The sequence below is a fragment of the Streptomyces celluloflavus genome (assembly GCA_000720995.1).
Classification (GTDB): domain Bacteria; phylum Actinomycetota; class Actinomycetes; order Streptomycetales; family Streptomycetaceae; genus Streptomyces; species Streptomyces celluloflavus.
This window is the reverse complement of record JOEL01000072.1, coordinates 1-50,341: the sequence shown is the minus strand read 5'-3', so window position 1 is coordinate 50,341 and position 50,341 is coordinate 1. Positions and strand designations below refer to the sequence as shown.

Genomic DNA, 50,341 nt, shown 5'->3' with positions numbered 1-50,341 from the left:
ACACCACCCCCCAGGTCATCCGTTCGACAGGGGGCAAAAGTCATGCCAGGCCCGGAGGCCAGCGGCCCTCTTGCAGGACCGCGAAAAACATAACGGGGCTCCGGGGGCATCCAGGGGGCGCCGCCCGGCGAAGGCTCCGCCCGGCGAAGGCCCCGCCCGCGCGAAGGTCCCGCCCGGACGAGCTCGTCCGCACCCGTGCGGCACCGTTCCGCCAACAGGAGGCGTGGGGGCAGCGCTCCCCCGCCGTCACTTCTCGGGTTGCTCAGGTTGCTCGGGCTGCCGGGACTGCCAAGACCGCTGGGATTGCCAAGACTTCTGGGATCGCAAGGACTACGGGGGCTGCAAGGACTACGGAGGCTACGGGGACCGCGGGGTCCTCCAGAACGGCTGGGACCGATAGGGCCACTCGGGCTTCCTGGGGGCTGCCCGGACTACCGGGGCTGCTCGGTACGGGGCGACTTCTGGACGACGTCGTGGTCCTGCCACGCGTAGAAGGTGCCGTCGACCGTGGCGCCCGACCAGGTGCCGCACTGCGTATCAACCTTCGCCGCGAGGTCCTTGGGGAACCAGTCGGCCTCCAGCTTCGGATTGCCCTGCGCCTTCGCCGCCCCCTTGCCGGTGACGCATTCGGCGGGCGGCTCGGCGTCCTTGAACTTGGCCGCGATCAGCCGGTCGTCACCGGTCGTCGAGAGGACGTACTTGATGTCCGTGGCGTCGTCCGGCAGCCAGCGCGGCATGGAGGTGCGGGCCTTCTTCGCCTCGGCACCGGTGGCGTACTCCGACCGCTGCTCGTGATGGTCGAAGGGGTTCCACGAATCGGAACCGGAGCAGCCGGTCAGGATGGCACCGGCGGCCAGCGTCACGGCGGCCACGGCCAGCGGACGGGCGACGGGGCGGACGAATACGCGGGCGCGGGCGCGGGAGACAGTGCGCGGGGATTTCGGCACGGGGGTTCCTTCCGGAAGTGGCGGCGTGTGCCTCAATCCTTGCGGCGGATCGGCGACCGACCGTGCTAACGGGGGAGGTTCTTGCCCGTATGCCTTTGGTCCCACCGCCCCGGCCCCCACCCTCCACAGGAGTACCCGGCGGGGGCCGGAAGGCAGACCCGGAGACCTGAAGACCTGAAGAGAGAACCGACGGACGGAGGTGACCGGCGGACGGAAGTGACCGGCGGACGGAAGTGGTGGAGAGCTGGGGTGGTGGAGAGCGGATGTGGTGCAGAGCCGAGGGCTCAGGAGATGGCGCTACGCAGTACGGCGACGTCGAACTGTTCGGTCTCGTCATGCGCGGTCAGGTCGATGACCTCACCGACACCATCGGCCGCCTTGTTGCCGGAAGCCTTACCGCCGGACGCCTTACCGTCGGATGCCGCGGCTGCCGTCTCCTCGTCGCCGGCGGCCACGTCCTCGTCCGCCACGGCGGCGTCCGGCTCACGCCCGTCCCCCCGGGCGTCCACACTCGCCTGCGCACTCACCGCGTCCGCACGGGCCTCTGTGCGGGCCTCTGTACGAGCCTCGGTAAGGGCGGCCGGCGTACGAGCCTGCGCGCGGGCCGACTGCTCGGCGAGTGCTTCGTCGCCGACGACATCGGCCAGATCGTCCTCCAGCGGCGCGGTCAGCTGACGCCGTTCGGCGGCCGCGTTGCCGAAGAAGTCGAAGCCGCCGAGCGCACGGGAAGTGGCGGGGCGGGGCACGGCGGGCGCCGGGATGACGGCGGCTGCGGCCGGAATCCGGCGAAGCGCGGGCACGGCGGACGTGTTCGTACGGGCGTGCCGCGCACCGCTCGCCAGCCGTGCGGCGACCGCCCCGGACTTCTCCTGGCCGCCCGCACCCTCCGCAGCGCCCGTACCCTCCGCAACGTCCGAGCTGCCCCGACCGCTCCGGCCTTCTTGCTCACGCCGGTCTTCGTGTTCGGTACGGCCGCCCGGCTCGGTGCGGCCGCCCAACTCGCTACGGCTACCGCGACCGCTCCGGCCGCCAGATACGTCCTGACGGGCCCCGCCCTCGGCACCCGCCGCACCACCGGAACCGGCCGCGCCGTCAGACCGGCCTGCGCCGTCTGTCTGGCCCGCGCCGTCGTTCTGGCTCGTGCTGTCGAACCGACCCGCGTCATCGGACCGGCCCGCACCGTCGAACCGGGCTCCACCCGCACGAGGGGCCGCGCCATCGGGCCGGGCTCCACGCTCACGACTGGCCGCGCCATCGGCACGATGCGTCGGACCATCGGGACGAACCAGGTCGGCGGCCCGACCGGCCGCACCGTCCAGGTGGGCCGCACTGTCGCGGGAGGCCATGTCATCAGGGGAGGTCATGTCATCACGGGAGGCCGTGTCATCGCGAGAGGCCGTGTCATCGCGAGGGACCCCACCGCCCGGACCGGCCGCGCCGCCCCGGGCCTCCGCACCGTCCGGCGTCCGCAGGGCCTCCTGGGCCCGATCGCGCTGGCGGGCGGCGCTGCCGACCAGCCGCCGCAGCGCCTGGTCCGCCTGCGCGAACGCGGCGGTGCCGAGCCGGCCGTCCGACGCCAGACTCCCCGAGCTATCCCGGTTGCCCTGCGCCGGACCGCCCTGCGCCGCGCCGTCCAGCGCCGGACCGTCGGCTTTGGCGGACGGCAACGCCGGGACCGAGGAGGAACCCGAGGCCGGGGCCGGGGCCGCCGCCTCGATCTCCAGGAGACGACGGCCTTCCAGCGCGCTGGCCCGCTCGGTCTCCGCGGTGGCGTAGCGGCGCAGCAGTTCGGCGTGCTCGCTGCGCAGCCGGGCCAACTCGGCACGCTTGGCCCGGAGTTTGGTATCCAGCGCGGTGCGGATCTCGCGGGCCTCCTCGACATTCGATTCGAGCTCGGCCACCCGCTCCTCGGTCCGCCACTCGTCGCGCGTCCGGGCGCGGCTGAGCTCGGCGACCTGCTTGCCGGCCCTGCGGTCCCAGGTCCGCAGCAGGACCGCGCCGCCGACCGCGGCGGCCGCCGCGCCCGCGGCGAGCACACGCTGTGTGAGGTCGTCGCCGGCGAACCACGTTCCCGTGGCGCACGCGATCGACGCACCGGCGACCGTCGAGGGAGGAAGCAGCCGGTGGAGGGTTGGTGAATGGCGGTGGCGTCCTCGTGGCATGGCCAGAAACTTACCGTGCGTGCGGGGCCGATGGGGCCCCGCACACCGATCCGTTTCCCTGTGGTTACTTCTTGATCAGATCTTTGGACTTCAGATATGCCTGTGCGACATCTGCCGGCTTGAGTCGCTCGGCATCGACCTTGCGGTTCAAGTCGATCAAGTCCTTGGTCGTCAGCACCGCCGTGAGCTTGCCGAGAGCGGTCTCGATCTCCTTGTCACCGGCGCTCTTCGCATTCACCACCGGCAGCACATTGTCGGCGTTCTGGAGCTTCTTGTCGTCCTGGAGGAGCACCAGACCGAAGTTGTCGAGTGTGGCGTCGGTGGTCGTGGTGAGCACCAGTTGATCCGTGCCGTCCTTGACCGCCTGCTTGGACTGCGGGGTGCCGACGCCCTTGGGGTCGAGGCCCGCGATGTCTATGCCGTAGGTCTTCTCCAGGCCCGGCTTGCAGAAGGGCCGCGACTCGCACTCCTCGCCCGATGCGAGTTTGATCTTCTGCTTCGACGCGCCCAGGTCGGAGAGCGTCTTCAGCTTGTGCTGCTCGGCGAATTCCTTGGTGACCGCGAAGGCGTTCTGGTCCGTGGCCTCGCCCACCGGCAGCACCTTGAGGCCGCGCGGCTCGGCGAGCTTCTTGAGCGCCGTCACGGTGTTGTCTATGTCACTGGAGGCGACGGGCTTCGCCTTGGGGCCGTTCTGCTTGGCGTTGAGGAATTCCGCGAGAGTCGAGGCATATTCCGGCACGACATCGATCTGACCCTTCTCCAGAGCCGGCTCATACAGCTCCCGATTGGCCAGCGTCTGAACGCGCGTTCGATAACCCGCTTCGTTAAGGATCTTGGAATAGATCTCGGCGAGCACCTTCGACTCGGTGAAACCGGCCGAGCCGACGACGATCTCGCCCTTCCCGCCGCCCTTGCTCTTGCTTCCGCCTTTGTCCTCCAGGCTCTCGCCACCGCACGCGGCCAGCCCGGCCGCCAGCGCGATCACTGTGCCCGCGACAAGCGCGGTGCGCGCCACACGTGACTTGCTGCTCATGGAATTCACCATTCAGTTCGTTCGGTCAGATCTGCTCTGGTCTGGTGCTGGGTGGAGCGTGCCGAGTGCGATCGGGTGGGTGAGGTGACGCCCGGAAACGGGGATCGGTATCGGGACCGGGTAACGGTGCTGGGTACAGGGCCGGGTAACGGAGGCCGGGTAATCGGGTAATGGAGACTCGGTGTCGAAGACCCGGCATCAAGGCCCTGATCAGGCCACCGGGGACCGGGCCACTCCGGACCGGACCGCTCGGCAGCATGGCAAAGTCGGGGCACCGCGTCAGGCGAGTTTTCCCGACGCGACCGCGTCCCCACCGCGGCCGGACCCACCGGACCCACCGGTCACACCCAGCCCGCGGGGCTCACCGGACCTACCGGCCGCACCAACCCCGCCCAACCCGCCCGGCCTCTCGGACACACCGGACCCACCAGCCCTGCCCGCCCCACCGGAGCCGGTACCGGAGCCCGCCCCGGAACCCGCGTCGCCGCGCCCCGTCCCCCCTGCCGTACCTCTCCCCGCCGTACGGGCCCCGCGCCGCCGCCCCCGCATCGGGTCGAAGAACCGGTCCGCCAGGACGAGAGCGCCCTCGACGGCCAGCGCCAGTACGGCCACCAGCAGCGCGCCCGCGACCACCTGCGCGGTGTCGTAGTTGCCGAAGCCCGCGGTGATGATCCGGCCCAGCCCCCCGCCGCCGGCCAGGGCCGCCAGCGTCGCCGTGGCCACCACCTGCACCGTCGCCGACCGCAGACCCGTCATGATCAGCGGATAGGCGAGGGGTATCTCGACCCGCAGCAGGAGCTGCGGCCCCGACATGCCCATCCCCCGGGCGGCCTCAACCACATCGCGGTCCGCCTCCCGCATGCCCACATAGGCGTTGGTCAGCAGCGGCGGCACCGCGAACAGCACCAGCGCGATGATCGTCGGCCAGTCCCCGTGCGTCCCCAGCGGGCTGAGCGTCAGGAGCACCAGCACCGCGAAGGTCGGTACCGCCCGCCCGACGTTGGAGATGTTGACCGCCAGCGCCCCGCCCTTGCCGATATGCCCCAGCCAGAGGGCCACCGGCAGGGCTATCAGGCAGGAGATGACCAGGCACAGCGCGCTGAGGTAGACATGCTCGCCCAGCCGGTGCCATACGCCCTTCTCCCCGGCCCAGTTGGCGGCCGTCGTCAGCCACTGCCACGCGCCCGTGATCGCGTCCATCGCTCAGGCCACCGCCTTCGTCGTGCCCGCCCCGCGCCGGGACCGCGTCCCCGCCCGCGTCCGCGTCCGTGTCCAGGGCGTCAGCAGCCGCTGCAGGCCCATCAGCAGCAGGTCGGCCACCAGCGCCAGCAGTACGCACAGCACCGTCGCCGTCAGGACCTCCGCCTTGAAGAAGCCCTCCATACCGCTGGCTATGAGATTGCCCAGGCCGCCGTAGCCGACGACCGAGCCGATCGTCGTCATGGCCACCGTCGAGACCGTCGCGATCCGCAGCCCGGCCACCATCGCGGGGAGCGCCAGCGGCAGTTCCACCTCGAACAGCAGCCGCGCGGCGCCGTACCCCATCCCGCGGGCCGCCTCCCGCACCTCGTCCGGCACCGACGTCAGCCCGGCGAGGATGTTCCGCACCAGGATCGTCAGCGAATACATCACCAGACCGGTGATCACCACCGCCGCCGAGACCCCGAAGACCGGGGTCAGCAGCGCGAACATGGCCAGGGACGGAACGGTGTAGAGCACCGTCGTCAACCCGAGGACCGGTCCTGCCGCGGCCCGCCGGCGACGGGCCACCAGCGCCAGCGGAAAGGCCACCAGCAGGCCGATGATCACGGATATGGCCGTGATGCCGATGTGCTGGACGGTCGCGTCCAGCAGTTCGTGGCCGCGGGTGCGGACGTACTCACCGCAGATCCAGTCGTTGGCCTGCAAACAGCTCTGCTCAGCGGCCTGCGCGACCGTGAGAGCGCTCGGTCCGGCGTCCACCGTCGTCACCTCCCCCGCCCTGTCGCTCACAATTTCGGTGACTGTCTGCGACCCTATCCCCCACCACTGACAATCGGCCCGGCCCGCCATCCACTCGACACACCGCGTTCACGACCGCCTGCCCACAATGGGGAATCATGATCCGCTTCGAACACGTCACCAAGAGCTACGCCGACGGCACCACCGCCGTCGACGATCTCTCCTTCGAAGTCGCCGAGGGCGAACTGGTCACGCTCGTCGGCCCCTCGGGCTGCGGCAAGACCACGACGATGAAGATGGTGAACCGGCTCATCGAGCCCACCAGCGGCACGATCTACCTCGACGGCGACGACATATCCGCCATCGACCCCGTCGAACTGCGCCGCCGCATCGGCTATGTCATCCAGCAGGTCGGGCTCTTCCCCCACAAGACCATCCTGGACAACACCGCCACCGTCCCGCACCTCCTCGGCTGGCCGCGCAAGAAGGCCCGCGCCCGCGCCGCCGAACTCCTCGACCTGGTCGGCCTGGACCCCGCCACCTACGGCGACCGCTACCCCGACCAGCTCTCCGGCGGTCAGCGGCAGCGCGTCGGCGTCGCCCGCGCGCTGGCCGCCGACCCGCCCGTGCTGCTGATGGACGAACCGTTCGGCGCCGTCGACCCGGTCGTCCGCGAGCACCTCCAGAACGAGTTCCTGCGGCTCCAGTCGACGCTCCACAAGACGGTGCTCTTCGTCACCCACGACATCGAGGAAGCGGTCCGGCTCGGTGACCGCATCGCTGTCTACGGGGCCGGGCGCATCGAGCAGTTCGACACCCCCGCGACGGTCCTGGGCGCCCCCGCGACCCCGTACGCCGCCGAATTCGTGGGCGCGGACCGCGGGCTCAAGCGGCTCTCCGTCACCCCCGTCGAGACCGGCGACCTCGAACAGCCCCCGATCGTCCACCTCGACGACGAGGTGCGCCACGCGGCCGACCGGCTGTCCGCCGACGGCGCCCCCTGGGCGGTCGTCCTCGACGCCGACGACAATCTGCACGGCTGGGTCTCCGCGGCGACGCTCACCGGGGCGGCCGCGGCCGGGGACGCCACCGCCACCGGGAAGGACACCGCCGCAGCGGACGGCGCCCCGCGGAGTGCCACCGTCCGTGCGCACGCCCGGCGGATGGACGCGTGGCTGCCGCTCGGCGCCCCGCTCAAGCAGGCGTTCAGCACGATGCTCCAGTACGACGCGGGCTGGATCGCCGTCCTGGACGGCGACCGCTTCCTCGGCGTCCTCACCCCCGCCAGGCTGCACGAGGCGCTGCGCCGCTCCACCACCGCGGACGCCGCGAACATCGCGCGCGACGAGGTGTCGCTCCACACCGTCCACGACGTCTGATCCGGGCGGCCCCGGGGCGGCCGACGCGGGCGCGCAACGGACAACGGACAGCGGGCACGGGGCTCGCATACGGGGACGCGGGCCACGGCACCACCGCGGCCCGCGTCAGGCGCACCGGCCTCGGGCGCCGCTAGGCCGGCGTCGCGCCCGCTTGGTCGTCGTCCTCCGGAAGCTTGCAGACCCGTTCGAGGAAGAGTGCGGCGGCGACCACCGCCGCGCCCGCCAGGACCGAGAAACCGGCGTAGATCGCCTGGTCCCGGCGCGTGGCGACGTCCAGCCCTGCGGTCAGCAGAAAGATCCCGACGCCGCCGTACAGCCCGGCGACCAGCGCCGCCACCAGGGCGCTGGCCTGCCCGAAGACCACCGCGCGGGCGGCCACCAGCGGATCCACGCCCTTGGCGCCCTCCCGGCGCTCACGCTGTGCGCGCAGCCGGGAGCGGATCGAGAGCGCGGTGGCGGTCAGCACGGCGGCGATCAGTGCCAGCACGATCGGCGCGGCCACCGGCACTCTCGGGAGCGTGCCCAGCGAGTCCCACAGCCGGGCGCCCGCCCAGGCCAGCGCCCCGGCCGCCAGGAACAGCCCGACCAGCACCTTGATGTGTAGCTGCTTCACCGAGCGATCGCCCTTCGCACCGTCATGGCCGTTCCGTCCGTTCCCCATACATGTGTGCCGTTTCCATGTATGCATGCCATCCGGAGGCGTTCCGTACGCATCCGCGGGCACCCGCGCCGTACGCGGGCGGCCCACATCCTTAACGGCTACTCCGGCAGCCGCAGTTCCAGATCCGCGCGCGGCACCACGCCCTCGTGGCCGACCGCCGCCAGCAGCTCGGCGACCGCGCCGCGCCCGGGGACCACCGCCTCGGGGTCGACGTCGTGCCACGGCACCAGGACGAACGCGCGCTCATGGGCGCGCGGGTGCGGCAGTGTCAGCTGCGGGTCGTCGGAGATCACGTCCTGGTAGGCCAGGATGTCGACGTCGATCGTGCGCGGGCCGAAGCGCTCGTCCCGTACCCGCTCGAAGGCTTCCTCGATCGCATGCCCGCGCTCCAGGAGGGAGGACGGCGGCAGGGTCGTCTTGATCAGCACCACGGCGTTGAAGTACGTGGGCTGCGAACCGGGCTCGACGCCCCACGGCTCGGTCTCGTACACCGGGGAGACCGCCTTGACCCGCAGGCCGGGGGTGTCCTCCAGGGCGTCGATGGCGCCCTGGAGCGTCTCCAGGCGGTTGCCGAGATTGCTGCCGAGGGAGATCACTGCGCGTTTGGGGTTGGAGAGCGTCACATCCGCGGCGTCCACGCGCTCCACGACGGAGGCGGGCACCGGCTGTACGGTCGGGTCGCTGCTGGTGTTCATACTCGGCTCCGGGTGATGGTGATGGTCACGTCGTCGAAGGGGACGGTGATCGGCGCGTCCGGCTTGTGCACCACCACCTCCACCTCCTGTACCCCCTCGTGCTTGAGGCACTGATCGGCGATCCGCTCGGCAAGGGTCTCGATGAGGTCGACCGGCTCGCCCTCCACGACGGCCACCACCTCCTCGGCCACGATCCCGTAATGCACGGTCTTCGCGAGGTCGTCGGAGGCCGCCGCCGGGCGGGTGTCCAGACCCAGCACCAGATCGACGAGGAAGGTCTGGCCCTCCTCGCGCTCCCGGGGGAACACTCCGTGGTGCCCTCGGGCCTTCAGGCCACGCAGCGCGACACGATCCACGCGAATCACTCCCACTGGTCTCACTGGCACTTCCGCACCACTGAATCGTCGGAAATTCCGGGCACGCACCAGTCAAACCCGGCGCACAGCCCCTCTCGTTTATCGAATCTACCTGCGAGCACTGACAACGCTCGCCCGTGGGGGCTATGGACAACGGCCCCGTCGTGCTGCTAGCCGGCCGGGAGGTCGCCCGCGCGGCCTCTTACCCCTGTCCCCACACCCCACCCCTGCCCGTCCCCGACTTGGCTCGAACGGGTGCGCCCCGCTCACCCCGCTGACTTCTGCCGCTGACCGGTACGCGGCCCCGGGACGGCAGGCCCCGGGCACCCCGGACGGCGCGGCGCGGGCCCGGCGAAGAGGGCCGGTTCACACCCCGCCCGGCGCCCCCGCCCCGCCTGCCGGACCGGAAGCGTCCCCGTCCTCCCCCTCGTCGTCGCCGTTCCCGTCGTCCTCGCGGTCCGCCAGCACCGGCGACCCGTGGTGCGACCACACCCGCCAGCCCTCCTCCGTGCGCCGGAAGACATTGGTCGCCACGACCAGTTGGCCGATCAGCGGGCCCACCGAGCCGTCCTCCTCGGCGGGTCCGCCGCTGAGGATGTTCTCGGTGCACGTCACCAGCGCGGTGTCGCCGATGACGTCGATCTCCACGTCCGTCAGGAAGAACTGGATGTACTCGGTGTTCGCCATGATCAGGGCGTACGAACGGAGCACCTCGCCGCGCCCGCGCAGCACCGGCCACCCCGGGTGCACCACGCTGACCTGGCCTTCCAGCCAGAGCTCGGACAGCGCCTCGTGATCGCCGCGCTCGATGGTCTCGTACAGGGTCGTGTTCGCCCGTTCGACCAGCTCGATGTCCGTCAGTGGGCCCAAGCCGCTCACACCGTTCCCGTCACGTTGGTCGCGTCGACTGCCGTGTCCGCCGGGGCCGCCGCCGTACGCGCCGTGCCCGTCGTCCGTCTCGTGCCCGTCGTAGATACCGTGCCCGTCATTCCTGTCGTACCCCCCGTGCTCCCGTACCACCGGTGCCGGCCGTTCCGGTCACCGTGCGCTCCGCCGCGCCCTCCACCGCACGGGCCACCCGTACGGCGTCCGCGCTGGCCCGGACGTCGTGCACGCGCACCGCCCAGGCCCCCTCGCGCGCCACGATCGCCGACACCGCCGCCGTCGCGGCGTCCCGTTCGCGCGCGGGCGGCGGGGTGGCTCCCGTGCCGCCCGCCAGCACTCTGCCCAGGAACCGTTTCCGCGATGCGGCCACCAGCAGCGGCCTGCCCAGCGCCCGCAGCCGCGCCAGGTGGGCGACCAGGGCGAGATCGTGTCCGGCGTCCTTGGCGAAGCCGAGGCCCGGGTCGATCACGATCCGCTCCGGGTCCACGCCGCCGGCCACCGCGCGCTCCATGCTCCGCGCCAGCTCGTCGACGACCTCCTCGACGACATCGGTGTAGACGGCGCGGTTGTTCATGTCGATGGACCGGCCGCGCCAGTGCATCACCACGAACGGGACGTACGCCGCGGCCACCACCGGCACCATCGCCGGGTCGGCGGCGCCCCCGCTCACGTCGTTGACCAGCCGCGCACCGGCCTCCACGGCCTGCTCGGCGACGCTCGCGCGCATCGTGTCGACGGACACCACGACTCCGGCCGCGGCCAGTTCCCGGACGACCGGGACGACCCGGCGCAGTTCCTCGGCCTCGTCCACCCGCGCCGCGCCCGGCCGGGTCGACTCACCGCCCACGTCCACCACATCGGCACCCTCGGCCACCAGGTCGAGGCCGTGTTTGACCGCGAGTTCCGGATCGAACCACTCGCCGCCGTCGGAGAACGAATCGGGCGTGACGTTGACGACGCCCATCACCGCGCAGCGGTCCCAGTCCGGCAATCCGGCCACCCGGCCACGCAAGGTACTCATGGCACAAGCCTAGGGCGTGTCGTCAGGGTGGCGCCGTTCGCCCGGAGGGCGGGGCCTCCGGCGGCCGGTGCGGTGCGCCGCACGGCGGCGGGGCGCCCCGATACCGGGTTCACCTGGGCACCCCCGGCAACGCCACGTGCGGGTATCTCCCAGCGGCAGCCAGGGCAAGGCCGTGCCGGGCGCCACGGGGCAGGCGCCACCGTGCCGACGCGCCCGAGGGACGTACGGAACCCGAACCGGCTCCGTACGCCCCCCGGGCGGCCCGCTCCGCCGGACGGCTCTCCGGCCGCCCGGCGCACGGCCCTCAGGCCACCTTCTCGACCGCGGGCGGGGCCGCCTCCGCGGTGTGCGCGCAGGGCTGCGGCTCCGTCCCCTTCCGGCGGCGCAGCACGCGCGGCAGGCCCAGCTCCAGATAGCCCTCGGCCTGCAACGTCGCCAGGCCGATGCGCGGGATGTCGCGGCTGTTGCGGAAGACGACGAAGCGGGGCTCCCAGCGGGGCTGGAACTTGTCGTTGAACTTGTACAGCGACTCGATCTGGTACCAGCGGGAGAGGAAGACCAGCGTTCCGCGCCAGATCCGGATGACCGGTCCGGCGCCCAGCTTCTCGCCGCGCTCCAGGGAGGAGCGGAACACCGCGAAGTTCAGCGACACCCGCTTGATCTTCAGATCCGGTGCGGCCTGCAGCGAGGCGACGATCAGCAGCTCGTTCATCCCCGGGTCGGCGTCGCGGTCACGGCGCATCAGCTCCAGGGAGATCCCGTCGGTGCCCCAGGGCACGTAGTGCTGCATGGCCTTGAGATCGCCGAACGGGCCGTCCGCCTCACCCTCCGCGGGGGCCAGATGCGCGGTAGCGATCACCGCGTCACCGTCGGTCACCGCGTCGATACGGCCGAGCGCCATGGAGAAGCCGCGCTCGGTGTCGGTGTCCCGCCAGGCGTCCGCGGCCCGCTGGATGCGGGCCAGCTCCGCCGGCTCCAGGTCCCGCACCCGGCGTACGCGGGTCTCGTAGCCGTTGCGCTCGATGCGCTTGACCATCTGCCGTACGTTGCGCATCGCGCGGCCGGAGAGGGTGAAGTCGGGGACGTCCACGATCGCCTCGTCGCCCAGCTCCAGGGCGTCCATACCGGTCTCCCGGGTCCACACCTGGCCACCGGTCTCGCTGCATCCGGTGACGGCCGGCGTCCAGGAGTGCGCCCGCGCCTCCTCCATGAAGCGCTCGATGGCGCCCGGCCATGCCTCGACGTCGCCGATCGGGTCGCCGCTGGCGAGCATCACCCCCGATATCACCCGGTAGCAGACCGCGGCCTTGCCGGTCGGCGAGAAGACGGCGCCCTTGTCGTGGCGGAGCGCGAAGTATCCGAGCGAGTCCCGGCCGCCGTGCTTGGCGAGCAGCTCGCGCAGCCGCTGTTCGTCGTCCGCGGTCAGCCGGGCCACCGGGTGCTCGGGGCGGAAGGCGAGGTACGCGGTGGTGGCGACGGTCAGCAGGCCGAGTGCGCCGAGGGAGTAGCCGACGGTGTAGTCGACCTTGTGCGTGTAGCCGACCGGGCCCTCGAAGCCGAACATGCCCCACAGCACGTGCTGCGCCTTGTCCCAGAAGGAGGGCGAGCCGACGATCTTGTGGGGGTGGGCGCTGACGATCACCATGCCGATGGCGAAGCTCACACCGCCGAGGACGATGAAGTTGGCGACGGCTTTCCAGCGGCTGCGCGGGTCGGGGAGGGCCGCGAACTCGCTTCGGTGCCACACCAGGAACACCAGCAACAGGAGGGAGAGCACCGCGCCGATAATGGAGTGGCGGTACACCAGCTGGGCGGCGATCCCCACCGGGAGGAGTGCCACCGCGGCCACCCAGGCCCGCCGCTTACGGCGCTTGAGGCCATGGGCCAGCAGGAGCAGGAGGATACCGACGACGATCGACGCGGCGGCCGCCAGCGGGCTCACCGCGCCCGGCAGCACCTCGGCCAGCGCGTGCATCCGGCTGTGCCGGAACCGCGGGAACATACCGGCCGCGAGGTTCAGCAGGCCGACGACCACTCCGGCCGTACCGATCAGGGTCGGCACCGATTCGGGTCGAGGTCCACGGAGCCAGCGTGGCGTGCGCCACGCAACCGTCTCCGACTTTTCGCCATCTAGCCTGTCAGACATCACTTTCCCGTCGCCCCGGTCGAGAGAACATGCGAGCCTTGTCGCAGCATCTGGACTTTTTGCGCCCTGTATGACGGCGTTTCAGGGCTCGGGGTTCCATTAGCGGCCACGGTTGGACCGGCCGCCCGGCAGAAAGCACCACATGGGTCTCACCAGCAAGAAAGTGCTGCTTCTTGCCGTCCTCCTCGCAGTAGCACTTTTCGTCCTCACCATTTGGCTCTGGCCCCGTCTGTCGAAGGGAAACTGGCGCGCCGTCCTCGGCCGCGTCGGGCTGCTGCTCGCCACCCAGCTCTCCCTCTTCGCGTCGATCGGCCTGTTCGCCAACAATTCCTTCGGCTTCTACGCCTCCTGGGCCGACCTCTTCGGCCAGGAGCAGCAGCCGGGCGTAGTGACCAACTACGAGTCCGGGCCGGACGGAACGAAGCTGAAGATGCTGGGCACCGAGCGCGTCAGCGTTCCCGGTGGTTCCCGCGCCGAGGTGGGCGGCCGGATCGACAAGGTCCTCGTGCGCGGTGCGAAGTCCAAGATCACCAGTCCGGCGTTCGTCTATCTGCCGCCGCAGTACTTCCAGCCGAAGTACGCGAAGAAGAAGTTCCCGGCGTCCGTGGTCCTGACCGGCTACCCGGGCACGGCCGAGGCCCTCTACAAGAAGCTGCACTTCCCGCAGACGCAGCATGATCTGCTGCGGGAAAAGAAGATGCAGCCGACGGTCCTGGTGATGATGCGGCCGACCGTCGCGCCGCCCCGGGACACCGAATGCGTCGACATACCGAATGGGCCGCAGACCGAGACGTTCTTCACCAAGGACTTGCGCGCGAACCTCTCGGAGCACTACCGAATAGGGGAGAAAGCCAAGAGCTGGGGCATCATCGGCGACTCGACGGGCGGCTACTGCGCGCTGAAGATGACCATGCGGCACCCGAATGACTTCTCCACCGCGGTCGCCCTCTCCGGCGCCTACAAGGCCCCGATCGATCCCACCACCGGTGATCTTTTCGGCGGCAGCAAGAAGCTGGAGCGGGAGAACGATCTGATGTGGCGCCAGAAGCATCTGCCCGCCCCGCCGGTCAGTCTGCTGGTCACCAGCAGCAAGCACGGCGAGGAGAACTACAAGGACACGCTCAGGTTCATCGAGCAGACCAAGTCGCCGTCCCGCATCTCCTCGATCATCCTCGACAGCGGCGGCCACAACTTCAACACCTGGCGCCGCGAGATCCCCGCCGCCCTGGAATGGCTCGGCGGCCGTCTCAGCGTCTGAGGTGACACCCCATAGGGCCGGGGGCCGTGGCATCAGCCACGGCCCCCGGCCCTGTGTTCAGCGGTCCCGCGCCCGTCAGCGGCCGATGATCAGGCTCATCGCCTCGGAGCGGGTCGCGGCGTCCCGCAGCTGGCCGCGGACCGCCGAGGTGATGGTCTTGGCGCCCGGCTTGCGGATACCGCGCATCGACATGCACATGTGCTCGCACTCCACGACGACGATCACGCCGCGCGGCTCCAGAATCTGCATCAGGGAGTCGGCTATCTGCGTCGTGAGCCGCTCCTGCACCTGCGGGCGGCGGGCGTAGACGTCCACGAGGCGGGCGAGCTTGGAGAGCCCGGTGATCTTTCCGTCGGCGGACGGGATGTAGCCGACGTGCGCGACGCCGTGGAAGGGCACCAGGTGGTGCTCACAGGTCGAGAACACCTCGATGTCCCGGACCAGCACCATCTCGTCATGGCCGATGTCGAACGTCGTCGTCAGGACGTCCGCCGGCTCCTGCCACAGCCCGGCAAAGATCTCCTTGTACGCGCGGGCGACCCGGGCCGGCGTCTCCAGCAGCCCCTCCCGGTCGGGATCCTCGCCTACCGCGATGAGCAGCTCGCGCACGGCGTTCTCGGCTCGTTTCTCGTCGAATGCGCCGATCGTGCCGTCGCTGTCCAGCGTCACGGGGTCCGTCATGTGGTGCCTCGCTCCTTCTGCGCCCGCTCGAAACGCGGAATGCCGCGCCCCCCAGGCTAAAACCTGGGGGGCGCGGCATTCATTCCGGGGCCGGTGACGGCTCCGGATCAGCTCTCGGAGCTGCTGTCCTCGGTGGTGTCCGTCTTCTTCTCCGTGGAGACGGTGGCGGTCGTCGGGACGGAGCCGTTGGCCGGGCCCAGTTCCTTCGGCGACAGCACCGGCGGGCGGGTCGAGGGCGTACGGCGCGAGGAGCCGGTCCACGCCGGGCGGGCCGGACGCTTCACGATGTGCTTGAAGACCTCGGCGATCTCGTCCTTGCCCAGCGTCTCCTTCTCCAGGAGCGTCAGGACCAGGTTGTCGAGGACATCGCGGTTCTCGACCAGGATCTCCCACGCCTCGTTGTGCGCGGTCTCGATGAGCTTCTTGACTTCCTCGTCGACCAGCGCGGCGACCTCTTCCGAGTAGTCGCGCTGGTGACCCATCTCGCGGCCCAGGAAGGGCTCGGAGTTGTCGCTGCCGAACTTGATCGCGCCGAGCCGCTCGGTCATGCCGTACTGCGTGACCATCGCGCGGGCCGTGGCGGTGGCCTTCTCGATGTCGTTCGCGGCACCCGTGGTCGGGTCGTGGAAGACCAGCTCCTCCGCCGCGCGGCCGCCCAGCATGTATGCCAGCTGGTCGAGCATTTCGTTGCGGGTGGTGGAGTACTTGTCCTCGTCGGGCAGGACCATGGTGTAGCCCAGGGCCCGGCCGCGGGACAGGATCGTGATCTTGTGGACCGGGTCGGAGTTCGGGGAAGCCGCCGCGACCAGGGCGTGTCCGCCCTCGTGGTACGCGGTGATCTTCTTCTCCTTGTCGGACATGATCCGGGTCCGCTTCTGCGGTCCGGCCACGACGCGGTCGATCGCCTCGTCCAGGAAGTGGTTGTCGATCAGCTTCGCATCACTGCGGGCCGTCAGCAGCGCGGCTTCGTTCAGGACGTTGGACAGGTCCGCGCCGGTGAAGCCGGGGGTGCGCTTGGCGACGGCCGAGAGGTCGACGTCCGGCGCGACCGGCTTGCCCTTCTGGTGGACCTTGAGGATTTCGAGACGGCCCTGCATGTCCGGGCGGTCGACGGCGATCTGCCGGTCGAAGCGGCCGGGGCGCAGCAGCGCCGGGTCGAGGATGTCCGGGCGGTTGGTGGCGGCGATGAGGATCACGCCGCCCTTCACGTCGAAGCCGTCCATCTCGACGAGGAGCTGGTTGAGCGTCTGCTCACGCTCGTCGTGGCCACCGCCCAGGCCCGCACCGCGGTGCCGGCCGACGGCGTCGATCTCGTCGACGAAGACGATCGCCGGGGCGTTCGCCTTGGCCTGCTCGAAGAGGTCGCGCACCCGGGAGGCACCGACACCGACGAACATCTCGACGAAGTCGGACCCGGAGATCGAGTAGAACGGCACCCCGGCCTCGCCGGCCACCGCGCGGGCGAGCAGCGTCTTGCCTGTACCGGGCGGGCCGTACAGCAGCACACCCTTGGGGATCTTGGCGCCGACGGCCTGGAACTTCGCCGGCTCCTGGAGGAACTCCTTGATCTCGTGGAGCTCCTCGACCGCCTCGTCGGCCCCGGCGACGTCCGCGAAGGTCGTCTTGGGGGTGTCCTTGGTGATCAGCTTCGCCTTCGACTTCCCGAACTGCATGACCCGGGAGCCGCCGCCCTGCATCTGATTCATCAGGAACAGGAAGACGACGACGATGAGGACGAAGGGGAGCAGCGAGAGCAGCACGCCGACGAACGGGTTCTGCTTCGACGGGGCGACGGTGTACCCGTCCTTGATCTCACCCGTCTGGTACTTGGCCTGCAGGTTCTTCGCCACGTCGACGCCCTGGTCGCCGATGTAGCTCGCCTGGAGCTTGTTGGAGCCGTCGATCTTGTTGTCACCCGACAACTCGATCTTGATCTTGTTCTCGTCGCCGGTCGTCAGCTCGGCGGATTTCACCTTGTTGTCAGCGATCGCCTTGACGACCTGACCGGTGTCCACCGTCTTGTAGCCGCCGGACGAGCCGACGACCTGCATCAACACGACCACGGCGAGGACGGCCAGCACGATCCACATGACCGGCCCACGGAAGTATCGCTTCACGTCCATCCATACGGAGCCGCTGAGGCCCCGTCCCTCCTGCCACAGTGAGGCACAACAGCCCTGCGGAGAGCTGGTCGTGCGTACGGTGTATTACTGGCCCGAAAAAAGACTGCCATCGGACGGTACCCCAGCATTGTCACCCGACGGCGCCGCCCACGGTGAACAAAGCGGCCTGGGATTCCGTCCTTCCCTGTTCCAACGGCCGGAGCCCCCGGGGGGTTCCCGCCGCCCGGCAGGGCCGGGGTCCGGGCCCTCGGCCGGCCACGGTGACCGGCGAGTGGTGGTGCCGCCTCAGCCGCCGTACACGTGCGGTGCGAGGGTGCCGACGAACGGCAGGTTGCGGTACTTCTCCGCGAAGTCGAGGCCGTAGCCGACGACGAACTCGTTGGGGATGTCGAAGCCGATCCACTTCACGTCGATGGCGACCTTGGCGGCGTCCGGCTTGCGCAGCAGCGTGCAGACCTCAAGAGAGGCGGGCTCGCGCGAGCCGAGGTTGGACAGCAGCCACGACAGCGTCAGGCCGGAGTCGATGATGTCCTCGACGATCAGGACGTGCTTGCCCTTGATGTCGGTGTCGAGGTCCTTGAGGATGCGGACCACGCCGGAGGACTGGGTGCCCGCGCCGTAGGAGGACACGGCCATCCAGTCCATCGTGACGGGGGTGGACAGCGCGCGCGCCAGGTCCGCCATCACCATCACGGCGCCCTTGAGGACACCGACGATGAGCAGGTCCTTGCCCGCGTACTCCGCGTCGATCTTCGCGGCCAGTTCGGCCAGCTTCTCGTCGATCTCTTCTTTGCTGATGAGTACCGACTGAAGGTCGGCGCCCATGTCCTTGTCGTCCACCCGTGCCACTCTCGTTTGGTTCGGTGTTCATGCCAGTCGTCAGACTCATGAAAGCGGGGCGGCGCCCTGCGGCTCAGCCCTGCCGAATCACCAGTCTGCCACCCTGGCGTCGCACACCTACTCGCCCGGGGAGGTTGATGGCTCCCTGACCGCGCCAGGCCGTGATCAGCCGGTCCACTTCTTCGATGTGGCGGGCGAAGAGGGAACCGGCGGGGGAACCGGCGCCGATGGCGGCCCGGCGCAGCACTCGGCGGCGTACCGCGGCGGGCAGGGCGAAGAGGGCGGCGACGTCCAGGGTGCCGGCGTCGTCGAGCACGGTGCGCTCGGCGTCGGCGGCCCAGGCGTCCAGGGCGTCGGCGTCGTCGCGGGAGAGCTGGGCGGTCCGGGCGAGCGCCTCGACGACGCCCTTGCCGAGCGCTTTCTCCAGCGCGGGCAGTCCTTCGTGGCGCAGCCGGGAGCGGGTGTAGGCGGGGTCGGCGTTGTGCGGGTCGTCCCAGACGGGCAGGGACTGCATCAGGCACGCCTTGCGGGCGGTCTGGCGGTCCAGTTCCAGGAAGGGGCGGCGGTAGCGGCCGTTGCGGCCGGTGGTGGCGGCCATACCGGAGAGCGAGCGGGTGCCGGAGCCTCGGGCGAGGCCGAGCAGCACCGTTTCGGCTTGGTCGTCGCGGGTGTGGCCGAGGAGGACCGCGGCGGCGCCGTGGCGCTCCGCGGCGGCGTCCAGGGCGGCGTAGCGGGCGTCCCGGGCGGCGGCTTCGGGGCCGCCGTCCCTGCCGACGCGGATGGTGACGGCCTCGACGGGGTCGAGCCGCAGGGCCCGCAGCCGCAGGGCGACCTCGGCGGCGCGGAGGTCCGAGCCCTCCTGGAGGCCGTGGTCGACGGTGATGCCCCCGGCGCGTACGCCCAGCCGGGGGGCTTCGAAGGTGAGGGCGGAGGCCAGTGCCATGGAGTCGGCGCCGCCGGAGCACGCGACGAGCACGAGCGGGGGGTCGCGGCGGTCCTGGGTGCAGTGCTGGTTCAGAACGTCGTGGAGTACGCGGCGGACCGCCAGGCGTATCGCGGCGACCGCTGGATGGGGACCCATGTCCGATTCCAATCGTTCAGCTGGGGTGCCTCGGGCCGTGGACGCGGATTCGTCACACAGAGTGCCTAGATGGTGACAGAGGCGAGCAGTTCCCCGAGCATTGCACGGCTATCCATCGGTCACGGTCCCTCAGACGGGTGATAAAAGGGGCGCTCTTCTGCCGTGCGGTGTGCCCAGCTCACGCCGCTGCCTTACGGTGCCCCATCCGCTTTGCGATGCACCCGCGCGATCCAGTCCGCCGGTTTGGCGATCTCCTGCTTGGTGGGGAGGGTGTTCGGCGAGGTCCAGACTCGGTTGAAACCGTCCATGCCGACCTCCTCGGCGACGGCGCGGACGAACCGCTCGCCGTCGCGGTACTGGCGCAGTTTGGCGTCCAGGCCGAGCAGCTTGCGCAGCGCCTGGTCGAGCCGGCCCGCACCGCTGGCCCGGCGCTTCTGGAACTTCTCGCGGATCTCGGCGACGGAGCCCACCACCTCGAGGCCCACACCGTCCATGACGTAGTCGGCATGGCCTTCGAGCAGCGACATCACGGCGGTCAGCCGGCCGAGGATCTCGCGCTGGGCCGGGGTCTGGACGAGGTCGGTGAAGCTGCGCTCGTCCTCCTCGCCCGCTTCGCCCTCGGGCTTGGCGCCGACCAGCGACTGGGCGGCCTCACGCAGCCGCTCCAGGAGGGCGCCGGGGTCGATGTCGGTCTCGCCGAGGAACGACTGGATCTCGCCCTCGATGTGGTCGCGCAGCCACGGTACGGCGGTGAACTGGGTGCGGTGGGTCTCCTCGTGGAGGCAGACCCACAGCCGGAAGTCGTGCGGGTCGACCTCCAGCTCGCGCTCGACGTGCACGATGTTCGGCGCGACGAGCAGCAGCCGGCCGCCCTGGGCCCCGGCCGGCAGATCGCGGGAGGGGGGCGCGAACGTCTCGTACTGGCCCAGGACCCGGGAGGACAGGAACGACAGCAGCATGCCCAGTTCGACGCCGGTCACCTTGCCGCCGACCGCGCCGAGCACCGCACCGCCGGGGACCGTCGCGCGGCGGTCCGCCATCTTGGCCAGCAGGGGCTTGAGGACCGCCCGGAAACCGGCGACATTCGCCTTGATCCAGCCGGCCCGGTCCACCACGAGGACCGGGGTGTCGTGGGGCGCCTCGCCGGTCGCGCCGGGCTGCGCCATCCGCGTGAACGCGCGGACGTGCTGTTCGGAGGACTTGGCGTGCCTGCGCAGCTCGGCGACGATCGCCCGCGCCTCGTCCCTACTCACCTCTGGACCGGGCCGTACGAACCGGGTCGCGGTCGCCACCGCGAGATTCCAGTCGACCATCTCCGCACCACCAAGGCTCGTCATGAGTTCACGGTACGTGGCCGCTCCGCCTGGGGGTAGCCGACTTGGGGTACTCGCCGGCATCGGGGCCCGGCGCCGCAGGCCGAGGCGGGGGCCGTGCCCTCCCGTCACTCCCGTCACTCACGCCGCGGAGCGGGCGGGAGTCAGCGGCACCCGCACTCCGCCACCGCCGAGGCGAGGGTGTCCAGGGCCTTCTGGGCGCCCTGGGGATCGGTGGTGCCGCTGGTCATGAACGCGAAGACCAACTGGCGGCCGTCGGCGTCGACGACGGTGCCGGCCAGGGTGTTCACACCGGTCAGGGTGCCGGTCTTGGCGCGTACGGCGCCGGCGCCGGAGCTCTTGTCCGGATAGCGCCCGCTGAGGGTGCCGGTGAAACCGGCCACCGGCAGGCCGGTGACGACGGAGCGCAGTTCGGGGTGGCGGTCCGAGGAGGCGTCCAGCAGCAGCCGGGAGAGCAGCCCGGCGGAGACCCGGTCGTCGCGGTCCAGGCCGCTGCCGTCCGCGAAGACGGCGCCGGTCAGCGGGAGGTGCCGGGCGGCCAGCGCGTCGCGTACGGCGGTGCCGGCGCCCGCGAAACTGGCGGGCTTGCCCGCGGCGATGGCGGTCTGCCGGGCCAGGCCCTCGGCGATGTCGTTGTCGCTGTGGGTGAGCATCCGCTCGACGAGGGCGGCGAGCGGCAGCGAGCGGACGGTGGCGATCTCACCGGCCTGCCGGGGGGCGTGGGCGGCGGCCGGGTCGCCGTCGACGGTGATGCCGCGCTCGCGCAGCTGCCCGGCGAAGGCGCGGGCGGCGGCGACGGCCGGGGCGGCGTCGCGCGGCGCCGTGCCGTACTCGCTGTCGTCCAGGCGGCCCTCGTCAGCCATCAGGGCACTGACGGGGGCGATGTTCTCGTTGGGGCCGATGGGGTGCTGGTCCGGTCCGGAGTAGGCCGAGGCGTCATAGCCGAGCGTGACGGTGGTGGTCCCCCGCTGTTTGAGGGCGCGGGCGGTGTCCTCGGCGAGGGTGCGCAGATTCGCGGGCCGGTCGGCGGCGGGGCCCGGCTTCGGCGCGCGGGCGGTGAGCGTCGGGTCGCCGCCGCCGACCAGGATGATGCTGTGTTTCCCCGTGTCCCCCGTGTCCCCGCCGTCCCTCGCCTCCCCCGCCTGCCCGGCCTGCCCGGCCTTCCCGGACTTCCCGGACTTCCCGGTGCCGTCCACGACGGTGGTGGCGATGCGGTGGTCGGGGCCGAGCGCGGAGAGCGCGGCGACGGCGACGGCGAGCTTGACCGTGGAGGCGGGGGTGGCCGGCTCGTCCGCCCGGACGCCGAAGACCTCGCGGCCGGCGGCGACGTCCCGTACGGAGGCGGTGCGCAGCGGGCCGAGCGCCGGGTCCTTCAGCAGCGGCGCGAGCACCTCGGCCAGCCCCGCGCCGGTGGGCAGGGGCGCCCCGGCGCGGCCGGGGCCGCCGGGCGCGGACCCGCCGAGCGCGGACAGCACCGGCGGCGCGCTGCGGACCGGATCCGTCGACGCACCGTGCCGTTCACCGCCGGACCCGGACCCGGACCCGGCCGCCGCGGCCCGCTCGGCCGTACGCTGGCCGGCGTCCCACGGCCCGGACACCGCCACCGCGCCGCCCGCGACGGCCAGACCGGTGGCGGCGGACACCGCCGTCAGCCGCCAGGTCTGGCGCGTACGGCGGGGAGCGGCGCGCCACCTCCGGAGCGCCGCGTCCCCCGCCGCCCGCGCCGATCGCTGCGCCGACTGCCATCTGACCTGCCACGATCCGGTCTCCGGCACTTCGGACCAGCCCCTTTCGCCACCACACACCTGCGTGGGGGACACTTAACCACCAGACGTATGTGTTGATCATGGAGGAGCCACCCGTGGAGTTCGACGTCACCATCGAGATCCCGAAGGGTTCGCGGAACAAGTACGAGGTGGACCACGAGACCGGTCGCATCCGCCTGGACCGTCGACTCTTCACCTCGACCAGCTACCCGGCCGACTACGGCTTTGTCGAGAACACCCTGGGCGAGGACGGCGACCCGCTGGACGCCCTCGTCATCCTGGACGAGCCGACCTTCCCCGGCTGTCTCATCAAGTGCCGCGCGATCGGCATGTTCCGGATGACCGACGAGGCCGGCGGCGACGACAAGCTGCTGTGCGTCCCGGCGTCCGACCCGCGCGTGGAGCACCTGCGGGACATCCACCACGTGTCGGAGTTCGACCGCCTGGAGATCCAGCACTTCTTCGAGGTCTACAAGGACCTGGAGCCCGGCAAGTCCGTCGAGGGCGCCGACTGGGTCGGCCGCGCCGAGGCCGAGGCCGAGATCGAGGCGTCGTACAAGCGCCTGGAGGCGCAGGGCGGCGCGCACTGACACCGCGGCCGGTGGCCGGGCGTCCGGCGGCTCTTCCCGACCGCCGCGCGCCGGGCCACGCACGCTGATTTTCGTACGCGAACGGGCGGCACCCACTCGGGGTGCCGCCCGTCGTGCGTGCCGGCCGCCGCGCACGGGGCCGGCGCCCGTCAGAAGCCCCGGGTGCGCTTGGCGGCGCGGCGCCCGCCGCCCGGTTCCTCGATGCCCGGCGCCCGCAGGAACAGCCGGGCCGTCTCGCTGCCGAGGTTGACCCCGACGGCGATGGCCAGGGCCAGCGAGACGGCCTTGATCAGCGAGGTGAGGCCGTCCTGCATATTGCCCTGGGCGAAGTTGAGCAGCCCGAAGTATGTGGCGCTACCGGGCAGCAGCGGGCCGATGGCGGCGGTGACGTACGGCAGCGCGGAGGCGTAGCGGTAGCGGGAGAGCAGCTGGCCGAAGAGGCCGACCAGACCGGCCGCGATGGCGGTGGCCGGCACCGCGTTCACCCGGGCGACGTTGGCGAGCGCCCCGTAGACGACCCAGGCGACACCGCCGTTGACGGTCGCGAACAGCACGGTGTGACGTTCCTGCTGGAGCAGCACGCAGAACGCCAGCGCCAGCAGCATGGACGCGATGATCTGCACCACCGGCTCGTTGTAGGCCGCCAGTGACTGCTGCGGGCTGAGCCGCTTGAGTCCGGGGTCCAGTTGCAGACCGAAATAGAGCACGGTGAGGACGCCGACGACGATGCCGACGATGAGGTAGCCGACCTCCAGCAGCCGGGCGGAGGCGGTGATGTAGTAGCCGGTCAGACCGTCCTGGACACCAGCGACCAGCGCCCGTCCCGGGATCAGCGCGAACAGCCCGCCGGTGATCACCGCGGACGCCTGCACATTGGCGTGCACCAGGCCGAAGGCGACGCCCATTGCGGCGGGCGGCATCGCGGCGACCACGAACTGGTAGAACTCCGGCAGTCCGCGGCCGGACGCGAGCCAGGCCAGCCGGTCGCCGAGCATCGAGCCCACCGCCGCCGCGAGGAACACCAGCAGCCCGCCGCCGACCAGCATGCTCGCGCCGCCGGAGAGCAGCCCGGAGGCGAGCGTCAGCGCCCAGCTCGGGTAGGGGTGCCGGTTACGGCGTATCTCGGCGAGACCGCGGTACGCCTCTTCGAGGGTGATGCCCTCGGAGGTGATGTCGTCGACGAGCCGGAAGACCGCGGACAGCCGGGTGTAGTCGACGCCGCGGCGCCGTACCGTCCGGCTGGCCGTCACCGGGTCGTCGACCAGCGACGGCTGGTAGGAGATCGACAGCAGGGTGAAGGTGACGGTCGGCTCGACGCGCTCCAGCCCGTAGGCGTGCGCGACGCCGAACATCGCGGCCTCGACGTCCTCGGCGCCCTCGCCGCCGGCCAGCAGGATCTCGCCGATACGCAGCGTGAGGTCGAGGACGCGCGGCACGGCGGGGCCGGTCTCGTCGGCGCGCTCGGCCCGCTCGGGGACGGGCCGCTCGCCGATCGGCATCCGCAGCATGGTCCGCATCCGGTCCTGCCAAGGGGCTTCCTTGGTGAGACTGATGAGGGGGACGCCGTGCGGCGGGGTGAAGGCGAAGCCGCCGGTGGTGGTGGGCAGCGGCGTCTGGCCGGTGGTGCTGCCGGGCGGCGCGAACGCCGAGCCCTCCTCCTCGGCGGGCGTCTCCGGCCGCAGGCCCTGCGGCAGCGCGAACTCGGAGGTGGGGCTCTCGTCCTCGGGGAGCGGCGGGTACGGCACGCCCAGGGGCGGGGTGAAGGCGCTGCGCACCTCCTCGGGGTGCGGTTTGCGCACCTCCTCCGGCCGGCGCTCCTCGGGGATGCCGCCGTGGTCCGCGGTACCGCCGCGGGCGCCGCCGCTCCGCGCACGCTTCGCGTCCTTGCCGGAGGGCGGCGTGCCGTTCTTGCCGTTCGTACCGTGCTGCCCGCGCTCTGGGTCCGACGCCACGTCTCTCCGCTCCTCGTACGCCTCCGCAGACCGTCAAGGACACGATGCCTGATGCCGGGGGCGAGCGCGCGGGGCGGGGGGTACCCGTTGAGATGTGCGGGCGTGCACGGGTGCGGGCGAGGAGTGTGGGGCGCACGGGGTGCGGTCCGGCGCACCCCCGGGAATCAGCGCTTGGCGTGCCGGCCGCGGCGGCCGTCGGACACGGCCGCCGGCCGCGGTGCGAACTCGTCGGCGACCGGCCCCGGCGTCCCCGCCGCGGCCTCCTTCTTCGCCTTGCCGCGGGCCCGGAGGAGCTCGATGGCGACCGGCACCACGGAGATCAGCACGATGGCGACCAGGATCAGCTCGATGTGCTTGTGGACGAACTCGATGTTGCCCAGCGCGGCGCCGAGCAGCGTCACCCCGGCGCCCCAGAGGGTGCCGCCGATGATGTTGAAGACGAGGAAGGAGCGGTAGTTCATCCGGCTCACGCCCGCGATGATGGGCGTGAAGGTCCGCACGATCGGCACGAAACGGGCCAGGATCAGCGACTTCGGGCCGTGCTTCTCGAAGAACGCGTGCGCCTTCTCGATGTTCTCCTGCTTGAAGAGCTTGGAGTCCGGGCGCTTGAAGAGCGACGGGCCGACCTTGCGGCCGAAGAGATAGCCCGCCTGGTCACCGAGGACCGCGGCCAGCACGACCAGCCCGCACACCATCCAGAGCGGCTTGTCCAGCTTGCCCGCCGTCACCAGCAGGCCGGTGGTGAACAGGAGCGAGTCGCCCGGCAGGAAGAACCCGATCAGCAGACCGGACTCCGCGAAGACGATGATCAGGACGCCGATCAGGCCGAATGTCGCGATGAGATAGTCCGGGTCCAGCCACTGGGGGCCGAGCGCGAGAGTATTCACGGGGTGAAGGCCTTTGTCCCGCGGGGCCTCGGCGCAACCCCCCGCCCCCGTCCCCCCCCCGCCGCCACGCCTTTCCCGGGTTTCTCCCCCGCCCCTCCCGCCCCTGCGTCAGGCCCCGCCGCTCCTCCCGGTCCGCTGCCCCGCGCACCGCGACCGGTGGCCGGTCCCGCCGGGCCGGGTGATGCTGGCCGTAAGGAGGTGCGCGCCATGGGCATCGAGGAGTACAGCGGCGGGCAGCCGCCCCAGGCCGACGTTCTGGTGGTGACGACCAACGACGTCCCCGGATTCCATGTGCAGCAGGTGATCGGCGAGGTCTTCGGGCTGACGGTGCGCTCGCGGCACCTCGGCAGCCAGATCGGCGCGGGCCTGAAGTCGATGCTCGGCGGTGAGCTGCGGGGCCTGACCAAGACCCTGGTCGAAACCCGCAACCAGGCGATGGAACGGCTGGTGGAGCAGGCCCGCGCGCGCGGCGCGAACGCGGTGCTGATGTTCCGCTTCGACGTCACGGAGGCGGCCGACGTGGGCACCGAGGTATGCGCCTACGGGACCGCGGTGGTGCTGGCCCCCAAGAGCTGAAACCACCGGGGCGCGGGTGCACGGGCCGGGGCAGGCACTCCGGCCCGTGCACCCCGACCCGTACGCGACCCGTCCGCGCGCCACGGTGCGCCCTCACACCGCGTGAGGCGCACGTCCGGATGGTGAAAAGCGGGTGGGGCGGCCGCTCCAGGGGTGGGATCCTGCCGCTCATGGTGGGGATAACGGATCTTTCTACGTACCTGGCCGGACTGGCCCTGATCATCCTGCTGCCGGGGCCGAACTCGCTGTACGTCGTCTCGGTCGCGGCCCGGCTCGGGCCGCGGGTGGCGTACCGGGCGGCGGCCGGGGTGCTCTGCGGCGACACGGTGCTGATGACGCTGTCGGCGGGCGGGGTGGCCTCGCTGCTCCAGACCAGCCCGGTGTTGTTCGCGATCGTGAAGTTCGCCGGAGCGGGGTATCTCTCGTGGCTGGCGTTCGGGATGCTGCGCGGCGCCTGGAAGCTGTGGCGGGGGCGCGACACCCGGCACGCGGAGGCCACGGAGACCGCGGAGACCGCGGCGGGTACGACCCCCTTCGGTGCCGGGGCCCCGGCCGCCACCGCCGGGGAGCGGCCCGCGGCCGGGGCCCCGGCACCGAAGGGGGCCGTCGAGCGGCCGTACCGCAGGGCGCTGGTGGTCAGCCTGCTCAACCCGAAGGCAATCCTCTTCTGCATCTCGTTCTTCGTGCAGTTCGTGGACCCGGCCTATGCGCATCCGGTGCTGTCGTTCCTGACGCTGGGCGCCTGGGCGCAGCTGTTCAGCTTCACCTATCTGTCGGTCCTGATCTTCAGCGGGACGTTCCTGGCGGCGACCTTCCGCCGCCGCAAGCGGCTGACGGCCGGTCTGTCGGCGGGGGCCGGCGCGGCCTTCCTCGGCTTCGCGGCGAAGCTGTCACTGGCCGGCGCGGGCTGACGCGGGGCGACCGGAAGCGGCCCGGATGTCCGGGGCCGGGCGTCCGGTCCCGCGCCCGGTCCCGGATCCGGACGAACACCCGAGGCCCGGGGCCGGAACTCACCCCCGGCCGGACGGACACCCGGACGCGAGACGACCAAAAAGCCCTCCATACCCCCTATGCCCGTATTGTCGGCCCTCAGGAGGTATGCCCATGCCCGATACACCCGTGCCCGCCCACGTGAACGTCGCCGTCATCTACTACTCCTCGACCGGCACCGTCGCCCGGCTCGCCCAGCAGATCGCGGACGCCGCCGAGCACGCGGGCGCCGAGGTGCGGCTGCGCCGGGTCGCCGAACTGGCGCCGCAGGCCGCGATCGACTCGAACCCGGCCTGGGCCGCGAACGCCGCCGCCACCGCCGACATCCTGGAGGCCACCCACGAGGACATGCTCTGGGCGGACGCGGTGATCTTCGGCTCCCCCACCCGCTTCGGCAATGTGACGTCCCAGCTCAAGCAGTTCATCGACACCCTGGGCGGGCTCTGGCAGCAGGGCCGGCTGGCCGACAAGGTCTACAGCGGTTTCACCGCGTCCGCGACCCGGCACGGCGGCCAGGAGTCCACCCTGCTCGCGCTCTACCACACCGTCCACCACTTCGGCGGCATCCTCGTCCCGCCCGGCTACACGGACCCGGCGAAGTTCGTCGACGGGAATCCGTACGGCACCTCGCACGTCGGCGGCCCGGAGACCCCGGTCGACGAGGACGCCCATACCGCTGCCCGGATCCAGGCGGAACGTGTCGTGAAATTCACCAAAGCCATCAAAACCGGTCTTTCAATGGCCGGTTGAGGGTAGCCCCAGCACATGACACTCCACAGCGGCGCATCCGAGAGCGACCGGGCACGCTCCGGACACGCGGTCAACCCCTTCTACGGCGAGGCCGATCCGGTCGCCGGCATGGCCACGGCACCGCCGCGCCACACCCTGCCCGACGGCCCGCTCGCCCCTCACACCGCCTACCAGTTCGTGCACGACGAGCTGATGCTCGACGGCAACTCCCGGCTCAACCTGGCGACGTTCGTCACGACCTGGATGGAGCCGCAGGCCGGCGTCCTGATGGCCGAGTGCCAGGACAAGAACATGATCGACAAGGACGAGTACCCGCGCACCGCGGAGCTGGAGAAGCGGTGCGTGGCGATACTCGCCGACCTGTGGCACGCGCCGGACCCCGCGACCGCCGTCGGCTGTTCGACCACCGGGTCCAGCGAGGCGTGCATGCTCGCCGGGATGGCCCTCAAGCGCCGCTGGATGCGGCGCAACGCGGACCGCTACCCCGGCACCGCCCGGCCCAACCTCGTCATGGGCGCCAACGTCCAGGTCTGCTGGGAGAAGTTCTGCAACTTCTGGGAGATCGAGGCGCGTCAGGTCCCCATGGAGGGCGACCGCTTCCACCTCGACGCGGCGTCCGCCGCCGCCCTCTGCGACGAGAACACCATCGGCGTGGTGGCGATCCTCGGCTCGACCTTCGACGGGTCGTACGAGCCGGTCGCCGAGATCTGCGCGGCGCTGGACGACCTCCAGGAGCGCACCGGCCTGGACATCCCGGTCCATGTGGACGGCGCGTCCGGCGGCATGGTCGCACCGTTCCTCGACCCGGACCTGGAGTGGGACTTCCGGCTGCCGCGGGTCGCCTCCATCAACACCTCGGGGCACAAGTACGGCCTGGTCTACCCGGGCGTCGGCTGGGCCCTGTGGCGCGACGCCGAGGCACTGCCCGAGGAACTGGTCTTCCGGGTCAACTACCTGGGCGGCGACATGCCGACCTTCGCGCTCAACTTCTCCCGGCCCGGCGCGCAGGTCGCCGCCCAGTACTACACGTTCCTGCGGCTCGGCCGGGACGGCTACCGCGCGGTCCAGCAGGCGACCCGGGACGTGGCCTGTTCGATGGCCGAACGGATCGGCGCGCTGGCCGACTTCCGCCTCCTCACCCGCGGCGACGAGCTGCCGGTCTTCGCCTTCACCACCGCCGACGACGTCACCGCCTTCGACGTCTTCGACGTGTCCCGGCGGATGAAGGAGCGCGGCTGGCTGATCCCGGCCTACACCTTCCCGGCCAACCGCGAGGACCTGTCCGTGCTGCGGGTGGTCTGCCGCAACGGCTTCTCCCAGGATCTCGCCGACCTCTTCCTCACGGACCTGGAGCAGCTGCTGACCGAACTCCGCCGCCAGCCGCACCCGCTGGAACGCCCGGAGCGGATGGCCACGGCCTTCCACCACTGAGCGACCGCGGCCGGGCCGCCCACCGCGGGCGGCCCGGCCGTCGACGTCATGGGGCGGGACAGCGCCGACGGGCCCAACGACAGCCCCTGAGCGCCCGCCGGCCAGGTCCCGTCCGCCGGGACCCGGAACCAGCCCCTGGCCCGCCCGCACCGCCCCAATGGCTAACCCCTGCCCCCGCGGTCCCCCTCGCCGCCGTCCCCCTCGCCGCCGTCCCCTTCGCCGCCCGCACCCTCCCGGCCGCCGTCCGCACCCCCGTCCCGCGTCGCGTACGGGTTCTCCTCCCCGTCCGCGAGCACGCCGACGAACGGCGCCCCCTCCCCCGCGAAGACGTACGCCCCGCCCTCGATCCGCTCGATCAGCCCGCGCGTCCACGCGGCGCCGCTGTCCGCGGAGTGCACCCACATATGCATGATCTCGCCGATGTGGCCGAGCTGACCGGGCCCGCCCTCCGGTGTGTAGTACCCGGTGACCTCGCTCCGCCACGCCTCCAGCGCCCGCACCCGCTCCTGGAGCAGCGCCACCGCCTCGGCCCGCGGCAGATCGAGGAGGAACCCGATGCCCGCGCTGAGCACATCGGCCTTCTGGTCGTGCCGCGAGAGCGCCGCGCGCAGCAGCGCGAAGAACTCCGCCTCGCCCGCCGCGGTCAGCTCGTACTCGGTACGCGGCGGACCGCCGGCGGTGCTCGGCGCGATGTCGTGGGCGTGTAGCAGCCCTTCCTTCGCCATCTGCTTGAGCGCGTGGTAGATCGAGCCCGGCTTGGCGTTGGACCACTCGTGGGCGCCCCAGTACTCCAGGTCGTTGCGCACCTGATAGCCGTGTGCCCGTCCGTGCTGCCGCACGGCGCCCAGTACCAGCAGCCGGATCGCCGACATCGTCTCCTCAATCCCTCACACGGCCCCGGCCCGACCGCGCGGGCACCGCTGCGGCCACCCTACGACGCCCCCTATTCAATTTTGACTAACGCTCCCGTGCGTGCTCACCCCTCGGCCTGCTCCCGCTCCTCCGCCACCAGCTCGAAGGCCGTCTTGCCGTCCAGCGTCTCGCGGATGATGTCGGCGTGACCGGCGTGCCGGGCCGTCTCCTCGATCAGGTGCAGCATCAGCCAGCGCATCGACTGCTCACCCCCCGGCGGGAACCAGGGCGCCTCGGGCAGCGGGAAGGTGTCGTTCAGGCTGGGTACGGAGCGGACGAACTCCTCGGTCCCCCGCGCGACCTCGTCCCAGAGCGCCAGCATGCCCGCCAGCGTCTCCCCCTCCTCCAGCTGGAAGCTCAGGTGCCAGGTCGTCTCGTCCCGTGCGACGGAGCGCGGCACCTGGCGCGCCCTCTCGACCCAGCCCTGTTCGGTCTCCGCCGCATGCTTGACCAGCCCGGCCAGCGACAGTTCGCCGGCGGTCGGCCGCCGCGACGCCTCTTCGTCGCTCAGTCCGAGCACCGCGCGCCGCAGACCGCCGCGCTGCGCCTCCAGAAAAGCCAGGAGCGCACCGCGCTCGTCACCGTCCGCCTCGGCGAGAACATGAGTGGGCATGAGAGCCGCCTTCCGTGACCTCCACACGCGGACCGGCGTCACGCCGTCCCGCTTCCGACCTCACGCACGCTACGAGCCATGGCGGACAGCGGCTGTCCGCATTCCGCCGGGACCGGGCGACGAAACGCTCCGGCAGCGGACACGGCCCGCGGAGCGGCAGGCGCCACGAGGCGAGCCGCCCCACCCGCCCGCCTCAGAACGGGAACTCGGTCCGCCCGTGCTGGATGGAGACCCACTTCTGCGTGGTGAAGGCTTCGACGGTCGACTCGCCGTTGAGCCGGCCGAGCCCCGAGTACTTCTCGCCGCCGAAGGCGACCAGCGGCTCGTCCTGGACCGTGCCGTCATTGATGTGGATCATGCCGGTCTCGATCCGCTGCGCGAACCGCGCACCGCGCTCCACATTGCCGGTGTGCACCGCGCCGCTCAGCCCGTACGGGGAGTCGTTGGCGAGCCGTACCGCCTCGTCCTCGCCGTCGAACGGCACCAGCACCACCACCGGGCCGAAGATCTCCTGGAGGTGGATACCGGAGTCCGCGGGCAGCCCGGTCAGCACGCTCGGCTCGACCAGGTTGCCGTGCGTACGGCCCCGCAGCAGGGCCGTCGCCCCCTCCGCGAGCGCCCGGTCGACCAGCGCGGTCAGCGCCTCCGCCTGGAAGGAGTTGATCAGCGGACCGATCTGGGTGCGCGGATCGCGCGGATCGCCGGTGCGCAGCGCCGCCACCCGGGCCACGAACTTCTCGGTGAACTCGGCCTCCACCGAGCGGTCGAGCAGCACCCGGTTGGCCGCCGTACAGACCTGGCCCTGGTAGATGAACCGGCTGAAGACCGCGGCGTCCACGGCGTAGTCGATGTCGGCGTCGTCCAGCACGATCAGCGCGCTGTTGCCGCTGAGTTCGAGGATGACCCGCTTGAAGTGCCCCGCGCTGACCGCGGCGATATGCCGGCCCACCTTGTCCGAACCGGCGAAGGAGATCACCTTGGGGACCGGGTGCGCGATGAGCGCGTCGCCGACCTCGGCGATATCGGTGATCACGACGTTCAGCAGCCCGGCCGGCAGCCCGGCGTCCCGGAAGAGCGCGGCGATCAGTCCGCCGCCGACGATCGGGGTGTTCTGGTTGGGCTTGATCACTACGGCGTTGCCCAGGGCGAGCGCCGGGGCCACCGACTTCATGGTGATCAGGAAGGGGAAGTTGAAGGGGCTGATGACGCCGATGACGCCGACCGGCCGCCGGTAGACGCGGTTCTCCTTGCCGTCCACCGGGGAGGGCAGAATGTGCCCCTCCGGCCGCAGCGCCAGCTGTATCGCCTCGCGCACGAACTCCTTGGCGAGGCGCACCTCGTAGCCGGCCTTGGCGCAGGTGCCGCCGAGTTCGAGGACGAGCGCCTCGACGATCTCGTCCTCGCGCTCCTCGATGATCCGCAGCAGCCGTTCGAAGACGGGCCGCCGGGTGTAGGGACTCGTCGCCGCCCAGTCGCGCTGCGCCCGTTCGGCGGCGCGGTACGCCTCGTCGACCTGGTCCACACCGGCGACCGTGACGGACGCCAGCTTCTCCTGGTCGTACGGGTTGAAGTCGATGATGTCCCACGAGCCGCTGCCGGCCCGCCACTCACCGTCGATGAACTGGTGGGCAAGGTCGGCGAAGAAGGACATGACATCCCTACTCTGTGCGGCACTGCGGGGGGGGCTGATCCGGCGTCATCCTACCGGCGGGTCAGGTCAGTTGGAGCAGACCGCGCAAAAGATCCCGGCTCTGCGAGGGGTTGGGGCTGTCCTCCTGGAGCCGCGTCATCGCCCGCTCGTACTGCCTGACCTCGTCCGGCTTGTCCACGTACAGGGCGCTGGTGAGCTGTTCGAGGTAGACGAGGTCGGAGAGGTCCGACTCCGGGAACCGCAGCATGGTGAAGGCGCCGCTCTCACCCGCGTGCCCGCCGAAGTTGAAGGGCATGACCTGGAGCCGGACATTGGGCCGCTCGGAGATGTCGATGAGGTGCTTGAGCAGACCGCGCATCACGGCCCGGCCGCCGTACGGACGGCGCAGCGCGGCCTCGTCCAGTACACAGTGCAACTGCGGTGCCCGCTCCGCGATCAGCAGCTTCTGCCGCTCCTGGCGCAGCGCCACCCGGCGCTCGATGTCGGCGGCCGGTGCGCCCGGCATGCCGCGACTGACGACCGCGTGCGCGTACTCCTCGGTCTGCAACAGCCCGTGCACGAACTGCACTTCGTACGCCCGGATCAGGGAAGCGGCCCCCTCCAGCCCCACATAGGTCTGGAACCATCCGGGCAGCACATCGCCGTAACTGTGCCACCAGCCCGCGACATTGGCCTCTTTGGCCAGTGCGAGCAGCGCCTCGCGCTCCTTCTCGTCGCCCACGCCGTACAGCGTGAGGAGGTCCTCGATATCGCGTGCCTTGAAGCTCACCCGGCCCAACTCCATGCGACTGATCTTCGATTCGGACGCACGGATCGAATAGCCGGCCGCTTCGCGGGTTATCCCGCGGGATTCGCGCAGCCGGCGGAGCTGCGACCCCAGCAGGATCCGCCGCACCACCGACCCGCTCGACTCACTTGCGGACACCTCTCCGACCCTCCCGTGGCCCCACCCCGTCCAACAGTGGGCCGCAGTCTGCCACGTTCAGGCTTCGTTGAGTGCTCATCCGGTTACTGATATGTGAGAGCACCTGCGATCCCTCCGCAAGAAGGCGTAGGAAAAATTACGCGCTAATCCGCCCGGCCCTACGCAATCGAGGCGCGTGCACGTGCATCTGCCCTTGCATCTGACGTACGCATTGGGAACCATGGGCGTCGCACGCATGCACGCTCGTGAAAGATCCGCCAGATCCGGCTGACCGGCCAGGGTCATGACGTCCGCGAACGCCAGGAGTGCCTCGCATGGGGACCAAGGTTTTGACCATGCTCGCGCCGTTATGGCAGGGCCTACCTGCCGTTGACCCCTTGGCCGTCTCCGGATCCGCGTCCTGCGCCCTCCCGCCACGGTACGAATCGGTCAGCGGCGCACGGAAGTTCACCCGCGAAACACTGCACGGCTGGGAGCTGGACGAACTCTTCGACGGGGTCGCCCTGGTCGTCTCCGAGCTGGTCACCAACGCCCTGCGGCATGCCGTCCTCGACGCACCGGCGCTCGGCGCCGACGTGCTGCCGGCCCGGCTCCACCTGATGCGCTGGTCCTCCCGGCTGGTGTGCGCGGTGCGCGACCCCAGTGACGCCTCACCGGTCGCCGGGGAGGCCGATTCGGCCGCGGAGTCCGGGCGCGGGCTGTACCTCGTGGACTCCTTCAGCGACAGCTGGGGCTGGCACCCACTGTCCGGCACCGCGCACGGCAAGATCGTGTGGGCCCTCTTCCGGCTGCCGTAGGGCGGCCGGAACGCGCGAAGGCGGACCGCCCCCGGCTCCGGGCGGCGGCATCCGCCCGCCCCGGCCCCGGGCCGCGGCCCGCCCCGGTCGCGTACGCGGCGGTCAGTCGCGTACGAGGTGGTCGAACTCCCCGTCCTTGACGCCCGCCAGCATCGCCGCCACCTCGGCCGGCGTGTAGATCAGCGCGGGGCCGTCGGGGAAGCGGGAGTTGCGTACCGCTATCTCGCCGCCCGGAAGTTTCGCGAACTCCACGCACGACCCCTGGGAGTTGCTGTGCCGGCTCTTCTGCCAGGACGCGCCATGGAGATCCGTTGCGGCCATGCCGTTGTATGCGTGGGTCACAAGGTTCTCCCGGTGATAACTGGTGTCAACTGCCCGGGATCATAGCCGCGTTCACATGCAGATGCATGCGCATATGCACGTGCACGACAGGGGGTACCGGCGCAGTCACAGCTCGTCGAGCACCTTCCCCAAAGCCTCCGTCACAATCGTGCGCCAGCCGCCCCCCATGACCCGGTGCGCCTGCACCTGATACGGGTCGTCGGGGTCGAAGCCCTCGTGGACCAGGAAGAGCCGGGTGCCGCGCCCTTCGGGCTCCAGCGTCCAGGTGATCGTCCAGTCGGCGAGGCTGCCCTGCCCCTCGTCGGCGTCCCGCCACCGCATCCGCAGCATCCGCTCCGGCTCGTACGCCGCCACCTCGGCGATGACGGTGCCGGAGAAGTTGGCGTTCGGCCGGGGCAGCGCCGTCATCTCGTAGCGGTGACCGACCTCCAGCCGGAAGTCGCCGGGCATCAGCCACCGCGCGATCAGCCCGGGTTCGGTCAGCGCCCGCCACACCTTCGCGGGCGGATGCGCCAGGAACTGCGCGACCCGGATGGTCGTCGGGTCGTCGCCGGTGGCTTCGAAGGTGTTCATTGCGCCTCTTCGTCGGGGATTCGGTCGAGCAGCTCACCCAGGTCCGCGAGTTTCGCGCGCCAGAACCGCTCGTAGGGGCCGAGCCAGTCCTGGACCTCGCCGAGCGGCGCGGCCTCCAGGCGGTAGATCCGCTGCCGGCCGGCCCGCTCCTCGCTCACCAGCCCGGCCTCCCGCAGCACCTTCAGATGCTCGGACAGGCTCGGGCGGCGCATCGTGAACCGCTCGGCCAGCTGCTGGACGGGCTGCGGCCCGTCCTCGCGCAGCAGCCGCAGCACCTCGCGCCGGGTGCCGTTGGCGAGCGCCGCGAAGACCCGGTCCTGGCCGGATACGGAGCGGACGGCGGGCGGTACGGGAGTGGCTTTCACCCGGACCACGATACGTAGGCGATATCCTACGCGTCAAACGTAGGGATCCTCCTACGCATTGATCGCCGCCGCCCCTCCGCCGCTCGCCCCGCCCCCGTCACCGCGACGGGTACGGCAGCAGCGCCATCTCCCGGGCGTTCTTGACCGCGCGGGCCAGCTGCCGCTGCTGCCGGGCGGTGACCCGGGTGATCCGGCGGCTGCGGATCTTGCCGCGGTCCGAGAGGAACTTCCGCAGCAGATCGGTGTCCTTGTAGTCGATATAGGTGATCCCCGCCGCGTCCAGCGGATTGGGGCGGTGCACGGGCTTGCCGCGGGGGTCGTGCCGACGGGGCATGGCGGAGAGCTTCCTTACCTGGACGGGAGGCGGGCGGGACGGGCGCGAGGGGGCGCCGTGCCGGCGGCCGGAATTACGGGACGGGGTCGAGGAGTTCGTCGAACGCGGGCGGCAGGCGCTTCCAGGCCGGCGGGCCGCCCGCGAACTCCGCATCGGTGAGCAGACAGGACGCCAGCAGCGACGCCAGCCCCTCGCGGTCCAGCCCCGGCGAGGTGAAGACCAGATGCTGCGCGCGGTCGCCGTGCTCGGGATGCCAGTCCAGCGCGGCGGCGGCCCGCCGCATCGGCGGCACCAGCTCCCAGGCGGCGTCCGGCAGCGCGGCCAGCCACGGCCCGGCGTTCTCCACGCACAGCGCGCCGCCCGCCGCGTCCCAGGACAGCAGCGTGTCCGGGCGGTCGGCGAGCCAGAACCGGCCCCGGCTGCGCGCCGCGGCACAGGTCAGGTCCTCCAGCGCCGTATAGAGCCGCTCGGGGTGGAAGGGCCGGGTGTGCTGCCAGACGAACGTGGTGACGCCGTCCGCGTCGGCCTCCTGCGGCAGCAGCGCACAGGCCGGATGCTGGCGCGCCGCGGCCGCCTCGACGTCGAAGCCGCCCATCGCGACGGCCGCCAGCTCCGGCGACTCGACCGGTATCCGGCGCGCGGTGGGGTGCAGTTGCGCGAGCAGCGCCAGATCGGCGGGCTCGGCCGTCTCCTCCCCCGTGGCGAGCGCCAGCACCGGCGCGTACTCCAGCTGCCGCGCCCAGGTGTCCGCGACGGTGCGCCGGTCGGTGGCTGCGGCGGCGAGCCCCGCCTCGGCGAGGTCGTCGCCGCAGCCGAGGTAGGGCAGCAGCAGCGCGGGGTCGACGGCGGTGATCACTCCGGTCAGCGCGAGATGCGCGCTGCCGCACGCGGTGACCACCTCGGCCATCGCCTTCGGCTCGACCGAGTCCCACAGCTCGACGACCGCGAGCCGGCAGATCCGGCCCGCGGCCAGCCGCTCCAGCTCGGGCACCAGGTCCTCGCGCAGCGCACAGCAGGCGCAGTCGTTGACGAGCGGGGCCTCGCCGGTGTCGAGCGTCCCCCCGGCGTCCCGGACCGTCCGCCGGACGGTGCCGGCGGCGGCCGAGGCGAGGTCGTGGTGGAGGGCGACGCTGCCCGGGACGGTGTGCAGCAGCCGCGCCACGGCGGCCCGCCGCGCATCCGCGTGCAGGCCGCCCACCAGGACCACGCTGAGCCGTTCCATCAGCGCTTCTCGCGCGCGCCGTAGCGGCGCTCGAACCGCTCCACGCGGCCCGCGGTGTCCAGCACCCGGGCGGTGCCGGTGTAGAAGGGGTGGCTCGCCGACGAGATCTCGACGTCGATGACGGGGTAGCTCCGCCCGTCCTCCCAGGTGACCGTCCGGTCGCTGGTGGCGGTCGAGCGGGTGAGGAAGGCGAAGTCGGCGGCCCGGTCGCGGAAGACGACGGGACCGTACGGGGGGTGGATACCGGGCTTCATGGGGCTCAGCGCTCCTCTCGGAAGGTGACGTGCCGACCGGCGACCGGGTCGTACTTGCGCAGTTCCAGGCGGTCGGGGTCGTTCCGGCGGTTCTTGCGGGTGACGTACGTGTAGCCGGTGCCGGCGGTGGACCGGAGCTTGACGACCGGGCGTAGTTCGTTGCGGGCCATGCGGTTAGTATACGGAAATGGTTTCCATTTTCAATAGGTCCTCACCAGGGCCCCTGACCGGAAGGACCGCACCGTGTCCGCCCACTGCCAGCTGACCGGCCGCAAGCCCGGCTTCGGCAACTCCGTCTCCCACTCGCACCGCCGCACCGCCCGCCGGTTCGACCCGAACATCCAGCGCAAGCGCTACTGGCTGGAGAGCGAGGGCCGGCACATCCGGCTCACGCTGAGCGCCAAGGGCATCAAGACCGTGGACCTGATCGGGATCGAGGCGGCCGTCGCCCGCATCCGCGCACGAGGAGGGCGGGTCTGATGGCGAAGCAGAGCAAGATCGTCAAGAACGAGAAGCGGCGGGCGACCGTCGCGCGCTACGCGGCCCGGCGGGCGCTCCTGAAGGCCGTCATCCGCGATCCGCACATCCCGCGGGAGGAACGGGACGCCGCCCAGCGCGAGCTGGCCCGCCAGCCACGGGACGCCAGCGCCACCCGGGTCCGCAACCGGGACGCGGTCGACGGCCGCCCGCGCGGCTACTTCCGCGCTTTCGGCCTCTCCCGCGTACGGCTGCGCGAGCAGGCCCACGCGGGCTACCTGCCGGGCGTACGCAAGTCCAGCTGGTAGACGGCCCGACCGGCCCTCGCACCGGCCGTCCGCCCCGGGGGACCGCCCCCTGGCCGGGCGGCCGGATGTTCGGGTAATACTGGACAGACTGCCCGCAGGCATACCTGACGAAAGCGAGAGCGCCGTGTTCCGGAACGCCTTCGAACCCTGGCACCTGATCCTGATCGTCGCGGTCCTGGTGCTGGTCTTCGGCTCCAAGAAGCTGCCCGACATGGCGCGCGGCCTCGGCCGCTCGATGCGCATCCTCAAGTCCGAGGCCAAGGCCCTCAAGGACGACCGCCCGGCCGCCGAACCGCAGCCCGAGGCCGCGGCCGCGGCCCAGCCGCCGCACCCCCGCCCGGAGTCGACGCCGACCCACTGACCTCCGGGTACGCGCCCGCCCGGCACGGCAAGTGCGACTGCGACTGCGACTGCGACTGCGACGAGTTGGACGTCGACGGTGTCCGGCGCGGGCTCTCCCCCGGGCGCGCCTGCGCCGCACCCCACGGGTCCATGGCCCGCGAACGCCCCGGCGGGTCGCGCCATGCCCCGCCCGCCGGCCCGGTCACGCAACGGCGCCGGTACGCCGGTCCGGTCCCCCGCGACCGGGCTCGCCACCCCATCCGTCACCTGCGTCACCGCACTTCACCGCGCATTTCACCGCGCCGCTTCAAACCCCCCGGCCCGCCGGTCCCCACCAATGAGCGAAAGCGCGGGCCCTCCCGTACCGGACGCGAATTCCCCGCGTTGGTCCTGATATCCGTCGTACGGCCCATCGGGCAGCTTCCAGCCGCAGCGCCGCCGGGCAGCAGAGGTACGACGACGCACGGTCGCGCCGCCGGTATCGCCGGCGGCCGCACCGGCCGGGCGGACCAGGCCGAGCGGCCCGCCGGACCCGCTCGGCCGGCCGTCGAGGTCCCGGCTCACCTCCGACGCGTACGGCATCTCCGCAGCAGCAGCGCCCCGCCGAGCAGCACCCCGGCGCCCGCACCGGCCACCGCGCCCGGTCGGTACGCGCCGGTTTCCGCCAGCACCGGCCCCACCTGTCCTACCGCCTCCCCGGCCCCGGCTCTGGCCGCGGCCCGCGCAGTCGCCCCCGGCCCCCGCTCCGGCCCGCGCACGGCACGCGCCATCGGCCCCGGCCGGTCCGTCCGTGCGGTCGCCCCACGCACCACCTGAGGGCCCTGCACCACCTGAGGATGCTGCGCCACCGGGGGACGCCGTGCGGCGGGCCCGGACCGCTCTCCGTTGCCGCAGGATGTGCCCCCGGCGGGCTGGAGCAGCCCGACCACGGCGACGGTGTTGCCGCAGACGCCGACCGGCAGATGGACCGGCGCCTGGACGGCGTTCCCGGACAGCACCCCGGGCGAGCGCGCGGCGCCGCCTCTGGCAGTGGCCCCACGCGGCCCGCCGTGCACCGCGTCGCCCCCGGGCCGCCGGTGCCGCCCGCCGCCCGTACCTCGCCCGCCGTCCCCGCACGAGTTGCCCATCCCCGGGTTCAGCGCGCCGACGCCCGCCACCGAGTTGCCGCACACCGTGACCGGCGCGTGCACCGCCACCTCGACGGAATTCCCGGACAGCACCCCTGGCGAGCGCGCGGCGCCCCCGACGGCACCGGCGTCCGCGTACACCGGCCCGCCGCTCACGCCGAGCGCCCCCGAGGCCGCCGCCACGACGAGCACGCTTCTCTTCAGGCTCTGTCTCATGCCTTAGCTCTCCTCTGCACGTCATGCCACCCGGACCGGGCGCCCGCAGCCCGACGGGAGGTACTCGCACGACCGGGCGGCCGGCAGCGCGAACGCGGTGCCGGCCGCCCGGGATCACAAGCGGTGGAACGTAGCGGGCCGAATGGCCTCAGTGGTTGCCGCGGCCGTTGCCGGACAGCACCGGGATGTCGTCCACGAGGTGCGACAGCGCCTCGTCGCCCTTGACCTGAGCCGAGTTCTCGGCGCACTGCTGGTTCTGCGGCGACGCCAGGACGTTGACGTCCTGAACCGTGATCGGGATGAGGCCGATGAGCGAGCCGACGTTCACCTTCGCCGGCAAGCCGACGCAGAGGTCGTTGAGAGAGCCCTGGACGGCACCGAGCTGGGTGCTCAGCGTGCCGTGCGTCGTGGAGTTGCCGTACGCCGTCTTGGCGCCGTTGCCGTTCACAGTGGTGGTCCCGTGGTCGTTGCCGACCGCCATCGCCTGCGGAGCGGCCGCAGCGGACAACCCGACCAGCGATGCGGCCACAGCCGCACCCGCCATCATCTTCTTCATCGTGCAACCCTTCAGGAGAATGAACTCCCGACTCGGGAGCCCTGTTTGAATAACCGATTACGAGGGTCCGGGTTCCGCACCATCACCCGAACAGATGGAATTCCGTCTTCCGAAAAGACGTCATCCGCCTTTTCGCGGCCCCTCATCCCGCATACGTTATGCGGCGTCCGTCCCTCCGGCGAATATCCCGGGCAATCTCTGCGCGCCGCGGGCAGCGGAAACCCGGGCCGCCCAGAAGAAGGAGGGCTGGGCGACCCGGGCGATGTGCAACCGGTCAGCGGTTGCCGGCACCGTTGCCGGAGAGGATCGGAATCCGGTCCAGAATGTGCGACAGCGCCTCGTCGCCCTTGGCCTGGGTCGAGTTCTCGGTGCACTGCTGGTTCTGCGGCGAGGACAGGACGTTGAGGTCCTGGACCGTGATCGGAATGAGGCCGATGAGCGAGCCGACGTTCAGCTTGGCGGGCAGACCGATGCAGGGCTTGTTGAGCGAGCCCTGGATCAGACCGATCTGCGGGCTCATGTACCCGGTCGTGGTGGAGTTGCCGTATGCCTGCATCGCACCGTTGCCGTTCACGGAAGTGGTTCCGTGGTCGTTGCCGACCGCCATCGCCTGCGGAGCGGCGGCAGCGCCAACACCGACAATGGACGCAGCCGCAGCCGCGGTCGCCAGAGCCTTCTTGATCATTATTGATCCTTCGTGTTTCGGAGTGCCCTTGGGCCGGGCATTATGCCCAACTCGCAAGGGCTAGTTTGGTTGTGCCCATTCACTCAAATGAGCTTGTACCCTGATCCGTCTTGCCGGTCCGGGCAATCATCATGGGACGTGCGGAACGATTCACCGGGTAGGGCCAAACGGCACCGGCGGCCTGAAGTTCGGCCGGCTCTCGCGGCGCACCGGTATACGGCCGATGCGGTGCGATATCCGTGCCCGGCCACCGGGAATCACCCCACAACAGTGAAGTTCACGGCATCGAATTCCATACGGCCGAGCGGCGATGGCGCCCACCGGCCGACGGCCCGCCGGGAATTACTTACCGAGCGGCATTCCACCGAGCAGCGGGACGCTCTTGGTGGCCCCCGCGGCGGCACCGACCAGGCCCTTGGGGTCGGCCTTGACACTGTCCGCCGCACCCTTGACCGACTTGACCAGCGGCTGGAGCTGGTGGCCGTCCAACTGCTTGCTGTTCAGGGCGTCGGTCAGCCCGCCGTTGAGGCTCATGGTCGGTGTGGCGGTATCGGCGGCGAAAGCGGGAACGGCCGCGCCGAGCGCCATGACGGAACCGGCAACAACCGCGGCAGACTTCGCGTACTTCACTTGAACTGTCCCTTCTCGGGCGGTGCTTGCTGGGATCGCGGCGTCAACGCCGCGTGAGCATGCACTTCGCTGCTCTGATCACCGCTTTCCTTATGACTAACGAGACCTGCCGCCCGGAGAAACTCCGAAGTTCCCGGTTCTTGGCGACGCCACCCGAAAGGTGCGCCCCTTCGCCGCTTGCTGCGTACCGGCCCGGACGCCGACCGGCCCCGGCACGCATGGTCTGCATACCGGGGCCGGTTCGGAACGACGCGGCTGGGGTTATTCCGAATCAGGTGTTGAGGCAGTTGTTGCCGAACGCCGGGTTGAGCAGCCCGATGATGTCGATGGTGTTACCGCAGAGGTTGATCGGAATGGCGATCGGGATCTGGATGACGTCACCGGAAATGACACCGGGAGATCCGACGGCAGCACCCGAGGCACCCGAGTCGGCGAACGCCGGCGCAGCCGACCCCACCGCCATGAGCGTGCCGGCAGCGACTGCGGCGACCTTTGCGTACTTCACTTTCAGTCCTTCCCGCAGCGGGTCAGTAGCGGACACGTCCTTCGTGCCGCACGGCGCGAAACCTGCTCGCCCGTAACTCCGCTGTCGATGTGGATAACGATTTCCCCTCGCCAACGAAACTCCTGCGGGGAAGTTTTCGGAAAAATCGCCTGAATAATACAAAAACATTTCAGGAGATCACCACCGCGTATAGGACGCGGGAAAACCATCGCAGTTCGAATGAACAAGGGACCGCCGAATACGAATTCCTACCGAAAAGGGGATCGAGAATTCCCGGCCCTACGGTTCGTAACGCGGTGCCGCAGGCCCGGATCGCTCGGGTAGAGAGAGCCGGCGCTCCGAACCTGCGGCCGATAGCCGGCTCAGCGGTTGGCGACACCGTTGCCGGACAGCACCGGGATGCCGTCCAGGATGTGCGACAGCGGCTCGTCGCCCTTGGCCTGCGTCGAGTTCTCGGTGCACTGCTGGTTCTGCGGCGACGCCAGGACGTTGACATCCTGCACGGTGATCGGGATGAGGCCGATGAGCGAGCCGACGTTCGCCTTGAGCGGCAGACCGATGCAGGGCTTGTTCAGCGTGCCCTGGATGAGCTCCAGCTGCGGGCTCATCCTGCCGTGCGTGGTGGAGTTGCCGTACGCCGTCTTGGCGCCGTTGCCGTTGACCGTGGTGGTGCCGGAGTCGTTGCCGACCGCCATCGCCTGGGGGGCGACCGTCGCCGAGATGCCGACGATGGACGCGGCTACAGCCGTCGTGGCCAGGACCTTCTTGATCACGATTTGCCCTTCTTGAAGCGGAGTGCCCGTATCCGGAGCGCACTGGTCAACTCGCTTAAGGGGGTGCGGTTTCGCCGATTCACCCAAATGCCACGAATCCATAGACACATATCACTGCATCCGGGCTTGCAGCCGTGGGCCTTTTGACCTTGGGCATGCCAAAAGGCCGATACGCATGCGCGTACCGGCCTTTGTGCCGAGAGGCCCGTCCGAAAACGACGGGCCTCAGCCACGGGCGGTGGTCAGTTGTTGATGCAGGTGTTGCCGAACGCCGGGTTGAGCAGCCCGACGATGTTGATGGAGTTGCCACAGAGGTTGATCGGGACGTCGATCGGGACCTGGATGGTGTTGCCGGAGATGACACCCGGGGAGCCGTACGCGCCACCGATCGCGCCGGCGCCGTGGCCGTGCGGTCCACTGGTGGCAGAGGCCATGCCGGCCCCGCCGACGACGGCGATGCCCGCGATGGCGGACAGGGCAACAGCCTTGGAGACAATCTTCACGGCAAACCTCTTTAACTGAGCAGCGATCAGGGTCTGGAACGCGTCGCTTAGAGCGACAAGCTGCTCAACGCAACAACCGGGGCGGAGGTAGCGGCCCAATCGAGTGAACCTGCTCCCCTTTGTGCCAGGGGTGGCAGCGGTGATATCGAATCGCTCCGTCGCCCTGGGCCGCCGCCGTTCCCCGGCATCGTCGCACGGTTCGATTGTCAGCGGCGGCATGTGCAATGGCGGTGCGACGAACTGGTGCAGGTGACTCACGCCCAGGTGCCGGCCTGGCGGCTGCCGCGGCAGAGGCTGGCGCCGCGTACGACCGCCGCCCCCGAAGAACTGGTCGAGCGGCTCGCCGGGGTCCAGGCGGCAGGTGCCCTCCGCCGCCGAACCGGCCCTCGCAACCCGGCGGACGGAGCCGGCCGCCGGTGCCGTGCGGGTGGCGGGTTCGGTGGTCGGGGCCTGGGGGATGCGCGGCACGCCACGTCTGCTGCCGACGGCGGGCGGCGGTGAGCCGGGCGGCTGGTTGGATCTCGCCGGTGGTCCACGGGGGCCGAGTGGCCGGGGTGTGGGAGCTCAGCGATGAGGCGGTGGCGGTCTTCGCGGAGCATGGCGAGGTTCTGCGGGCGGGCCTGGCAGCGGAGGTCGCCCAGTTGACCCGTTGCACGGGACGTGGGCGGGTGCTGCGGGTGCGTACGGAGTGCTGCGATGGCCGGAGAACGCGCCAAAAGCGCTGGTCAGGGCCATTGTCAGACCCTGGTGGAAGACTCGGGGGCATGAGATGGGCGGTGGCGGAGACGGGCGACGGGGGTGTCCGTCTCTGCCCGCTCGCTCCGGACGGCAGGCCCGCGGGTCCGGTGCTGCGGGAGTCCTCGTTCGCCGAGGCCGTGCGGGCGCGTCCCGAGGTGGAGCGGTGGGTGTGGCGCTCCACCCAGGAGGCGTACCGGCGGCTGCTGGCGGCGGACGTACGGGTCGAGCGCTGCTACGACGTCGAGGCCGCCGAGGCTCTGCTGATCGGGCACGAGGAGGGGCAGTCGGGCCAGCCGCGCTCGCTGGCCGCGGCGTGGGCGCGGCTGCGCGGTCTGCCGGTCCCGGAGGACACACCGGTGCGGGCCGCCGAACCCCAGCCGTCCCTGTTCGAACCGGGCCCGGTGCCGCTGCCGCCCGGCACGGACGAGTTCACGGCGCTGCTCGACGTATACGCGGACCAGGTGGCGCGTACGGCGCGGACCGAGCATCCGGAGCGGATGCGACTGCTGCTCGCCGCCGAGTCCGCGGGGATGCTGGTCGCCGCGGAGATGGGGCGGGCCGGGGTGCCCTGGCGGGCGGATGTGCACCGCGAGCTGCTGGCCGAGTTGCTGGGCGAGCGCTATCCGGGTGGGCTGGAGCCGCGCCGGATGGCGGAGCTGGCGGAGGAGGTGTCGCGGGCCTTCGGGGCGGGGGCGCGGGTGCGTCCGGATCTGCCGAACGACATCATCAAAGCCTTTTCCGGCGCCGGGATTTCGCTCACGTCGACCCGTAAGTGGGAGCTTCAGCAGATCGACCATCCGGCGGTGGCGCCGCTGCTGGCGTACAAGACGCTGTACCGCCTGCACACCGCCCATGGCTGGGCATGGTTGCAGCAGTGGGTGCACGACGGCCGGTTCCGGGCCGAGTACCTTCCCGGTGGTACGGTCTCCGGCCGCTGGATCACCAACGGCGGCGGCGCGCTCCAGATCCCGAAGGTGATCCGGCAGGCCGTGCTCGCCGACCCGGGATGGCGTCTGGTGGTCGCCGACGCGGCCCAGATGGAGCCGCGGGTGCTGGCCGCCGTGTCCCGTGACCGCGGTCTGATGGAGGTGGCGGCCAGCGGCGAGGACCTGTACGCGGGTCTGGCGGCCCGCGCGTTCGGGGGCGACCGCGCCCAGGCCAAGCTCGGCCTGCTCGGGGCCGTCTACGGCCAGACGTCCGGCGACGCGCTCAAGCACATGGCCGATCTGCGCCGCCGCTATCCCGCCGCGGTGGCGTACGTCGACGAGGCGGCGCGCGCGGGCGAGGAGGGCCGGCTGGTGCGCACCTGGCTGGGGCGCACCAGTCCGCCCGCGTCCGTGACGGCACCCGACGAGGCGGGACTGCCTCAGGAGGAGGCCCCGTCCACCGGTTACGGCAGCAGTTCGGCGGCCCGCGCCCGCGGCCGCTTCACCCGCAACTTCGTGGTGCAGGGCAGCGCCGCGGACTGGGCGCTGCTCATGCTGGCCGCGCTGCGCCAGTCGCTGTCCGAGGCCGGGCTCCGGGCCGAGCTGGTCTTCTTCCAGCACGACGAGGTGATCGTGCACTGCCCCGCGGAGGAGGCCGGGACGGTGTCCGCCGCGATCGCGGCGGCGGCCGCGACGGCGGGCCGGATCGCGTTCGGGGAGACACCGGTCCGCTTTCCGTTCACGACGGCGGTGGTGAACTGCTATGCCGACGCGAAGTGAGGGTGGCCTCGGGGTGGGAGTAGGGGAGGAATCGGGGGTGACGGGGCGGTACGGGGGACCGCGACGGGGGATGCAGTGACCGGGGCGGCGGACTCGGGGCCGCCGCGGCGGGAGAGCAAAGGGGGGCGCCGTGCATCGTACGGATCGACTGCGTGCGCTGGTGGGGAAGTTATGGGCGGCCCTGGTGGGGGCGCCGGGGCGGCGCTCCGGCCGGGGGTCGGCTGCGGAGCGGGAAGAACGGGAGGCGCGGGCGGAGGGGCTCTGGGCCCGTCGGGGAGGAACGGGCGAGCGGGACCCCGTCTGGGAGGGGCAGGGCGATGTCGTGGCGGGCGTGCGCGCTGGACGGGCGGCGCGCCGTGGGTGGCGGCAAGGTGGAGGCATGAGTGGCGTGAGCGGAGCGGGCGAGCCAGCGGCGACGGCCGGCGGGGCGGAGATGGCGCGACTGCGTGCCTGGTGGTGGCACCGGCAGGGGCTGGACGGCCGGCTGCGGGGCGCCCGTCCTGACGCCGTACTGGCCGAGACCGGCTGGGCGCGCTCGGTGGGCGGTTCCGGTCCCTATCTCGGGCTGTTCGCGCGCGCCGGGACGGACCGGGCGGCGGTCGACGAAGCCGTCGCCCGCCTGGAGATCCACGAACTGCCGTCCGCCCGCGGCTGTACGTATGTCCTGCCCGCCGCCGACTACGCGCTCGGGCTGCGCGCCGGTGCGAGCGCGCCGGAAGCCGATCTCGCCGCCGCCGTCAAGCACTTGGGGGTGACCGAGCGGGAGATCGACGCGCTCGGTATAGCGGTGCTCGGCGCGCTGACGGCCGCCGGGGCGCCGCTCGACCCCGCCGCGCTCAAGAAGGCGGTCGGTCCGGCCGTACGCTCCCTGGGCGAGGCGGGCAGGAAACGCGGGGTGACGACGACGCTGCCCCTCGCCCTCGGCCTCCTCCAGGCGCGCGGCGCGATCCGCCGGGTGCCGGTCAACGGCCGCCTGGACCAGCAGCGTTACGGGTATGCACGGTGGTCGCCGTCGCCTCTGGGGGAGCGGACGAGTGCGGTACCCGGACGGACGGGCGACGTTCCGGAACGGCTCTCCGGCGACACCGGACCGGTTCGGGCGGGGGCCGCACCCGTCTCTCTTCCTGCTCCGGCTGCCGGCCCCGGCGGGGGCATGGAGGCCGTCCCTGACGCCGGCCGGGATGCCGCGCGGTCCGCAGCGGACCGGGTGCGGGCCGAGTTGGCGCGGCGGTACTTCGCGTGGGCGGGGCCGGCCTCGCTCCGGCACTTCCGGTGGTTCTCGAACCTGACGGCGGCCGCCGCCAAGACGGCGGTGGCCGGGCTGGGGCTGGTCTCCCTCCCGGATCCGACCCCCGTTCCTGACGACTCCCCCACCGGCGCGGTGCTCCTCGCCACGCCGGAACAAGCCGCCGCGCTGGCCGACTTCACCGTCCCGGAGCAGCCTCAGTACGCGCTGCTCGCCGGTAACGACAGCATCCATCTGCTGCACCGCGACTTCGGCCGCCTGCTGGATCCGGCGGACGCGGACCGCGCCGTACCGGGCGGCAAACCGGGCAGCGTGCTCGGCACCCTGTCCGACTCCCCCACCCATATGATCCTGGACCGCGGCCGCCTGGTGGGCCTGTGGGAGTACGACCCGGATACGGCGGCCATCGTCTGGACCTCGTTCATACGGCCCGACTCCGCGCTCCGTGCGGCGGTCGCCACGACCGAGGTGTTCATACGCGACCAGCTCGGCGATGCCCGCAGCTTCAGCCTCGACTCCCCCAAGAGCCGCGCCCCGCGTATCGCGGCGCTGCGGAAGGGGGGTGCGTGATGGCGGCTTGGTCCATGTCCGTGTGCCTGGCGCGGTTGTGTTTGTCGGTCTGATTGCCTCGTGTGACTTGCGCGGCCCGTGTGGCCCGTGCGGCTCTTCGGCTCGTGCGGCTGTCCGGGTGAGGCCGCGGGCTGGGCGCGCCACGGTCGCCCAGGGCTGCACTTCTGGGCATCGCCCCGGGACCGGTTCCGGAGACCGCCGCAAGGGTGCCAATCCGGTTTGGTGGCCCCCATAACCTGCGGGCATGCCGAGCGGCGAGGCCCGTCCCGATCCGTCCCGTACGCCCTAAAATCCCCGAGCAGGGGTTCGCGCCACGGGCGGGCCGATATCCGGTCCGGGAAGGGAGCAGCGCTGACCGACACCGGAGAGGCTCCTGATGTCTCGGGCGGGGTAGATGCTCTGCAGCCGGCGCCGCTGGCCGACTTCGCTCACGTCACCTCCGACGAACTGCTTCCGCAGGAGGAACAGGGCGCGCTTCAATCCCTGTGCGTGTGACGTGAGTTAGCGGAGGAGGGAGACCATCGACCGTGAGCGATGAGGGTGGAAGCGGCAGCGCGGGCGGAGAGCGCGACGCGGGCGGCACAGGCGGCCTGAGGGACCTGAGTGACCTTGGCAGCACGAATCGTGTAGGCGGAGAAGGTGGTCTGGGTAACCCGAGTGGTTCAGGTGACCCGAGTGAGCTGGGCGGGCGGAGTGCTCCCAGTGATCAGGACGGTCCGGACGAGGCTCGCGACAGCAAGAGCAGCCGCGGCAGCGACGGCCACAGCCCCAGCCCCAACCACAAAGGCGGCAGCGAAGATGGCGGCGCTACCGGCGGCACCGATGGGGGCATAGAAGGAGAAGAGTCCGCCGCCTCCGGAAGGCGAAACGGAGGCAGAAGCAGAGACGGAGGCGGACGCGGAGGCGAAAGCGGAAGCGGAAGCGAAAACGCAAGTGGCCGCCGAGGCGGATCCGGGCTGGAACGTATCAATCCGCCGCATCTGGCGCCGCCGACCGGATTCAGCCATGCCGTCCGCGCCGCCTCCGGCACCATGGTCTTCCTTGCCGGACAAACTGCCCTCGACGGTTCCGGCCGGATCGTCGGACGCGGCATCGTCGAGCAGTTCGAGCGGGCGCTGACCAATCTCCTGGACGTGGCAGCGGCCTCCGGCGCGGGCCCGTCCGACCTCGCCAAGCTCACCGTCTTCGCCGTCGATATCGCCGACTACCGCCGCCACGCCCACGACATCGGACGGGTTTGGAAGCGCCTGGTCGGCAGCGAATTTCCGGCCATGGCCGTCATCGGCGCCACCCGCCTGTGGGACGAGGACGCCCTGATCGAACTCGAAGGCATCGCCGTCGTCCACCGGCGGGACGACCAGTAGGGCCCGGTCCGGGCCGGGCCGACCGATCACTCCCGGTGGAACGCCACCAGCGCCTCGGCGTCCCGTGCGGCCAGGAAGATCCCGAACTCCGTTTCCAGCAGGTCCGGTATCTCCTCCGGCGTCACCTCGCGCACCTCACGCGACCAGTCCGGGCGGGTCCGGGTGAACTCCCGGCCGATCAGCGCGCTACGCCGTTCGGGGTGCGGGCGCTGGACCACCATCCGGCCCGTGAACGGTGAGCGCGGGTGAGTGGAGATGTAGTGGTTGAAGACGGTGTAGTCGGCGGCGAAGCGTGGCTCCGTGCCGAAGGCGTACAGGTCGAACCAGCCGTCCTCGTGGAGTGACCGCAGCACCCAAGCCCCGGTCTCCTGCTCGTAGGCCAGGCCGAAGGTCCAGTTGCCCTGCCGCGCCTCGGTCCCCGCCCGCAGCGGAAGCGGTTCGAGCAGCGCCTCGCCGCCGAAGCCGACGTCGGTGATCCAGTCGGCGCCGTCCACCTCGACCTTCAGCAGCGCGTGGGTGACCGCGCGGGTCTTGTCCTCGCCCATGCGGATCCTGGCGCCGAGGCCGGAGACGGCGAACCCGAGGCGGTCGAGGGCGGCGGCGTAGAGCAGGTTCTGCTCGTAGCAGTAGCCGCCACGGCGCTGCTCGACCATCTTGGACTGGAGCGAGGCCAGGTCCAGCAGGATGGGGCGGCCCAGCACGATGTCGATGTTCTCGAAGCCGATCGACGCGGTGTGCCCGGCGTGCAGCTTCCGGAGATTCTCCAGGGTCGGCTCGCGGTCGCCCTCGTAACCGATGCGGTCGAGGTAGGCATCGAGATCCAGTTGGTCTCCGCCCCAGGCAAAACCGGGATCTGTCATGGCGCTGCTTCCTCCTGTGGACACGCTCATCGTCGGCACGCCTCTTCGCCGAAGCGCGCTTGCTCGTCGGCTATGGGCATGGCCTGGTCACCAACCCTAGGAGACGCCGTACGTGCACCGCGATCGGCACATTGATTGGCCTACGGTCCGAGTCCGCCAGGGTTTAGGTCCCCTCCTCGGCTGGTTGTACGCCGCCGAGTCCCCTTCGCCGGGGCCGAGTCTCCTTCGCCGGGGCGGGGTGGGGTGGGGTGGGGTGGGGTGG

The 50,341-nt window shown here is 71.2% G+C and carries 51 protein-coding genes and 1 pseudogene; 14 read left to right on the top strand and 38 right to left on the bottom strand.

The genetic code is table 11. From position 1 onward, the window contains the following. Positions 1-431: 431 nt before the first annotated feature. The 5 genes and pseudogenes from IH09_RS34175 to IH09_RS34155 form a co-directional block, all read right to left on the bottom strand. Positions 432-947 carry a hypothetical protein gene (locus IH09_RS34175; protein WP_052861509.1) on the bottom strand — a complete coding sequence of 172 codons (516 nt, stop codon included), beginning with the start codon at positions 945-947 and terminating at the stop codon, positions 432-434. A gap of 284 nt (positions 948-1,231) precedes the next feature. Then, positions 1,232-3,109, bottom strand: a complete 1,878-nt coding sequence (locus tag IH09_RS39515; RefSeq protein ID WP_190233496.1) for a hypothetical protein — start codon at positions 3,107-3,109, stop codon at positions 1,232-1,234. Between the two features lie 64 nt (positions 3,110-3,173). Beyond that, on the bottom strand, positions 3,174-4,142 hold the full coding sequence (locus IH09_RS34165; RefSeq protein ID WP_052861505.1) for an ABC transporter substrate-binding protein: 969 nt from the start codon (positions 4,140-4,142) through the stop codon (positions 3,174-3,176). 471 nt (positions 4,143-4,613) lie between these two features. Continuing rightward, positions 4,614-5,342, bottom strand: a pseudogene (locus IH09_RS34160) (ABC transporter permease); the annotation flags it as partial. 3 nt (positions 5,343-5,345) lie between these two features. Continuing rightward, positions 5,346-6,104, bottom strand: a complete 759-nt coding sequence (locus IH09_RS34155; RefSeq protein ID WP_052861524.1) for an ABC transporter permease subunit — start codon at positions 6,102-6,104, stop codon at positions 5,346-5,348. Between the two features lie 137 nt (positions 6,105-6,241). Here IH09_RS34155 and IH09_RS34150 point away from each other — a divergent pair, with 137 nt between their 5' ends. Continuing rightward, positions 6,242-7,462 (top strand): ABC transporter ATP-binding protein, encoded by a 1,221-nt coding sequence (locus IH09_RS34150; RefSeq protein ID WP_052861503.1) that lies wholly within the window; start codon positions 6,242-6,244, stop codon positions 7,460-7,462. Positions 7,463-7,592: 130 nt separating this feature from the next. Here the strand turns inward: IH09_RS34150 and IH09_RS34145 are convergent, their stop codons facing one another. The 6 genes from IH09_RS34145 to IH09_RS34120 form a co-directional block, all read right to left on the bottom strand. Beyond that, positions 7,593-8,075 (bottom strand): DUF3180 family protein, encoded by a 483-nt coding sequence (locus IH09_RS34145; protein ID WP_052861522.1) that lies wholly within the window; start codon positions 8,073-8,075, stop codon positions 7,593-7,595. Positions 8,076-8,221: 146 nt separating this feature from the next. Next, complete coding sequence (folK, locus tag IH09_RS34140; RefSeq protein WP_052861502.1) at positions 8,222-8,818, bottom strand: 2-amino-4-hydroxy-6-hydroxymethyldihydropteridine diphosphokinase; 597 nt, start codon at positions 8,816-8,818, stop codon at positions 8,222-8,224. Further along, a complete protein-coding gene (gene folB / locus IH09_RS34135; protein WP_052861500.1) occupies positions 8,815-9,174 on the bottom strand; it encodes a dihydroneopterin aldolase in 360 nt (119 codons plus the stop codon). The genes folK and folB overlap by 4 nt, the downstream gene beginning before the upstream one ends. Before the next feature lie 366 nt (positions 9,175-9,540). Beyond that, positions 9,541-10,044, bottom strand: a complete 504-nt coding sequence (locus IH09_RS34130; RefSeq protein WP_052861521.1) for a nuclear transport factor 2 family protein — start codon at positions 10,042-10,044, stop codon at positions 9,541-9,543. Between the two features lie 115 nt (positions 10,045-10,159). Next, a complete protein-coding gene (gene folP, locus IH09_RS34125; protein ID WP_052861497.1) occupies positions 10,160-11,080 on the bottom strand; it encodes a dihydropteroate synthase in 921 nt (306 codons plus the stop codon). Positions 11,081-11,384: 304 nt separating this feature from the next. Continuing rightward, positions 11,385-13,226, bottom strand: coding sequence for a phosphatidylglycerol lysyltransferase domain-containing protein (locus IH09_RS34120; protein WP_052861496.1), 1,842 nt, complete (start codon positions 13,224-13,226; stop codon positions 11,385-11,387). A 142-nt stretch (positions 13,227-13,368) separates the two neighbouring features. On the opposite strand from IH09_RS34120, the gene IH09_RS34115 reads away from it, so the two are divergent. Beyond that, entirely contained in the window at positions 13,369-14,484 is a 1,116-nt protein-coding gene (locus IH09_RS34115) for an alpha/beta hydrolase (protein ID WP_052861495.1), read from the top strand. Positions 14,485-14,559: 75 nt separating this feature from the next. Here the strand turns inward: IH09_RS34115 and folE are convergent, their stop codons facing one another. The 6 genes from folE to dacB form a co-directional block, all read right to left on the bottom strand. After that, positions 14,560-15,165, bottom strand: coding sequence for a GTP cyclohydrolase I FolE (gene folE, locus IH09_RS34110; protein WP_052861493.1), 606 nt, complete (start codon positions 15,163-15,165; stop codon positions 14,560-14,562). A 107-nt stretch (positions 15,166-15,272) separates the two neighbouring features. Beyond that, the gene (gene ftsH / locus IH09_RS34105; protein ID WP_052861492.1) at positions 15,273-17,288 is read right to left on the bottom strand and encodes an ATP-dependent zinc metalloprotease FtsH; all 2,016 of its coding nucleotides are present in this window, start codon (positions 17,286-17,288) and stop codon (positions 15,273-15,275) included. A gap of 285 nt (positions 17,289-17,573) precedes the next feature. Continuing rightward, complete coding sequence (gene hpt / locus IH09_RS34100; RefSeq protein ID WP_052861519.1) at positions 17,574-18,113, bottom strand: hypoxanthine phosphoribosyltransferase; 540 nt, start codon at positions 18,111-18,113, stop codon at positions 17,574-17,576. A gap of 88 nt (positions 18,114-18,201) precedes the next feature. After that, positions 18,202-19,209 (bottom strand): tRNA lysidine(34) synthetase TilS, encoded by a 1,008-nt coding sequence (tilS, locus tag IH09_RS34095; protein ID WP_052861489.1) that lies wholly within the window; start codon positions 19,207-19,209, stop codon positions 18,202-18,204. A gap of 191 nt (positions 19,210-19,400) precedes the next feature. Further along, positions 19,401-20,546 carry a zinc-dependent metalloprotease gene (locus IH09_RS34090; protein WP_052861486.1) on the bottom strand — a complete coding sequence of 382 codons (1,146 nt, stop codon included), beginning with the start codon at positions 20,544-20,546 and terminating at the stop codon, positions 19,401-19,403. Between the two features lie 140 nt (positions 20,547-20,686). Continuing rightward, entirely contained in the window at positions 20,687-22,318 is a 1,632-nt protein-coding gene (dacB, locus tag IH09_RS34085) for a D-alanyl-D-alanine carboxypeptidase/D-alanyl-D-alanine endopeptidase (protein ID WP_110952775.1), read from the bottom strand. A gap of 86 nt (positions 22,319-22,404) precedes the next feature. Here dacB and IH09_RS34080 point away from each other — a divergent pair, with 86 nt between their 5' ends. Continuing rightward, positions 22,405-22,899 (top strand): inorganic diphosphatase, encoded by a 495-nt coding sequence (locus IH09_RS34080; RefSeq protein ID WP_003968257.1) that lies wholly within the window; start codon positions 22,405-22,407, stop codon positions 22,897-22,899. A 149-nt stretch (positions 22,900-23,048) separates the two neighbouring features. On the opposite strand, the gene IH09_RS34075 is transcribed toward IH09_RS34080, so the two are convergent. Then, entirely contained in the window at positions 23,049-24,851 is a 1,803-nt protein-coding gene (locus IH09_RS34075) for a threonine/serine exporter family protein (RefSeq protein WP_094793864.1), read from the bottom strand. Between the two features lie 164 nt (positions 24,852-25,015). After that, positions 25,016-25,738 carry a DedA family protein gene (locus IH09_RS34070; RefSeq protein ID WP_052861484.1) on the bottom strand — a complete coding sequence of 241 codons (723 nt, stop codon included), beginning with the start codon at positions 25,736-25,738 and terminating at the stop codon, positions 25,016-25,018. Positions 25,739-25,945: 207 nt separating this feature from the next. Between IH09_RS34070 and IH09_RS34065 the strand changes: the two genes are divergently transcribed. The 4 genes from IH09_RS34065 (at position 25,946) to IH09_RS34050 (ending at position 29,485) form a co-directional block, all read left to right on the top strand. Continuing rightward, positions 25,946-26,314 (top strand): YbjQ family protein, encoded by a 369-nt coding sequence (locus tag IH09_RS34065; protein WP_052861483.1) that lies wholly within the window; start codon positions 25,946-25,948, stop codon positions 26,312-26,314. A 170-nt stretch (positions 26,315-26,484) separates the two neighbouring features. Further along, positions 26,485-27,225 carry a leucine efflux protein LeuE gene (gene leuE, locus IH09_RS34060; RefSeq protein WP_052861481.1) on the top strand — a complete coding sequence of 247 codons (741 nt, stop codon included), beginning with the start codon at positions 26,485-26,487 and terminating at the stop codon, positions 27,223-27,225. Positions 27,226-27,433: 208 nt separating this feature from the next. Continuing rightward, positions 27,434-28,054, top strand: a complete 621-nt coding sequence (gene wrbA, locus IH09_RS34055; protein ID WP_052861514.1) for an NAD(P)H:quinone oxidoreductase — start codon at positions 27,434-27,436, stop codon at positions 28,052-28,054. 15 nt (positions 28,055-28,069) lie between these two features. Beyond that, the gene (locus IH09_RS34050; protein ID WP_052861479.1) at positions 28,070-29,485 is read left to right on the top strand and encodes a glutamate decarboxylase; all 1,416 of its coding nucleotides are present in this window, start codon (positions 28,070-28,072) and stop codon (positions 29,483-29,485) included. Between the two features lie 161 nt (positions 29,486-29,646). On the opposite strand, the gene IH09_RS34045 is transcribed toward IH09_RS34050, so the two are convergent. The 4 genes from IH09_RS34045 to IH09_RS34030 form a co-directional block, all read right to left on the bottom strand. Continuing rightward, complete coding sequence (locus tag IH09_RS34045; RefSeq protein WP_052861477.1) at positions 29,647-30,357, bottom strand: PadR family transcriptional regulator; 711 nt, start codon at positions 30,355-30,357, stop codon at positions 29,647-29,649. A gap of 104 nt (positions 30,358-30,461) precedes the next feature. Further along, entirely contained in the window at positions 30,462-31,010 is a 549-nt protein-coding gene (locus IH09_RS34040; RefSeq protein ID WP_052861476.1) for a DinB family protein, read from the bottom strand. A 193-nt stretch (positions 31,011-31,203) separates the two neighbouring features. After that, on the bottom strand, positions 31,204-32,661 hold the full coding sequence (locus IH09_RS34035; RefSeq protein WP_052861473.1) for an aldehyde dehydrogenase family protein: 1,458 nt from the start codon (positions 32,659-32,661) through the stop codon (positions 31,204-31,206). A gap of 61 nt (positions 32,662-32,722) precedes the next feature. Then, positions 32,723-33,586 carry a helix-turn-helix domain-containing protein gene (locus IH09_RS34030; RefSeq protein ID WP_052861472.1) on the bottom strand — a complete coding sequence of 288 codons (864 nt, stop codon included), beginning with the start codon at positions 33,584-33,586 and terminating at the stop codon, positions 32,723-32,725. A gap of 314 nt (positions 33,587-33,900) precedes the next feature. Between IH09_RS34030 and IH09_RS34025 the strand changes: the two genes are divergently transcribed. Then, positions 33,901-34,383, top strand: coding sequence for an ATP-binding protein (locus tag IH09_RS34025; protein ID WP_052861470.1), 483 nt, complete (start codon positions 33,901-33,903; stop codon positions 34,381-34,383). A 102-nt stretch (positions 34,384-34,485) separates the two neighbouring features. On the opposite strand, the gene IH09_RS34020 is transcribed toward IH09_RS34025, so the two are convergent. From IH09_RS34020 to rpmG, 7 genes are all read right to left on the bottom strand, one after another. Beyond that, entirely contained in the window at positions 34,486-34,725 is a 240-nt protein-coding gene (locus tag IH09_RS34020) for a DUF397 domain-containing protein (RefSeq protein ID WP_052861469.1), read from the bottom strand. A gap of 105 nt (positions 34,726-34,830) precedes the next feature. Further along, positions 34,831-35,298 (bottom strand): SRPBCC family protein, encoded by a 468-nt coding sequence (locus IH09_RS34015; protein WP_052861467.1) that lies wholly within the window; start codon positions 35,296-35,298, stop codon positions 34,831-34,833. Beyond that, on the bottom strand, positions 35,295-35,663 hold the full coding sequence (locus IH09_RS34010; RefSeq protein ID WP_052861512.1) for a metalloregulator ArsR/SmtB family transcription factor: 369 nt from the start codon (positions 35,661-35,663) through the stop codon (positions 35,295-35,297). Before IH09_RS34010 ends, IH09_RS34015 begins: the two co-directional genes overlap by 4 nt. A 97-nt stretch (positions 35,664-35,760) precedes the next feature. Next, positions 35,761-35,997, bottom strand: coding sequence for a 30S ribosomal protein S18 (rpsR, locus tag IH09_RS34005; protein WP_052861465.1), 237 nt, complete (start codon positions 35,995-35,997; stop codon positions 35,761-35,763). 73 nt (positions 35,998-36,070) lie between these two features. Then, the gene (locus IH09_RS34000; RefSeq protein WP_052861463.1) at positions 36,071-37,219 is read right to left on the bottom strand and encodes a CobW family GTP-binding protein; all 1,149 of its coding nucleotides are present in this window, start codon (positions 37,217-37,219) and stop codon (positions 36,071-36,073) included. Then, positions 37,219-37,473 (bottom strand): type B 50S ribosomal protein L31, encoded by a 255-nt coding sequence (locus IH09_RS33995; protein ID WP_052861461.1) that lies wholly within the window; start codon positions 37,471-37,473, stop codon positions 37,219-37,221. The genes IH09_RS34000 and IH09_RS33995 overlap by 1 nt, the downstream gene beginning before the upstream one ends. A 5-nt stretch (positions 37,474-37,478) precedes the next feature. Beyond that, positions 37,479-37,643 (bottom strand): 50S ribosomal protein L33, encoded by a 165-nt coding sequence (gene rpmG, locus IH09_RS33990; protein WP_052861459.1) that lies wholly within the window; start codon positions 37,641-37,643, stop codon positions 37,479-37,481. A gap of 73 nt (positions 37,644-37,716) precedes the next feature. On the opposite strand from rpmG, the gene rpmB reads away from it, so the two are divergent. From rpmB to tatA, 3 genes are all read left to right on the top strand, one after another. Further along, entirely contained in the window at positions 37,717-37,953 is a 237-nt protein-coding gene (rpmB, locus tag IH09_RS33985; RefSeq protein ID WP_052861458.1) for a 50S ribosomal protein L28, read from the top strand. Next, entirely contained in the window at positions 37,953-38,258 is a 306-nt protein-coding gene (rpsN, locus tag IH09_RS33980; protein ID WP_052861456.1) for a 30S ribosomal protein S14, read from the top strand. Before rpmB ends, rpsN begins: the two co-directional genes overlap by 1 nt. 124 nt (positions 38,259-38,382) lie before the next feature. Further along, complete coding sequence (gene tatA / locus IH09_RS33975; RefSeq protein WP_052861454.1) at positions 38,383-38,619, top strand: Sec-independent protein translocase subunit TatA; 237 nt, start codon at positions 38,383-38,385, stop codon at positions 38,617-38,619. A 541-nt stretch (positions 38,620-39,160) separates the two neighbouring features. Here the strand turns inward: tatA and IH09_RS33970 are convergent. The 7 genes from IH09_RS33970 to IH09_RS40420 form a co-directional block, all read right to left on the bottom strand. Further along, on the bottom strand, positions 39,161-39,943 hold the full coding sequence (locus IH09_RS33970; protein ID WP_094793856.1) for a chaplin: 783 nt from the start codon (positions 39,941-39,943) through the stop codon (positions 39,161-39,163). Between the two features lie 148 nt (positions 39,944-40,091). Continuing rightward, positions 40,092-40,499, bottom strand: a complete 408-nt coding sequence (locus IH09_RS33965; RefSeq protein WP_052861451.1) for a rodlin — start codon at positions 40,497-40,499, stop codon at positions 40,092-40,094. 274 nt (positions 40,500-40,773) lie between these two features. Continuing rightward, positions 40,774-41,184, bottom strand: coding sequence for a rodlin (locus IH09_RS33960; protein WP_052861449.1), 411 nt, complete (start codon positions 41,182-41,184; stop codon positions 40,774-40,776). A gap of 342 nt (positions 41,185-41,526) precedes the next feature. Further along, positions 41,527-41,814: a hypothetical protein gene (locus IH09_RS33955; RefSeq protein ID WP_052861446.1), complete on the bottom strand. Its 288-nt coding sequence runs from the start codon at positions 41,812-41,814 to the stop codon at positions 41,527-41,529. 271 nt (positions 41,815-42,085) lie between these two features. Beyond that, positions 42,086-42,319, bottom strand: coding sequence for a chaplin (locus IH09_RS33950; RefSeq protein WP_052861444.1), 234 nt, complete (start codon positions 42,317-42,319; stop codon positions 42,086-42,088). Positions 42,320-42,681: 362 nt separating this feature from the next. After that, positions 42,682-43,092, bottom strand: coding sequence for a rodlin (locus tag IH09_RS33945; RefSeq protein ID WP_052861442.1), 411 nt, complete (start codon positions 43,090-43,092; stop codon positions 42,682-42,684). Between the two features lie 242 nt (positions 43,093-43,334). Continuing rightward, positions 43,335-43,595, bottom strand: coding sequence for a chaplin (locus IH09_RS40420; protein ID WP_052861441.1), 261 nt, complete (start codon positions 43,593-43,595; stop codon positions 43,335-43,337). A gap of 764 nt (positions 43,596-44,359) precedes the next feature. Between IH09_RS40420 and IH09_RS33935 the strand changes: the two genes are divergently transcribed. The 3 genes from IH09_RS33935 (at position 44,360) to IH09_RS33925 (ending at position 49,219) form a co-directional block, all read left to right on the top strand. Then, entirely contained in the window at positions 44,360-46,039 is a 1,680-nt protein-coding gene (locus IH09_RS33935; protein ID WP_052861439.1) for a bifunctional 3'-5' exonuclease/DNA polymerase, read from the top strand. 379 nt (positions 46,040-46,418) lie between these two features. After that, positions 46,419-47,855: a DNA glycosylase AlkZ-like family protein gene (locus tag IH09_RS33930; protein ID WP_110952774.1), complete on the top strand. Its 1,437-nt coding sequence runs from the start codon at positions 46,419-46,421 to the stop codon at positions 47,853-47,855. 956 nt (positions 47,856-48,811) lie between these two features. Continuing rightward, on the top strand, positions 48,812-49,219 hold the full coding sequence (locus tag IH09_RS33925) for a RidA family protein (protein ID WP_052861511.1): 408 nt from the start codon (positions 48,812-48,814) through the stop codon (positions 49,217-49,219). A gap of 26 nt (positions 49,220-49,245) precedes the next feature. Here the strand turns inward: IH09_RS33925 and IH09_RS33920 are convergent, their stop codons facing one another. Further along, a complete protein-coding gene (locus tag IH09_RS33920; protein WP_052861435.1) occupies positions 49,246-50,079 on the bottom strand; it encodes an arylamine N-acetyltransferase family protein in 834 nt (277 codons plus the stop codon). Between the last annotated feature and the right edge of the window lie 262 nt (positions 50,080-50,341).

Coding starts and splice junctions, on each gene's coding strand:
- IH09_RS34165 (WP_052861505.1), bottom strand. CDS start 4,142: ATGAGCAGCAAGTCACGTGTGGCGCGCACCGCGCTTGTCGCGGGCACA.
- IH09_RS34115 (WP_052861495.1), top strand. CDS start 13,369: ATGGGTCTCACCAGCAAGAAAGTGCTGCTTCTTGCCGTCCTCCTCGCA.
- IH09_RS34150 (WP_052861503.1), top strand. CDS start 6,242: ATGATCCGCTTCGAACACGTCACCAAGAGCTACGCCGACGGCACCACC.
- rpsN (WP_052861456.1), top strand. CDS start 37,953: ATGGCGAAGCAGAGCAAGATCGTCAAGAACGAGAAGCGGCGGGCGACC.
- IH09_RS33995 (WP_052861461.1), bottom strand. CDS start 37,473: ATGAAGCCCGGTATCCACCCCCCGTACGGTCCCGTCGTCTTCCGCGAC.
- folK (WP_052861502.1), bottom strand. CDS start 8,818: ATGAACACCAGCAGCGACCCGACCGTACAGCCGGTGCCCGCCTCCGTC.
- IH09_RS33920 (WP_052861435.1), bottom strand. CDS start 50,079: ATGACAGATCCCGGTTTTGCCTGGGGCGGAGACCAACTGGATCTCGAT.
- IH09_RS33960 (WP_052861449.1), bottom strand. CDS start 41,184: ATGATCAAGAAGGCTCTGGCGACCGCGGCTGCGGCTGCGTCCATTGTC.
- IH09_RS39515 (WP_190233496.1), bottom strand. CDS start 3,109: ATGCCACGAGGACGCCACCGCCATTCACCAACCCTCCACCGGCTGCTT.
- IH09_RS33965 (WP_052861451.1), bottom strand. CDS start 40,499: ATGAAGAAGATGATGGCGGGTGCGGCTGTGGCCGCATCGCTGGTCGGG.
- IH09_RS34015 (WP_052861467.1), bottom strand. CDS start 35,298: ATGAACACCTTCGAAGCCACCGGCGACGACCCGACGACCATCCGGGTC.
- IH09_RS33970 (WP_094793856.1), bottom strand. CDS start 39,943: ATGAGACAGAGCCTGAAGAGAAGCGTGCTCGTCGTGGCGGCGGCCTCG.
- ftsH (WP_052861492.1), bottom strand. CDS start 17,288: ATGGACGTGAAGCGATACTTCCGTGGGCCGGTCATGTGGATCGTGCTG.
- IH09_RS33930 (WP_110952774.1), top strand. CDS start 46,419: ATGAGTGGCGTGAGCGGAGCGGGCGAGCCAGCGGCGACGGCCGGCGGG.
- IH09_RS34035 (WP_052861473.1), bottom strand. CDS start 32,661: ATGTCCTTCTTCGCCGACCTTGCCCACCAGTTCATCGACGGTGAGTGG.
- IH09_RS33935 (WP_052861439.1), top strand. CDS start 44,360: ATGAGATGGGCGGTGGCGGAGACGGGCGACGGGGGTGTCCGTCTCTGC.
- IH09_RS34120 (WP_052861496.1), bottom strand. CDS start 13,226: ATGTCTGACAGGCTAGATGGCGAAAAGTCGGAGACGGTTGCGTGGCGC.
- IH09_RS34045 (WP_052861477.1), bottom strand. CDS start 30,357: ATGTCGGCGATCCGGCTGCTGGTACTGGGCGCCGTGCGGCAGCACGGA.
- folP (WP_052861497.1), bottom strand. CDS start 11,080: ATGAGTACCTTGCGTGGCCGGGTGGCCGGATTGCCGGACTGGGACCGC.
- hpt (WP_052861519.1), bottom strand. CDS start 18,113: ATGGGCGCCGACCTTCAGTCGGTACTCATCAGCAAAGAAGAGATCGAC.
- IH09_RS34000 (WP_052861463.1), bottom strand. CDS start 37,219: ATGGAACGGCTCAGCGTGGTCCTGGTGGGCGGCCTGCACGCGGATGCG.
- IH09_RS34050 (WP_052861479.1), top strand. CDS start 28,070: ATGACACTCCACAGCGGCGCATCCGAGAGCGACCGGGCACGCTCCGGA.
- tilS (WP_052861489.1), bottom strand. CDS start 19,209: ATGGGTCCCCATCCAGCGGTCGCCGCGATACGCCTGGCGGTCCGCCGC.
- rpmG (WP_052861459.1), bottom strand. CDS start 37,643: ATGGCCCGCAACGAACTACGCCCGGTCGTCAAGCTCCGGTCCACCGCC.
- IH09_RS34040 (WP_052861476.1), bottom strand. CDS start 31,010: ATGCCCACTCATGTTCTCGCCGAGGCGGACGGTGACGAGCGCGGTGCG.
- folE (WP_052861493.1), bottom strand. CDS start 15,165: ATGACGGACCCCGTGACGCTGGACAGCGACGGCACGATCGGCGCATTC.
- IH09_RS34090 (WP_052861486.1), bottom strand. CDS start 20,546: ATGACGAGCCTTGGTGGTGCGGAGATGGTCGACTGGAATCTCGCGGTG.
- IH09_RS34025 (WP_052861470.1), top strand. CDS start 33,901: ATGGGGACCAAGGTTTTGACCATGCTCGCGCCGTTATGGCAGGGCCTA.
- rpsR (WP_052861465.1), bottom strand. CDS start 35,997: ATGCCCCGTCGGCACGACCCCCGCGGCAAGCCCGTGCACCGCCCCAAT.
- IH09_RS34065 (WP_052861483.1), top strand. CDS start 25,946: ATGGGCATCGAGGAGTACAGCGGCGGGCAGCCGCCCCAGGCCGACGTT.
- leuE (WP_052861481.1), top strand. CDS start 26,485: ATGGTGGGGATAACGGATCTTTCTACGTACCTGGCCGGACTGGCCCTG.